Origin of the sequence: uncultured Gilliamella sp. (genome assembly GCA_945271295.1) — a bacterium.
Classification (GTDB): Bacteria; Pseudomonadota; Gammaproteobacteria; order Enterobacterales; family Orbaceae; genus Gilliamella.
Window position 1 is genome coordinate 1 of record CALYPG010000001.1, and the last position, 57,671, is coordinate 57,671.

Annotated in this window: 53 protein-coding genes, 6 tRNA genes, 1 other RNA gene and 1 riboswitch (1 of these 61 running past the window's edge); of the genes, 41 read left to right on the forward strand and 19 right to left on the reverse strand. The window is 34.1% G+C overall.

Translation table 11 applies throughout. The annotated features are described in order from the left end of the window. Positions 1-111: 111 nt before the first annotated feature. Positions 112-286: riboswitch (Lysine riboswitch) on the reverse strand. Between the two features lie 114 nt (positions 287-400). Further along, positions 401-859: a transcriptional regulator ArgR gene (gene argR, locus Q0K76_RS00005; RefSeq protein ID WP_294609339.1), complete on the reverse strand. Its 459-nt coding sequence runs from the start codon at positions 857-859 to the stop codon at positions 401-403. A 239-nt stretch (positions 860-1,098) separates the two neighbouring features. Beyond that, positions 1,099-1,677, reverse strand: a complete 579-nt coding sequence (gene mog, locus Q0K76_RS00010) for a molybdopterin adenylyltransferase (RefSeq protein WP_294609342.1) — start codon at positions 1,675-1,677, stop codon at positions 1,099-1,101. A 184-nt stretch (positions 1,678-1,861) separates the two neighbouring features. On the opposite strand from mog, the gene Q0K76_RS00015 reads away from it, so the two are divergent. Together Q0K76_RS00015 and Q0K76_RS00020 are read left to right on the forward strand one after the other, a co-directional pair. Beyond that, positions 1,862-2,809, forward strand: a complete 948-nt coding sequence (locus Q0K76_RS00015; protein WP_294609345.1) for an ABC transporter ATP-binding protein — start codon at positions 1,862-1,864, stop codon at positions 2,807-2,809. Beyond that, positions 2,802-3,572 carry an ABC transporter permease gene (locus Q0K76_RS00020; RefSeq protein WP_294609348.1) on the forward strand — a complete coding sequence of 257 codons (771 nt, stop codon included), beginning with the start codon at positions 2,802-2,804 and terminating at the stop codon, positions 3,570-3,572. Before Q0K76_RS00015 ends, Q0K76_RS00020 begins: the two co-directional genes overlap by 8 nt. Positions 3,573-3,634: 62 nt before the next feature. Here Q0K76_RS00020 and Q0K76_RS00025 read toward each other — a convergent pair whose 3' ends face one another. The 3 genes from Q0K76_RS00025 to accB all read right to left on the reverse strand — a co-directional run bounded on the left by Q0K76_RS00025 (position 3,635) and on the right by accB (position 6,194). After that, a complete protein-coding gene (locus tag Q0K76_RS00025; protein ID WP_294609351.1) occupies positions 3,635-4,273 on the reverse strand; it encodes a bifunctional 4-hydroxy-2-oxoglutarate aldolase/2-dehydro-3-deoxy-phosphogluconate aldolase in 639 nt (212 codons plus the stop codon). Between the two features lie 70 nt (positions 4,274-4,343). Next, positions 4,344-5,690: an acetyl-CoA carboxylase biotin carboxylase subunit gene (gene accC / locus Q0K76_RS00030; protein WP_294609354.1), complete on the reverse strand. Its 1,347-nt coding sequence runs from the start codon at positions 5,688-5,690 to the stop codon at positions 4,344-4,346. 39 nt (positions 5,691-5,729) lie between these two features. After that, entirely contained in the window at positions 5,730-6,194 is a 465-nt protein-coding gene (gene accB / locus Q0K76_RS00035; RefSeq protein ID WP_294609357.1) for an acetyl-CoA carboxylase biotin carboxyl carrier protein, read from the reverse strand. A 374-nt stretch (positions 6,195-6,568) separates the two neighbouring features. Here accB and Q0K76_RS00040 point away from each other — a divergent pair, with 374 nt between their 5' ends. The 6 genes from Q0K76_RS00040 (at position 6,569) to Q0K76_RS00065 (ending at position 12,872) form a co-directional block, all read left to right on the forward strand. Then, on the forward strand, positions 6,569-7,612 hold the full coding sequence (locus Q0K76_RS00040) for a rod shape-determining protein (RefSeq protein WP_294609360.1): 1,044 nt from the start codon (positions 6,569-6,571) through the stop codon (positions 7,610-7,612). A 141-nt stretch (positions 7,613-7,753) separates the two neighbouring features. Then, positions 7,754-8,596, forward strand: a complete 843-nt coding sequence (gene mreC / locus Q0K76_RS00045; protein WP_294609364.1) for a rod shape-determining protein MreC — start codon at positions 7,754-7,756, stop codon at positions 8,594-8,596. Then, a complete protein-coding gene (mreD, locus tag Q0K76_RS00050; RefSeq protein ID WP_294609367.1) occupies positions 8,583-9,068 on the forward strand; it encodes a rod shape-determining protein MreD in 486 nt (161 codons plus the stop codon). The genes mreC and mreD overlap by 14 nt, the downstream gene beginning before the upstream one ends. 12 nt (positions 9,069-9,080) lie before the next feature. Next, on the forward strand, positions 9,081-10,556 hold the full coding sequence (gene rng, locus Q0K76_RS00055; protein WP_294609370.1) for a ribonuclease G: 1,476 nt from the start codon (positions 9,081-9,083) through the stop codon (positions 10,554-10,556). A gap of 136 nt (positions 10,557-10,692) precedes the next feature. Further along, positions 10,693-12,144 carry a metalloprotease TldD gene (gene tldD, locus Q0K76_RS00060; protein ID WP_294609373.1) on the forward strand — a complete coding sequence of 484 codons (1,452 nt, stop codon included), beginning with the start codon at positions 10,693-10,695 and terminating at the stop codon, positions 12,142-12,144. A gap of 35 nt (positions 12,145-12,179) precedes the next feature. Then, entirely contained in the window at positions 12,180-12,872 is a 693-nt protein-coding gene (locus Q0K76_RS00065; RefSeq protein WP_294609376.1) for a DedA family protein, read from the forward strand. A gap of 45 nt (positions 12,873-12,917) precedes the next feature. Here Q0K76_RS00065 and rnpB read toward each other — a convergent pair. From rnpB to Q0K76_RS00080, 3 genes are all read right to left on the reverse strand, one after another. Beyond that, an RNA gene (rnpB, locus tag Q0K76_RS00070) (RNase P RNA component class A) lies at positions 12,918-13,306 on the reverse strand. Between the two features lie 350 nt (positions 13,307-13,656). After that, the gene (locus Q0K76_RS00075; RefSeq protein ID WP_294609379.1) at positions 13,657-14,013 is read right to left on the reverse strand and encodes a hypothetical protein; all 357 of its coding nucleotides are present in this window, start codon (positions 14,011-14,013) and stop codon (positions 13,657-13,659) included. 245 nt (positions 14,014-14,258) lie between these two features. Continuing rightward, positions 14,259-14,522 carry a helix-turn-helix transcriptional regulator gene (locus Q0K76_RS00080; protein WP_294609382.1) on the reverse strand — a complete coding sequence of 88 codons (264 nt, stop codon included), beginning with the start codon at positions 14,520-14,522 and terminating at the stop codon, positions 14,259-14,261. 174 nt (positions 14,523-14,696) lie between these two features. Between Q0K76_RS00080 and Q0K76_RS00085 the strand changes: the two genes are divergently transcribed. From Q0K76_RS00085 to recB, 15 genes are all read left to right on the forward strand, one after another. Further along, complete coding sequence (locus Q0K76_RS00085) at positions 14,697-15,053, forward strand: DNA-binding protein (protein ID WP_294609385.1); 357 nt, start codon at positions 14,697-14,699, stop codon at positions 15,051-15,053. A gap of 69 nt (positions 15,054-15,122) precedes the next feature. After that, entirely contained in the window at positions 15,123-15,671 is a 549-nt protein-coding gene (proQ, locus tag Q0K76_RS00090; protein ID WP_294609387.1) for an RNA chaperone ProQ, read from the forward strand. An 8-nt stretch (positions 15,672-15,679) separates the two neighbouring features. Continuing rightward, positions 15,680-17,752, forward strand: coding sequence for a carboxy terminal-processing peptidase (gene prc, locus Q0K76_RS00095; protein ID WP_294609390.1), 2,073 nt, complete (start codon positions 15,680-15,682; stop codon positions 17,750-17,752). A gap of 206 nt (positions 17,753-17,958) precedes the next feature. Beyond that, positions 17,959-18,046: transfer RNA gene (locus Q0K76_RS00100), tRNA-Ser, on the forward strand. 149 nt (positions 18,047-18,195) lie between these two features. Then, positions 18,196-19,089 (forward strand): 50S ribosomal protein L3 N(5)-glutamine methyltransferase, encoded by an 894-nt coding sequence (prmB, locus tag Q0K76_RS00105; RefSeq protein WP_294609393.1) that lies wholly within the window; start codon positions 18,196-18,198, stop codon positions 19,087-19,089. A 30-nt stretch (positions 19,090-19,119) separates the two neighbouring features. Next, positions 19,120-20,193, forward strand: coding sequence for a chorismate synthase (gene aroC, locus Q0K76_RS00110; RefSeq protein ID WP_294609396.1), 1,074 nt, complete (start codon positions 19,120-19,122; stop codon positions 20,191-20,193). Beyond that, positions 20,190-20,942 carry a TSUP family transporter gene (locus Q0K76_RS00115; protein WP_294609398.1) on the forward strand — a complete coding sequence of 251 codons (753 nt, stop codon included), beginning with the start codon at positions 20,190-20,192 and terminating at the stop codon, positions 20,940-20,942. Before aroC ends, Q0K76_RS00115 begins: the two co-directional genes overlap by 4 nt. Positions 20,943-21,035: 93 nt before the next feature. Continuing rightward, positions 21,036-21,959, forward strand: coding sequence for a LysR family transcriptional regulator (locus Q0K76_RS00120; protein ID WP_294609400.1), 924 nt, complete (start codon positions 21,036-21,038; stop codon positions 21,957-21,959). Between the two features lie 147 nt (positions 21,960-22,106). Continuing rightward, positions 22,107-22,376, forward strand: coding sequence for a 30S ribosomal protein S15 (rpsO, locus tag Q0K76_RS00125; RefSeq protein WP_294609403.1), 270 nt, complete (start codon positions 22,107-22,109; stop codon positions 22,374-22,376). 315 nt (positions 22,377-22,691) lie between these two features. Then, on the forward strand, positions 22,692-24,806 hold the full coding sequence (pnp, locus tag Q0K76_RS00130) for a polyribonucleotide nucleotidyltransferase (RefSeq protein WP_363322348.1): 2,115 nt from the start codon (positions 22,692-22,694) through the stop codon (positions 24,804-24,806). A 24-nt stretch (positions 24,807-24,830) separates the two neighbouring features. Further along, positions 24,831-25,682, forward strand: a complete 852-nt coding sequence (gene nlpI / locus Q0K76_RS00135; protein ID WP_294609406.1) for a lipoprotein NlpI — start codon at positions 24,831-24,833, stop codon at positions 25,680-25,682. Between the two features lie 390 nt (positions 25,683-26,072). Beyond that, positions 26,073-27,857 carry a DEAD/DEAH family ATP-dependent RNA helicase gene (locus tag Q0K76_RS00140; RefSeq protein WP_294609407.1) on the forward strand — a complete coding sequence of 595 codons (1,785 nt, stop codon included), beginning with the start codon at positions 26,073-26,075 and terminating at the stop codon, positions 27,855-27,857. A 386-nt stretch (positions 27,858-28,243) separates the two neighbouring features. Then, positions 28,244-28,540 (forward strand): YfcZ/YiiS family protein, encoded by a 297-nt coding sequence (locus Q0K76_RS00145; RefSeq protein WP_294609409.1) that lies wholly within the window; start codon positions 28,244-28,246, stop codon positions 28,538-28,540. Between the two features lie 17 nt (positions 28,541-28,557). Next, positions 28,558-29,016, forward strand: coding sequence for a phosphohistidine phosphatase SixA (sixA, locus tag Q0K76_RS00150; RefSeq protein ID WP_294609412.1), 459 nt, complete (start codon positions 28,558-28,560; stop codon positions 29,014-29,016). Then, positions 28,995-32,465, forward strand: a complete 3,471-nt coding sequence (recB, locus tag Q0K76_RS00155) for an exodeoxyribonuclease V subunit beta (protein ID WP_294609415.1) — start codon at positions 28,995-28,997, stop codon at positions 32,463-32,465. The genes sixA and recB overlap by 22 nt, the downstream gene beginning before the upstream one ends. A gap of 186 nt (positions 32,466-32,651) precedes the next feature. Here recB and Q0K76_RS00160 read toward each other — a convergent pair whose 3' ends face one another. The 8 genes from Q0K76_RS00160 to Q0K76_RS00195 all read right to left on the reverse strand — a co-directional run bounded on the left by Q0K76_RS00160 (position 32,652) and on the right by Q0K76_RS00195 (position 38,183). Further along, positions 32,652-32,927, reverse strand: a complete 276-nt coding sequence (locus Q0K76_RS00160) for a hypothetical protein (protein WP_294609418.1) — start codon at positions 32,925-32,927, stop codon at positions 32,652-32,654. 320 nt (positions 32,928-33,247) lie between these two features. After that, positions 33,248-33,679 (reverse strand): hypothetical protein, encoded by a 432-nt coding sequence (locus tag Q0K76_RS00165; RefSeq protein ID WP_294609421.1) that lies wholly within the window; start codon positions 33,677-33,679, stop codon positions 33,248-33,250. Positions 33,680-33,932: 253 nt separating this feature from the next. Then, entirely contained in the window at positions 33,933-34,250 is a 318-nt protein-coding gene (locus Q0K76_RS00170; protein WP_294609424.1) for a hypothetical protein, read from the reverse strand. Between the two features lie 248 nt (positions 34,251-34,498). Continuing rightward, on the reverse strand, positions 34,499-35,062 hold the full coding sequence (locus Q0K76_RS00175; RefSeq protein ID WP_363322349.1) for a hypothetical protein: 564 nt from the start codon (positions 35,060-35,062) through the stop codon (positions 34,499-34,501). A gap of 108 nt (positions 35,063-35,170) precedes the next feature. Further along, the gene (locus Q0K76_RS00180; RefSeq protein ID WP_294609432.1) at positions 35,171-35,638 is read right to left on the reverse strand and encodes a hypothetical protein; all 468 of its coding nucleotides are present in this window, start codon (positions 35,636-35,638) and stop codon (positions 35,171-35,173) included. Next, entirely contained in the window at positions 35,635-35,793 is a 159-nt protein-coding gene (locus Q0K76_RS00185; protein ID WP_294609435.1) for a hypothetical protein, read from the reverse strand. The genes Q0K76_RS00180 and Q0K76_RS00185 overlap by 4 nt, the downstream gene beginning before the upstream one ends. Positions 35,794-35,891: 98 nt before the next feature. Beyond that, a complete protein-coding gene (locus Q0K76_RS00190; RefSeq protein ID WP_294609438.1) occupies positions 35,892-36,560 on the reverse strand; it encodes a hypothetical protein in 669 nt (222 codons plus the stop codon). 618 nt (positions 36,561-37,178) lie between these two features. Next, positions 37,179-38,183, reverse strand: coding sequence for a substrate-binding domain-containing protein (locus Q0K76_RS00195; protein WP_294609440.1), 1,005 nt, complete (start codon positions 38,181-38,183; stop codon positions 37,179-37,181). 801 nt (positions 38,184-38,984) lie between these two features. On the opposite strand from Q0K76_RS00195, the gene Q0K76_RS00200 reads away from it, so the two are divergent. The 8 genes from Q0K76_RS00200 to Q0K76_RS00235 all read left to right on the forward strand — a co-directional run bounded on the left by Q0K76_RS00200 (position 38,985) and on the right by Q0K76_RS00235 (position 42,805). Further along, complete coding sequence (locus tag Q0K76_RS00200; protein ID WP_294609443.1) at positions 38,985-39,620, forward strand: TIGR04211 family SH3 domain-containing protein; 636 nt, start codon at positions 38,985-38,987, stop codon at positions 39,618-39,620. After that, positions 39,621-40,712: a multifunctional CCA tRNA nucleotidyl transferase/2'3'-cyclic phosphodiesterase/2'nucleotidase/phosphatase gene (locus Q0K76_RS00205; RefSeq protein ID WP_294609446.1), complete on the forward strand. Its 1,092-nt coding sequence runs from the start codon at positions 39,621-39,623 to the stop codon at positions 40,710-40,712. A gap of 123 nt (positions 40,713-40,835) precedes the next feature. Beyond that, positions 40,836-40,912 (forward strand) — tRNA-Met (locus Q0K76_RS00210). Between the two features lie 38 nt (positions 40,913-40,950). Continuing rightward, positions 40,951-41,035 (forward strand) — tRNA-Leu (locus Q0K76_RS00215). A 25-nt stretch (positions 41,036-41,060) separates the two neighbouring features. Continuing rightward, positions 41,061-41,135: transfer RNA gene (locus Q0K76_RS00220), tRNA-Gln, on the forward strand. A gap of 77 nt (positions 41,136-41,212) precedes the next feature. Further along, positions 41,213-41,297, forward strand: a tRNA-Leu gene (locus tag Q0K76_RS00225). A 24-nt stretch (positions 41,298-41,321) separates the two neighbouring features. Next, a tRNA-Gln gene (locus Q0K76_RS00230) sits at positions 41,322-41,396 on the forward strand. Positions 41,397-42,247: 851 nt separating this feature from the next. Further along, positions 42,248-42,805 carry a PH domain-containing protein gene (locus Q0K76_RS00235; protein WP_294609449.1) on the forward strand — a complete coding sequence of 186 codons (558 nt, stop codon included), beginning with the start codon at positions 42,248-42,250 and terminating at the stop codon, positions 42,803-42,805. Positions 42,806-42,964: 159 nt separating this feature from the next. Here Q0K76_RS00235 and Q0K76_RS00240 read toward each other — a convergent pair whose 3' ends face one another. Next, positions 42,965-43,765, reverse strand: a complete 801-nt coding sequence (locus Q0K76_RS00240) for a YdgH/BhsA/McbA-like domain containing protein (RefSeq protein ID WP_294609452.1) — start codon at positions 43,763-43,765, stop codon at positions 42,965-42,967. 578 nt (positions 43,766-44,343) lie between these two features. On the opposite strand from Q0K76_RS00240, the gene Q0K76_RS00245 reads away from it, so the two are divergent. From Q0K76_RS00245 to era, 8 genes are all read left to right on the forward strand, one after another. Then, positions 44,344-46,812 carry a class I adenylate cyclase gene (locus Q0K76_RS00245; protein ID WP_294609455.1) on the forward strand — a complete coding sequence of 823 codons (2,469 nt, stop codon included), beginning with the start codon at positions 44,344-44,346 and terminating at the stop codon, positions 46,810-46,812. A gap of 198 nt (positions 46,813-47,010) precedes the next feature. Beyond that, entirely contained in the window at positions 47,011-47,583 is a 573-nt protein-coding gene (rpoE, locus tag Q0K76_RS00250; protein WP_294609458.1) for an RNA polymerase sigma factor RpoE, read from the forward strand. A gap of 47 nt (positions 47,584-47,630) precedes the next feature. After that, complete coding sequence (locus Q0K76_RS00255) at positions 47,631-48,194, forward strand: RseA family anti-sigma factor (RefSeq protein ID WP_294609461.1); 564 nt, start codon at positions 47,631-47,633, stop codon at positions 48,192-48,194. Positions 48,195-48,281: 87 nt separating this feature from the next. Continuing rightward, a complete protein-coding gene (locus Q0K76_RS00260; RefSeq protein WP_294609465.1) occupies positions 48,282-49,187 on the forward strand; it encodes a MucB/RseB C-terminal domain-containing protein in 906 nt (301 codons plus the stop codon). A gap of 152 nt (positions 49,188-49,339) precedes the next feature. Then, a complete protein-coding gene (gene lepA, locus Q0K76_RS00265; protein ID WP_294609468.1) occupies positions 49,340-51,136 on the forward strand; it encodes a translation elongation factor 4 in 1,797 nt (598 codons plus the stop codon). A 20-nt stretch (positions 51,137-51,156) separates the two neighbouring features. Next, positions 51,157-52,158 (forward strand): signal peptidase I, encoded by a 1,002-nt coding sequence (lepB, locus tag Q0K76_RS00270; RefSeq protein ID WP_294609471.1) that lies wholly within the window; start codon positions 51,157-51,159, stop codon positions 52,156-52,158. A gap of 11 nt (positions 52,159-52,169) precedes the next feature. After that, positions 52,170-52,844, forward strand: a complete 675-nt coding sequence (rnc, locus tag Q0K76_RS00275; RefSeq protein ID WP_294609474.1) for a ribonuclease III — start codon at positions 52,170-52,172, stop codon at positions 52,842-52,844. Then, entirely contained in the window at positions 52,841-53,746 is a 906-nt protein-coding gene (gene era / locus Q0K76_RS00280; protein WP_294609477.1) for a GTPase Era, read from the forward strand. Before rnc ends, era begins: the two co-directional genes overlap by 4 nt. Before the next feature lie 167 nt (positions 53,747-53,913). On the opposite strand, the gene Q0K76_RS00285 is transcribed toward era, so the two are convergent. Then, the gene (locus Q0K76_RS00285; protein WP_294609479.1) at positions 53,914-54,582 is read right to left on the reverse strand and encodes a hypothetical protein; all 669 of its coding nucleotides are present in this window, start codon (positions 54,580-54,582) and stop codon (positions 53,914-53,916) included. Between the two features lie 41 nt (positions 54,583-54,623). After that, positions 54,624-54,935, reverse strand: coding sequence for a hypothetical protein (locus tag Q0K76_RS00290; RefSeq protein WP_294609482.1), 312 nt, complete (start codon positions 54,933-54,935; stop codon positions 54,624-54,626). Between the two features lie 221 nt (positions 54,936-55,156). Here Q0K76_RS00290 and purH point away from each other — a divergent pair, with 221 nt between their 5' ends. Then, positions 55,157-56,749: a bifunctional phosphoribosylaminoimidazolecarboxamide formyltransferase/IMP cyclohydrolase gene (purH, locus tag Q0K76_RS00295; protein WP_294609485.1), complete on the forward strand. Its 1,593-nt coding sequence runs from the start codon at positions 55,157-55,159 to the stop codon at positions 56,747-56,749. A gap of 116 nt (positions 56,750-56,865) precedes the next feature. Then, positions 56,866-57,671 carry the 5' portion of a phosphoribosylamine--glycine ligase gene (gene purD / locus Q0K76_RS00300; protein ID WP_294609488.1) on the forward strand. Its footprint extends 484 nt past the window's final position, so 806 of the gene's 1,290 nt are visible here — the first part of the coding sequence; its start codon is at positions 56,866-56,868; its stop codon lies beyond the right edge, outside the window.

Sequence of the window (57,671 nt, forward strand, 5' to 3'; positions counted from 1 at the left end):
CCAAATTTAGCAATTACAAATGATGTTTCCATGGATTCCTCATATTAAAAATTTTTTATTTTTAAAAGAGATAGAGCGAGAGGAATGTGCAATTTGCTGATGAAAAAGTACAAACCATGAAGCGCTCCACCTGTTAGGGTGACAACCCAAGGGATTCAGCCCTTGCAGTCGATTTGATTGGTTGCTGGATAAGCAATCAAACCTCGGCATTACATCCCCTCAATTATTTATTGTTGGTTCCAGTCCCTAAAATAATCTACCTGAGTAATGCGCCTCTTCTTTTTGTAAATTAATTACAAAATCCGTGTTAAATAAGATTAACAATTCTGTTAATGGTGTCAATAGGTTATATATTAAAAATTTATTTATTATCAGGATCAGGGTGTTTTATCAAAAATATTTATAATTCGCGTTCAAAAAGATCAATAATAGTTTGATATAATTTTTTGACTGTATATTCTTTGGTTGGCGTGCTAAATATTGTGTCATCACCAGCAATTGATCCCAAAATGCCTTCAGATTTCCCGATTGAATCAAGTAATCTGGCAATTAATTGTGCTGCACCAGGACTGGTTCGAATCACTACCATTGAACTATTATAATCAATATCTATCACTAAATTTTTTAAAGGACTACTGGTGGTTGGTACGCTCATTTCAGCAGGCAAACAATAAACCATTTCTGCTTTGGCATTACGGGTGCGAACCGCCCCAAATTTGGTTAGCATTCTCGATACTTTTGATTGATTAATATTATCAAAACCTTGTTCTTGTAATGCTTGCACAATTTCTACTTGTGAACTGAACTTTTCTTGTAATAGCATTTCTTTAAAAGTTTTAGTGAGTTCATCTTGTTTCATAATATTCCTTGCAGGTACAATTGGTAAGATTATTACATAACAATATATACTTATTGGTTAATGCAATCTTAAATATATAGCTTATTGGTAATATACAAATTAAGAAAAAGGTATTTACTCTGATTTTTGGTGTTGATTGTGTTAAATTTTGATTAAATAGATTAATCCTGAGTAAGGTTCTATCTTATTTTGTAATATTCAGGCCAAGTTGTATAATTATGCACGAATCTTGCATAGAATTAAAGGTCTGATTTGATCGCGTTTTTAGGGCGAAAGGCTTTAACTATGTGTTCATGCGTCTGGATATAAGGTCCTTCTAGCAATTGAATACAATAAGGAACACTGGCAAAAATTCCGCTTACAATTACATTTCCTTGATCATCTTTAACACCTTCAAGTGTTTCTTGAATCGATTTAGGTTGCCCGGGTAAATTTAAAATAAGGCTTTTTTTGCGAATCACGCCCACTTGCCTTGATAAGATAGCTGTAGGTACAAAGTGTAGGCTAATTTGCCGCATTTGCTCGCCAAATCCAGGCATTATGCGATCTGCTATAGCTACTGTTGCATCTGGGGTAACATCGCGAGGAGCGGGGCCTGTTCCACCAGTGGTTAAAATTAAATCACAGTGTAAGTCATCAACTAATTCACATAATGTTGTTTCAATGACAGTTTGTTCATCAGGAATGACTCGATTTTCAGTTATAAAAGGTGTTTTCAAAGCGGTTTGTAACCATGATATGAGTGATGGAATGCCTTGGTCTTGATAAGTGCCATTTGATGCTCTATCTGATACAGAAATTAATCCAATTTTAAGCATACTACATGTTCCTTAATGATCTTATATCTATTTAAATGCTAAATTATGTTTATCATAATTATCTTTTAGTTATTATAAATAATACTAAAAATACCTTTACAACAACAGATTAGATTGACTATATTGATTATTATTAAAAATAAATGTAAAAATTATTAGCAAATTATTTATCTAGGATCAATTCATGTCAGCTATTCCAGCATTAGAATTAGTCGCGCTAAAAAAAATTTATAAAAATGGTGTACAAGCATTAAAAGGTATTAATTTAACTGTTCAAGCTGGTGATTTTTATGCTTTACTTGGACCAAATGGTGCAGGTAAATCCACGACAATTGGTATTATCAGTTCGTTAGTTACTAAAACATCAGGGCAAGTTAAAATTTTTGGTTATGATTTAGATATAGATGTGGTTAACGCTAAAAGGCAGTTAGGTCTTGTACCCCAAGAATTCAACTTTAATCAATTTGAGGAAGTAATACAAATAGTGGCAAATCAAGGTGGTTATTATGGTTTGCCACGTAAATTAGCTTTAGAACGAGCAGAAAAATATTTACGAATTTTAGAGTTGTGGGACAAACGTCATAATCGTGCTGGTATGTTATCTGGAGGCATGAAAAGACGTTTGATGATAGCCAGGGCATTAGTGCATGAACCTAAATTATTGATTCTAGATGAACCTACAGCCGGCGTCGATATTGAGCTCCGTCGGTCGATGTGGGATTTTTTGCGTAAAATTAATCAACAAGGTATAACTATCATTCTTACAACCCATTATTTAGAAGAAGCTGAAATGCTGTGTCGCCATATTGGTATTATTCAACATGGCGAATTAATTGCTAATTCGTCAATGCGCGATTTGTTAGCTAATAGTCAATCAGAAACAATCATTATTGACTATTTATCTACATCTACTAACCCAATTGTATTAAATGATTATGCTTTTTCCGAAATTGAACCAGGCATGTTAGAAGTAAAAATTGATAAACAGTTGGGATTAAATTATTTATTTGAACAACTTAATCAGCAACAAATTAAAGTCATTAGTATGCGCAATAAAGCTAATCGGTTGGAAGAGTTATTTGTAAGTCTTTTGCATGATGACAGTCAAGGAAAAGGGGAATTTAATGAATAGTTTATATTGGATAGCCTTAAAAAGTATTTGGCGTAAGGAAGTTACGCGATTTTTAAGGATTTGGATCCAAACTTTGATTCCTCCAGTTATCACCATGTCACTTTATTTTATTATCTTTGGTAATTTAATTGGTTCGCGCGTAGGGAATATGGGTGGCTTTAGTTATATGGCATTTATTGTACCCGGGCTTATTATGATGTCGGTGATAACTAACTCTTATACTAATGTTTGTTCCTCTTTTTTTAGTGCAAAATTTCAGCATAATATTGAAGAGTTATTGGTTGCACCAGTTCCTACGCATATTATCATTTGGGGATATGTTGGCGGTGGTGTGATGCGTGGTATTTTAACTGGAGTTTTAGTCACTATAGTGTCATTACTTTTTGTTAGTTATCAGGTTCACTCGTGGCTTTTGGTTATTTGTACTTTATTATTAACCTCGATTTTGTTTTCATTAGCCGGTTTACTTAATGCGGTTTTTGCTAAGAGTTTTGATGATATTAGTATTATACCAACTTTTGTTTTGACACCTTTAACCTATTTAGGGGGAGTATTTTATTCAATAACTATGTTGCCAACTTTTTGGCAGTGGATATCTAAACTCAATCCGATTGTGTATATGATTAATGGTTTTCGTTATGGTTTTTTAGGTATTAGTGATGTGTCATTATGGGTTACATTTTCGATGTTAATTTTATTCGTTTCAGTCCTTTATTTGCTTGTCTGGCGATTAATTGAAAAAGGCAGAGGATTACGTAACTGATGAGAATTAAATAACATCGATAAATAATCAATACCGCCGAAAAACTTCAGCGGTATTAATTGTTATTGAGCGCCAGCAACGGCTTCTTTTGCCATTTCTGTAATTTTAGCAAAATCACCTTTAGCAATAGCATCAGTTGGGATGAACCACGTGCCGCCCACACAAAGTACATTATTTAATGCTAAATAATCGCGGTAATTTTTAGAGTTTACACCACCAGTTGGGCAAAACTTCATATAGCCACAAGGTCCTGCAAAGGCTTTTAATGCTGCAACGCCACCATTTATTTCAGCAGGGAAGAATTTTAATGCAGTTAAACCATATTCTTGAGCTGTTAGTAGTTCAGAAATAGTCGCTATACCCGGGATTACAGGTACTGAACCTTCAACTGCTGCTTTTAAAATAGAATCAGTTATACCTGGAGTGATGATAAACTCAACTCCTGCTTCAGTGACTTGCTTTAATTGCTCAACAGTTGTCACAGTGCCTGCTCCTACAACAGCTTCCGGCACTTCTTTAATGATTTTCTTAATAGCATCGAGTGCACATGCAGTTCTTAAAGTAACTTCTAATACTTTGACGCCGCCAGCAATAAGCGCTTTGGCTAACGGTACAGCATCTTCTAAACGCTCAATTACAATGACAGGAACCACAGGGCCCATAGTTAAAATATCTTCAGCGCTTTTTTTCCAGTTTTTCATTTGTTCTTAATCCATATTTTGTTGATGACTAGATACCATAATAATCCCTAATTAAATAGGGGTTATCTTATTATTCATAAATGCCTAATTTTTTTTCCAAATAGTGAATATTCGTTCCACCTTTTTGGAAATTTTTATCATTCATTATTTCAATATGAAGATCAACATTGGTTTTGATTCCATCAATAACTAATTCAGCTAGTGCATTTTTCATACGAGCAATAGCTACTTTACGTGTTTCACCATAGGCAATCAATTTACCTATCATTGAGTCATAATAAGGCGGTACGGTATAACCAGCATAAATATGGGATTCCCAACGGATTCCAAACCCTCCAGGCGCATGGAAACGGGTAATTTTTCCTGGAGATGGCATGAATGTCTTTGGATCTTCAGCATTGATTCGACATTCAATTGCATGACCTTTAATATGAATATCACTTTGTTTTATTGACAGTGGTTTACCTGCGGCAATTAAAATTTGTTCTCTGATGAGATCAACACCAGTTATCATTTCTGTAACAGGGTGCTCTACTTGAATACGAGTATTCATTTCAATAAAATAAAACTCGCCATTTTCAAATAAAAACTCAAATGTACCTGCCCCGCGATAGCCGATCTCAATACAGGCGTTTACACAGCGCTCACCAATAAATTGACGCATTTTAGCTGTAATACCTACAGCTGGCGCTTCTTCGACAACTTTTTGGTGACGTCTTTGCATTGAGCAATCACGTTCGCCTAAATACACAGCATGACCTTGCCCATCAGAAAGAACCTGTATTTCAATATGACGTGGGTTTTCAAGGAATTTTTCCATATACACCATGTCATTATTAAAAGCCGTTTTGGCTTCTAATTTGGTCATCTTGATGGATTGTTCAAGATCTTTCTCTTCGCGAACAATGCGCATGCCGCGCCCACCGCCGCCGCCAGAAGCTTTAATAATAACCGGGTAACCAATTTGTTTTGCAATTTCTTTATTGGTATCCATATTACTACTTAAAGGGCCATCAGAACCCGGAACACAAGGTACTCCCGCTTTTTTCATGGCATGAATTGCTGACACTTTATCACCCATTAAGCGAATAGTATCCGGTTTTGGACCAATAAATATAAAACCTGAACGCTCAACTTGTTCTGCAAAATCGGCATTTTCAGATAAAAATCCATATCCGGGATGAATTGCTGCTGCACCGGTTACTTCGGCCGCAGAAATTAGTGCAGGAATATTAAGGTAGCTTTTAACAGAAGCTGCTGGACCTATGCAGACTGTTTCATCTGCAAGTAATACATGTTTTAAATCTTTATCTGCCGTAGAATGAACAGCGACAGTTTTAATTCCAAGTTCTTTACATGCTCGTAAGATACGTAGAGCTATTTCTCCACGATTCGCAATAAGAATTTTATCAAGCATATTCAATCTCTTAATCGTTTAGTCAATAATAAATTCATATTATTCAATAATGAATAGTGGCTGATCAAATTCAACTGGTTGACCATTTTCAACCAAAATAGCTTTGATTGTACCAGCCTTTTCAGATTCGATCTGGTTCATCATTTTCATCGCTTCAACAATACAAAGTACATCACCTACATTTACCGTTTGACCCACTTCAACAAAGGCTTTTGATTCAGGACTTGGCGTACGGTAGAAAGTGCCCACCATTGGTGATTTTATGGTTGTACCTGATACTGCAATAGGTTCAACTTCATTTACAACTTCAGTTGGAGTAGTAACAATAGGTGTTGCTACAGGCGTTGCCTGAGGAATTTGAATGTTTTGTATTGGCGCAGAATAGTTGGTGGTTGGAGCTGCGCGACTAATACGTACTGACTCCTCTCCTTCAGAAATTTCAAGTTCTGAAATACCTGATTCTTCAACTAATTCAATTAATTTTTTAATTTTGCGTATATCCATGAATGACACCGTGTTTGTTTGATATAAGTAACAATTTATAGTAATGCATCCTTTATATCTGAAAAGCTTCGTTTTAAATTGCTTTAATCAGATAAATAGGGCTGTAACTTAACATTAACGCCGCAGGATACACTGTAAAACACAATTTGTCATTATATATCTCCATTATGCTCGGTTGCTATACTATTTTCTAGGTATTATTTTATAATTAAGATACAATACCAGTTTTCTATTCTTATAGATGTAGATTATGGAATAAAAGAATAAAATAGAATATTATTTTGCTAAATTATTATTAATATATTTTTTTATTCTATATTTTGCATTAAAGTAGTCAGTTTAAAACAAGATTAATTCTAGGAAGAGTCTTTATTATGTTCAAAAAAATTCGCGGCTTGTTTTCAAATGATTTATCAATCGATTTGGGTACAGCTAATACGCTTATTTATGTAAAAGGACAAGGTATTGTTCTTAATGAACCATCAGTTGTCGCCATCCGTCAAGATCGCTCAGGTACACCTAAAAGCGTCGCAGCTGTTGGACATGCTGCGAAACAAATGTTAGGACGAACGCCTGGCAATATTGCAGCAATAAGGCCAATGAAAGATGGGGTTATTGCTGACTTTTCAGTTACTGAAAGAATGTTACAACATTTTATTCGTCAAGTGCATAGTCACAGTTTTTTAAGACCAAGCCCTCGTGTACTTGTTTGCGTGCCAGTTGGTGCAACTCAGGTTGAACGCCGTGCTATTCGTGAGTCAGCATTAGGTGCAGGTGCTCGCGAGGTTTATTTAATTGAGGAACCAATGGCAGCAGCAATCGGTGCGGATTTGCCGGTATCAGCGCCAACCGGTTCTATGGTTGTTGATATTGGTGGTGGTACGACCGAAGTTGCGGTTATTTCATTAAATGGTGTGGTTTATTCTGCATCCGCGCGTATTGGTGGTGACCGCTTTGATGAAGCGATTATTAATTATGTTCGTCGTAATTATGGCGCTTTGATTGGCGAAGCGACTGCTGAACGGATTAAACATGTAATTGGTAGTGCTTATCCGGGTGATGAAGTTCTTGAAATTGAAGTGCGCGGTCGTAACTTGGCTGAAGGTGTGCCGCGTAGTTTTAATTTAAATTCAAATGAAATTTTAGAAGCGCTACAAGAACCTTTAAGTGGTATTGTAAGTGCGGTTAAAGTTGCATTAGAGCAATGTCCTCCTGAACTTGCCTCTGATATTTCAGAACATGGTATGGTATTAACTGGTGGTGGTGCATTATTGCGTAACATAGATAAATTATTATCAGCCGAAACAGGTATTCATGTAGTTGTGGCTGAAGATCCGCTTACCTGTGTTGCCAGAGGCGGTGGTAAAGCACTGGATATGGTTGATATGCACGGGGGCGATTTATTTAGTGAAGAGTAAAGGTTCCCTCTGTTGTTGCTCTAATTTCAATTAATGGAAATTAGAGTAGCAAATTAATTCATTTTCTTCCGTCGAAATAGTCGGCGGAATCATATCTTCATACATTTTAATTTTAAGTATATAACAGGTAAGCACTGAACAATGAAATTACTTTTTTCTAAACGTTCTCCTCTTAGTGTACAATTATTCTTTGCTTTGTTGTTTGCCTTGATTTTGATCGTATTAGATGTGAATTATCGCCCTTTTAAAGAGATACGTTTTTATCTAGATACAATTGTTTCACCACTTTATCAAATTTCTAATATGCCTCAAACTATGTCGAGTCAATTTCATGAAATGTCTAAAGCTAGAGAAGATTTAATTAACGAAAATGCTGAGTTAAATAAAATATTATTGCAAAAAAAAGCTGATCTTTTGTTATTAGAACATTTGCGACATGAAAATAATAGATTGAGAGAATTACTTGGATCACCATTAAGGCACGATGAACATAAAATGGCCGCACAAGTGTTACTCGCCGACAAAGACCCTTATGTGTATCAAATTGTTTTAAATAAAGGTAAAAGTGATGGTGTTTACAATGGGCAACCGGTTGTTGATGAAAAAGGTATTGTTGGGCAAATTTACGAAACAGCACAAACGACCAGTCGAGCTATTTTAGTGTGTGATTATCAGCATGCGATACCTGTTCAAGTATTAAGAAATGATATTTCTATGGTGGCTGTAGGCAATGGTTGTAGTAATGATTTAACCCTTGATTTTTTACCCAATAATGTCGATATCAAAGTGGGCGATATATTAGTTACTTCTGGACTTGATGGCCGTTTTCCTGAAGGTTATCCAGTTGCTGTGGTTAGTTCGGTAAAACTGAATATTAATGACTCAACCCCTATTATTTCAGCGACACCGACAGCAGATTTAAAACGATTACGTTATCTGTTATTGCTTTGGGGAGATCAAGGAGCTAAACATGAGGAATCGTAATCGAATATTAATTATTTGGTTAACATTAGTATTGGGTTTATGTTGGCAAATTATACCCTGGTCAGCATCTTATTATATGTTTAAGCCACATTTGTTAATGTTAATTTTGGCCTACTGGTTAATTGCTGTGCCTCATCGTGTTAGTATTGGCACTGCTTTTATTTTGGGTATTATTGTGGATTTAAGTTCGGGTAGCATACTTGGTATTCACGCTTTTATTCTTTCTGTTATTGCATATTTACTGATTTTTAAATTCCAACTGATTCGAAATTTGGCATTATGGCAACAGTCATTTATCTTGTTTGGTATTTCCTTATGCTATAATTTCTTAATATTTGTATTTCAAGTAATTGTTTACCACACATTAACGATGTCACCATTTATGTTATTGTCTAGTTGTATCGATGGTGTTTTATGGGCAGGGATATATCTATTGTTGCGACAAATAAGAAGAAGTTGTGCAATCAATTAAAAGGAAATCTTTATGTCTGTTGAACTATTAATGAATGTGACACCATCTGAAACTCGAGTGGCCTATATTGAAGATGGCCTGTTACAAGAAATTCATGTTGATCGTGAATCTAAACGAGGTATTGTTGGTAATATTTACAAAGGCAAAGTCATCCGTATTTTACCGGGTATGCAAGCGGCATTTGTTGACATTGGGCTAGATAAAGCGGCTTTTTTACATGCTTCTGATATTATGCCACACACCGAATGCGTATCAGATACCGAGCAAGAACAATTTCAAGTTAAAGATATTTCAGAACTTGTACGACAAGGACAGGATTTAATGGTACAAGTGGTCAAAGATCCTTTAGGTACCAAAGGTGCCAGATTAACCACGGATATAACTTTACCTTCACGTTATTTAGTTTTAATGCCCGGTCCAAATTCTGCTCATGTTGCAACATCTCAAAGAATTGAAAGTGAAGAAGAAAGGGAAAGACTTAAAAAAATTGTAGAACAATATGTGACTAATGAAGGTGGTTTTATTGTTAGAACTGCCGCAGAAGGTGCTCATGCACATGAATTGGAGCAAGATGCTAATTTTTTAAAACGCTTGTGGGCAAAAATTCAAGCACGTATGGCTCGTCCTATTAGTAAAAATCTAGTTTATGGTGAGTTGGAATTATCTCAGCGCGTGCTGCGTGATTTTGTTGGTGATCCAATTGAACGTATTTTAGTTGATTCAAAATTAACTTATGACCTTTTATTAGAATTTACTCAAGAATTTATGCCCGAAGTTACCCCTAAGTTATCCCATTATCGTGGTAGTATTCCAATTTTTGATCTTTATGGTACCGAAAATGAGATTCAACGGGCACTTGATCGCAAAGTTAAATTGAAATCGGGTGGTTATCTAATTATCGATCAAACCGAAGCTATGACCACTATTGATATTAATACGGGTGCTTTTGTTGGTCATCGAAATTTAGAAGAAACAATATTTAATACCAATATTGAAGCTACAATTGCCATTGCCAGACAATTAAGACTGCGTAATTTAGGTGGTATTATTATTATTGATTTTATTGATATGCAAGAAGATTTGCATCGCAAGCGTGTATTACAATCCTTACAAGATTTTTTATTAAAAGATCGAGCAAGAACAACTGTGAATTCGTTTTCAGTACTTGGTTTAGTCGAGATGACTAGAAAGCGAACCCGTGAAAGCATCGGCCATATTTTATGTGAAGAGTGTCCAGCGTGTAAAGGTCGAGGCATCGTTAAATCCGTTGAGACCATCTGTAACGAAATTTTACGTGAAATTGTAAGAATTTATAAAGCACACCGTTCTGAATATTTTTTGGTTTATGCATCTGCTGCAGTCGCTAATGCTTTAACTAATGATGAATCGCATGCACTCGCTGAAGTTGAAGTGTTTGTTGGTAGGCGTGTGGAAGTAAAAGTTGAACCTCTATATATTCAAGAACAGTATGATGTAGTATTAATGTAATTATATATCTTGTTAAAATGTTTCAGGTTAAGCGTACGTTTTAGTATAAAACTGTTAGTGAATTTAGAATTTAAGTATGCGCTAACAGCACATGATAAGACCGTATCTTAAGCGAATATTAAAATTTGGAAAATCTATGATATTAACCGAAGTAAGTGAACGGCTACTCCAACCAAACAATCTTGATCATCATGATCTTTTTAATTTATTGGATATGTTAAGTTCAAGACAGATTGATTTTGGCGATTTGTATTTTTTGTCAGGTTATTATGAAAGTTGGACACTTGAAGATAGTATTATTAAAAATGCTTCATTTCACCGTGATCAAGGTGTCGGAGTTCGAGCAATTATCGGTGAAAAAACAGGATTTGCTTATACCGATCAGCTTTCTTTAATGCGGTTAGAACAAAGCGTATTAGCTGCTAATTCTATTACCAAACAACAAATACCCCTTGCAATTACGCCGTTCAAATCAGAACAAATTGCAGCAAAGTATCAATCTATTAACCCTATAAATAGTTTTTCTCAGGAGGAAAAAATTGCATTATTACAGCAAGTTGATCGGTTGGCTCGATCAATCGATGCTCGAGTTATTGAAGTTTCGGCAAGCTTAATTGGCAGTTATGAAGATATTTTAATTGCTGCTACTGATGGTACTTTATCAGCAGATATTAGACCATTAGTGCGTTTATCTATTTCGGTACTTGTAGAACAAGATGGTAAACGAGAGCGTGGCAGCAGTGGCGGCGGCGGGCGTTTTGGTTATGAATATTTTTTAACTACTAACCCAAAAACTAATGAAAGTTATATAGATAGTTATACGCGTGAGGCTGTACGATTGGCATTAGTCTCATTATCAGCTAAAGAAGCGCCTGCTGGAAAAATGCCAGTTATATTAGGTTCTGGCTGGCCAGGTGTTTTATTACATGAAGCAGTCGGACATGGGTTAGAAGGTGATTTTAATCGTAAAAATAGTTCAGTTTTTTCAGGTAAAATTGGTGAACAAGTGACATCAGAGCTTTGTACTATTGTTGATGATGGAACAATTGAAGATCGTCGTGGTTCAATTTCAATTGATGATGAAGGAACTAAAAGTCAAAAAACAGTGCTTATCAAAAATGGTATTTTAAAAGGTTATATGTTTGATAAGTTGAATGCAAAATTGATGGGTACGAGTTCAACCGGCAATGGTCGTCGTGAAGGGTATGCTTATCTACCAATACCAAGAATGACTAACACCTATATGTTGGCAGGTGAATCAACATTTGATGAGATCATTAGTAGTGTTGATTATGGGCTTTATGCGCCTAATTTCGCTGGAGGTCAGGTTGATATTACTTCCGGTAAATTTGTTTTTTCAACTTCTGAGGCTTATTTAATTGAAAAAGGCAAAATAACTACACCAGTAAAAGGTGCAACTTTAATTGGTTCCGGTATTGAAACTATGCAACAAATTTCTATGGTGGGTAATGATCTGGAACTCGATTCAGGAGTTGGTGTTTGTGGCAAAGCAGGGCAAAGTGTGCCTGTTGGTGTCGGACAACCGACTTTAAAAGTGAATAATCTAACCGTTGGTGGTACTATTTAGCCACTAATAATATAACCGAAGGAATTTTAAAATAGATGGAAACAATACTTACGATTTATCATGCTTTTCTTGATATGAATTTGAGTGTGTTAAAGGATCCTAGTATATTATGGATCCTCTATGGAATGTTATTTGTTATTCTTTTATTAGAAAATGGTATATTACCAGCTGCATTTTTACCAGGTGATAGCCTATTATTTTTAACTGGCGTATTTATTAGTGAAGGTGTATTTCATTTTGGGTTAATCAATGTGGTATTGATTGCTGGTGCAGCTTTTGGTACTTGGTTAGGTTATCTACAAGGATTATGGTTAGGCAATACTAAAATGGTACAAGGGTGGCTAGCGCATCTACCGGATAAGTATCATGAACGAGCTAAAACTCTTTTTCACAAATATGGTTTGCAAGCATTATTTATCGGTCGTTTTATTGCCTTTGTTCGGACACTACTTCCAATAATGGCAGGATTGTCTGGATTACATAGTAGACGTTTTCATATTTTTAATTGGATTAGTGCAATCCTGTGGATCTTCCTTATTACTGGATTAGGTTATCTTTTTGGTTTATCACCTTTATTTAAAGCTTATAAAGAACAATTTATGTTCATCCTTATGTTAATTCCTGTTATTTTAATAGGAATTGGTATAGTTGCTTCCATTATTTTAGTGATCAAGCGCTCAATTAATAAAAGGAAGAAAACTAATAATATTGATAATAACCAATCATAATTAGACATTATAAATTCGGCGCCTGATGGCACCAAATTTATAATTAAGTGAAATCAACCGATAAGCCGGGTTCTGTCGTGGACAATCATTCCTCTAGGCTAACACTCACGCATTAGCTCAAGCAGTCTACCCGAATTCAACGCGGGCCACGTCAATGAATTCCTATTTGACCTTGCTCCGAGTGGAGTTTACCGTGCCACAACTGTTACCAGTTGCGCGGTGCGCTCTTACCGCACCCTTTCACCCTTACCTGATCTTAAAAAATAAGCCATCGGCGGTATACTTTCTGTTGCACTAGTCGTAAATTGTAGCTTTCGCCAAAATTCCCCAGGCGTTACCTGGCACTCTGCCCTATGGAGCCCGGACTTTCCTCCCCTTTATGTGTCTCTCTTATTAAAAAAGGACAACAAAGCAGCGATTGTCTGGTTAACTTCGCCAATGAGTATAACGTAATGTGCCTTTTTGTCCAGAATTAGATCAGGCAGGGAAACTTTATGTACAACTCTTAAGCTATTGGCTGTTGGCTAGGGTAAATTATAAAAAAGTATATAATTTTCAATTAGTAAATACGCTGCTAAATAGTATGAAATTAATTACTCTGGAAAATTGGTGATTATTAATATAATTATGATAACTTATTGAATTAAATGGTTAATTAAGCTATTGCTGTATGAAATAAGATTCTTCTGATTAGAATTTGACTTATTAGTAATAGTACCAATATATGATGTACTATTACTTAGTAAGATTTGGTATTTAAGGCAAGGTAACTAAATTTGTGTAGCTACCATTTTTTTTGATCAATATTTTCTTCGTAGTTAAACCGTGTCACTATCCCTTTTGAAATGATAACTTCGAGTTTTCTTTTTTCGATAACATACAGTGTTTCATCAATTAATATATGGCTGACTGAACTTTTATTGAGATATTCAAAAGTCCACAAAGTTTCCTTATCATTGAGTACTTTTTTAGTGGTGGGTTCCCCAAACATATTGACCAGTTCGGTTTCATCAGTGAAACCACCAAATATCAGGTTGACTTTTTCTTTACTAAGCGGAGAACCTTGCACTATATAATTTTTTTTAGCACAAGCGGTTAACATCATTATTGAACATAATAATACTAATAGACATTTTTTCATATTTTATTGCGTTATTACTTACTGATTAAATTTTGTCAATAATAACATATGTAAAGAAGTGTTCAAGTTGAAAGAGTATTTTTAATAAAGGTTCTCACTTTATTATTTAACGTCATAGGTAATAAAATAGGGAAAAGTAGGGTGAGAATAGTTTTACAAAGAGCGGAAACAATGGTTTTATTATGTTTCCGTTTTATTTCTTATGTTTTTGATTAGTAATGTTTGCATATAATCTATAAAACAGTTCAACTTTTATTATTTCTTAAGACACGTTTGATTGGTTGCTTAGTTGTTGAATTAATATAACGGCTTGGCCAAATTTCTGATGGCTGTAAATTCAAAGCATTAGCAATAATAACTTCTCCTTTTGTCCATGGTCTGACTAATGCATTACTGAGCGTTGATGAGCTTAAGCCTGATTGGCGAGATAATTCTGCAAGCGTAGTTCCTTTTTTTTTCAGTGCAGCAATAATGTCAGCTTGATGCCAGTCATTAGATTTTATTTCCATTTTTTAATTCCTATTAGTTTATAACCTTGTCTATCTATGTTATGCTTTTCTGTTAGTAAAACGAGTAAGTTGATAAATTAACTTTTTTGTTAAGATTTTGTTTCTTATTTATTGTATCAAAATTTCTTTAATTTCTATAACTTTTTCTAGTTATTTGAGCGCGGGATGATTAAAATGAAAGAATGGTTCTCACCAAAAGAGCTATCAAGTGTTGCAGGGATGCCGTCAACAACACAAGGTATTAATCGAAAAGCAAGGGCTGAAAATTGGACTGCACGTAAGCGGACAGGAGTTAGAGGAAAAGCGCTTGAATATCATATAGGAAGTTTACCTCTTGATGTAAAAAAAGCCTTATTTTTTGAAGAAGATCATGCAACTTATGTGGTTTCACCAATTGAACCTTTGCAATTATGGATGACCGCATTTGAACAATTATCTACTGAGGAGCAATCAGTGGTAGCTGCGTGGCTGATGCGTAATGGTATAAAAGATTTTATTACTTTTATTAATATACATAAAAAAGATAATTAGTGTTATTGTATAAGCTGAGATATACTTTAACGCCAGTGAAATTGAAATTTAGTGGCTATGGAAAAACGAATGGAAAGTTATTTTCAATTAACAAATAATAAAGAGATTATTACTTATTTAGCACAACAGTTCCCAAATTGTTTTACCCTCGAAGGGGAAGCCAAACCATTGAAAATTGGGATCTTTCAAGATATCTTAGTACGTTTAGAAAACAGTGTCGTACTAAGTAAAACCAAACTTCGTTCCGCATTGCGATCTTACACAATGAGTTGGCGCTATTTATATAGCATCAAAGAAGGTGCGTATCGTATTGATTTAGATGGCAATCCTCATGACGCCATTAGTAAAGAACAGATGGAACATGCTCAGCATCAGCTGAAAGAAAGTAAAGAAAAAGTTAAGGAACGGTTTAAAAAGCGAACCAAAGTAAAAAATAAAAATCCTTCTATGGCACCAAATAAGTCAAAAGCGTTACAATTAGGCGATTTTGTCAAAGTAAAACTTGGTAGTAAATTACTGAGTGTACAAATAATTAATATTGAAAAAGAACATATTAAAGTGAAAGTTGGGTCAGGTATGGAATTAATGGTTAAACCTGAACATATTGTGTCTAAATAGAGGGTTGAATGAATAAATTACTGAAAGGTATTGTCCGATTAAGCCTTATATTGTGTTTTGTTAGTCAAATTTCTCAAGCAAAGCAGGTTGTTACTGAACAATTACCAATATTAAAACAAGATGAAGTTCATCAAATTGTGGCTAGGCGTGTAACAAACTTCTTTTCTCAATCACATTATCGTAATTTTGCATTAAATGGTGCATTTTCAGCTAAAATTTTTGACCGTTATTTTAAACTATTAGATGGTAATAAAGCATTATTTATACAAAGTGATGTTGATAGTTTTAGAAATAGGCAAGAATCTTTAGGTCAAGAGCTAATAGATGGTAACATAAAAACAGCTTATGATATCTATAATCTTTCATTGCAAAAACGATATAACCGTTATCAATATGCACTATCAGTATTACAACGGCCAATGGATTTTTCAAAAAATGATGAAATTGATTTTAAACGCGATGATATCGCATGGCCTACAACTGAAAAAGAACTGGATGTTTATTGGGATAAACGGGTTAAATACGATGAACTTAGTTTATCTTTATCCGGTAAAAATGAAACCGAAATCCGAGAAGCGCTAACTAAACGTTATAAACGCGTTTTAAAAACGTTAATACAATCAAATAACGAAGATGCTTTTCAAGTCTTTATGAATGCTTATGCTCGAGAAATAGATCCTCATACTAGCTATTTAGCGCCACGCAAAAAACGTGATTTTGATTCAGAAATGAGTTTATCCTTTGAAGGAATTGGCGCGACACTTAGTTTACAAGATGATTACACGGTGATTATGTCGTTTGTCACAGGCGGACCTGCTGAAAAAAGTAAATTATTATCAGTAGGTGATAAAATCATTGGCGTTGGTCAAAGTAATTCAGCTATTGAAGATGTAATTGGTTGGCGTTTAGATGATATTGTCGATAAAATCCGAGGGCCAAAAGGTACCGTGGTAAAATTAGAAATCTTACCAGCTGGCAATAAGAGTAAATCTAAAATTATTGAGATCACTCGAGATGAAATCCATTTTGAAGATCGTGAAGCAAAATTAAAAATTGTTGATAATGAACGAGGAAAAGTTGGTATTATTGAAATACCAAGTTTTTATATTGGATTAACTGAAAGAGTTAGTTTGTTATTAGCGCAAGCTAATAAAGAAAACTTGCAAGGTATTGTTGTTGACTTACGTGATAATGGTGGCGGTTCATTAGCAGAAGTTATTACTTTAACGGGTTTATTTATTGATACTGGACCGGTCGTTCAAGTGCGCGATAATTTACAAAAGATAACAGTTCACGGCGATAAAAATTTTGGTATTGAATATACTGGACCAATGGTTGTGATGGTCAATCGCTATAGCGCATCAGCATCAGAAATTTTTTCCGCAGCATTGCAAGATTATGGACGTGCAATAATTGTAGGTGAAACAACTTATGGTAAAGGAACCGTCCAAACGTCTCGTAATATTGCATCTCCTATCGATGCGAGCTTACACCCAAAGTGGCCAGAACTTGGTGGCGTACAATATACCGTTCAGAAATTTTATCGTATCAACGGTGGTAGTACCCAACTTAAAGGTGTAGAGCCTGATATTGAAATGAGTAAAATTCAGTATATTGATGAAACAGGCGAACGATTTTTAGATAATGCTATGCCATGGGATAAAATACCGTCTGCAAATTATCTTACCGTTGCAAATATTCATCCACTTTTATCACAATTACGTGAGCAGCATTTAGCTAGGATTTCGAAAAATCCTGAGTTTATTTATTTAGAAGAAGATATTAAGCAATTTAACGATAAAAAGGATCGCCAATATATTGTTTCTTTAAATAAAAATAAGCGAGAAGCGGAACAAAAAAGTAATGATGTGCGTGATTTAAAAAGAATGAATGAACGTTTGAGCCGAGCTGGTTTACCATCTATTGCTAAATTAGATGATTTACCGAAAGATTATAAACAACCAGATGCGTATTTAGATGAAGCAGTTGAAATTCTTCTTGATCTGTTACCTAATTATCCAAAGATCGAGAGTGCTCGATCTAATAAAGGGATTATTTCATTTGATATTTCGATTAAATAGCATGATAAATAATAGTAAAAATTAATCAACCAGAGGCAAATGAGATGAATTCAAATCTTAAATATGCTGTAATTTCTGTAATGGCTATAATAGGTGTTTTAGCAACATTTGGTGTTATTGTTGTTACCAATTAAAAAAGCTTGATTAATTATCTTGTGATAATTATAGTATGCAACCGGCTTATAGATATTGGGCTTTAAAAATTAGGTGAGGTGTCCGAGTGGTTGAAGGAGCACGCCTGGAAAGTGTGTATACGGCAACGTATCAAGGGTTCGAATCCCTTCCTCACCGCCATTTATGTTTAGTTATTGAAGGATGAGAACCGTTAGGTTCGACGAAATTGTCAAATTTAACTCTTGGGTTGTTTGACAATGTTTCGCCTTAGGGTAAGTAACCGGAAGTAACAAGTAACACCTTCCTCCCCTCGATCTTTTGGAACTACTATGGAAAACTTACGCACAATTCAAGACTTCATTCGTTGGACAACTACGCAATTAAGTTTGTCTGATATTTATTTAGGACATGGTACGGATAATCCTATCGATGAAGCTAAGCAGCTTATTCTTCCTGTACTTGGCTTACCACTACTAATTCCGGCTGAATTTTATCCTGCTCATTTAACCAATGCTGAAAGACAGCAACTATTTGATCTTATACAAAAACGGATAGAGGATCGCGTGCCGACTCCTTATTTAACCAATCAGGCTTGGTTTTGTGGGCATAGCTTTTATGTTGATGAGCGTGTATTGATTCCTCGTTCACCAATTGGTGAATTAATCAGCAATAAATTTCAACCTTTATTATCATCCCAACCTGCAAATATTTTGGATTTATGTACGGGAAGTGGTTGTATCGGTATTGCATGTGCCTATGCTTTTCCTCAAACACAAGTTGATATTACTGATATTTCTTTAGAAGCGCTTGATGTTGCTCAAACTAATATCGACTTACATGAAATGGGGAATCAGGTAACACCAATTTTATCCGATCTATTTAATGCTGTTCCGGCAAAACAATATGATCTAATTGTCTCAAATCCACCTTATGTTGATGATGAAGATATGAGTGATTTGCCTGAGGAATTTTTATATGAGCCTAAGTTAGCACTTGAAGCAGGATTTGATGGGCTAGATTTAGTAAAACGAATTTTACTTGATGCTGTCGACTATTTGCTACCAAATGGTATATTAGTTTGTGAAGTCGGTAATAGTTGGGTGAGCTTGCAAGATCAATATCCCGATGTACCTTTTAATTGGATTGAATTTGAACACGGTGGACTAGGTGTGTTTTCAATAACACGTGAAGAATTGATTAAATATCGATATTGTTTTGAATAACTAGTTTGCAATAATCGGAATAAAACTGTTATGTCTGGAAACTCAATAGGTAAATTATTCAAAGTAACTACATTTGGTGAATCACATGGTATTGCCTTAGGCTGTATTATCGAAGGTGTTCCTCCGGGGCTTGCTTTGACCGAATCTGATATGCAACGCGATTTAGATCGCCGACGTCCTGGTTCTTCTCGCTATACTACTCAACGCCGTGAAGCAGACCAAGTAAAAATACTATCGGGTGTATTTAATGGTTTGACTACAGGTACCAGTATTGGTTTAGTGATTGAAAATACCGATCAACGCTCACAAGATTATAGTCAAATTAAAGATATTTTTCGACCAAGCCATGCTGATTATACATATCAAAAAAAATATGGTATACGCGATTATCGTGGAGGCGGTCGATCTTCTGCACGTGAAACGGCAATGCGGGTAGCCGCTGGTGCAATTGCAAAAAAATACTTACTTGAAAAACTAGGTATTACCGTGCGTGGTTATTTAGCACAAATGGGCAATATTGAATGTCAACTTAAAGATTGGCAGCAAGTTGAGCAAAATCCATTTTTTTGTGCGGATGAAAATAAAATAGAGGCTCTTGAACAATTAATGAGAGCATTAAAAAAAGATGGAGATTCCATAGGAGCCAAAGTTTGTGTGGTTGCTGAACATGTACCTGTTGGACTTGGTGAACCCGTTTTTGACAAATTAGATGCTGATCTTGCTCATGCCTTAATGAGTATTAATGCGGTAAAAGGTGTAGAGATTGGTGATGGTTTTATGGTGATTAATAAACGTGGTAGTGAAAACCGTGATGAGATAACTAAACAAGGATTTTTATCAAACCATGCAGGTGGAATTTTGGGTGGAATAAGTTCGGGGCAAACTATTTTAGCTAGTATTGCTCTTAAGCCAACACCAAGTATTGAGATAGCGGGCAAGTCAATCAATATTGATGGTGAAACAGTTGATATTTCCACCCATGGTCGCCATGATCCTTGTGTTGGTATTAGAGCGGTACCGATAGCGGAAGCTATGACAGCAATGGTTCTTATGGATCATTACCTACGTTATCGAGCTCAATGTGGTGATGTAAATCAGTTATGAATTATGAACTATTAGTTTTACTTTTTGTTATTGCCACTCTGGCTGGTTTTATTGATTCAATTGCTGGCGGTGGCGGATTATTGACCGTGCCAGCATTATTAGCTGTTGGATTGCCGCCAGCTAGTGCATTAGCTACCAATAAATTACAAAGTTGTGGGGGTTCTTTTTCTGCTAGTCTCTATTTTATTCGTCAACATTTGGTTGATTTAAAGCAGCAAAAATGGGCAATATTTTTTGCTTTTATTGGTTCTGGAATAGGTACTTTATGTGTTATGCATATTAAAGCCGATTTCCTGCGGTTATTATTACCAGTATTAACAATTAGTGTGGGTCTCTATTTTTTATTATCACCAACAATTGGCGGTAATGATCGTAAAAGCCGTTTTTCTATTTTACAATTTGCATTAATACCTGCCTTGGCAATAGGTTTTTATGATGGTTTTTTTGGACCTGGTGCTGGGTCATTTTATGCTTTAGCTTATATAACACTTGCTGGTTTTAATTTAACTAAAGCAACGGCGCACACTAAAGTATTAAACTTCACTTCAAATGTTGCTGGTCTACTTTTCTTTATTGTTGGTGGGGAAGTTGTTTGGTCAATTGGATTAGTTATGCTAATAGGTCAATTTATAGGCGCAAGGCTTGGTGCTAAAATGGTCATTGCTAAAGGCCGCAAATTGATTAGACCAATGCTAATCTCAGTTTCAACAATTATGAGTATTAAATTGATTTACGAGAATTTCTTTTAATGACATAAATATAATTATTCATTAAGTTGGATGAAATTATAATTTACCAGTAATATTAAATATAATAACTACCACTTAACTTGAGTAATTATTATGAAACTTCAACAATTACGTTATATTTTAGAAATAGCTCGCTCAGGTTCAATTAATGAGGCGGCGAAAAAGCTATATATTACCCAACCAAGTCTTTCAACAGCGGTAAAAGAACTTGAAGCAGAATTTGGCATAGAGATTTTTGTGCGTACTTCGAAAGGTGTTTCCTTATCAACAGATGGGGTTGAGTTTTTGGGTTATGCCAAACAAGTTTTAGATCAGGCTGAATTGTTAGAGCAACACTACTCCAAAAAAGAACCCTCTAAACAATTGTGTAGCATTTCCACGCAACATTATGCATTTGCAGTTAATGCATTTGTTAATCTTATCAAAAAAAATCATACTGATGAATATGAGTTTACTCTCAGAGAAACAAGAACTTACGATATTATCACAGATGTCGCTAATTTACGTAGTGAAGTAGGCATATTATATCTTACAGAATTTAACCAAAAAGTGATCTTAAGATTACTTAAAGAACATAAGCTTACTTTTAATCCTTTATTCGAAGCTCACCCTCATGTGTTTATTAGTACTCATCATCCATTAGCTAGCATGAAATTGTTGACACTAAATGCTCTGGCAGATTATCCATACTTATCTTTTGAGCAAGGTGAGTATAATTCTTTTTATTTTTCCGAGGAGATTTTAAGTACCGTTTATCACAAGAAAAGTATACATGTAAGTGATAGAGCAACATTATTTAATCTCTTACATGGTCTAAATGGCTATACCATTAGCACCGGTGTTTTAAGTGTAGATTTAAATGGTTCTGATATTTTATCTATTCCGCTTGATGTTGAAGAAACAATATTAATTGGTTGGATTACATCACAAAAAGTACAACTCAGTCTTTCTGCGCAAAATTATATTGAAGCACTGAAAAAACTCATTCAAGAAGAGTATGGATTTGAACTCAAATAAGCCTTTTATAATAAGCATAAATCAAAATTGCTATTTCAATAAATTTCGGTATAATTGCGCCCAATCCATATATTATATGGATGTTGAGGAATGTCTGAATTAGAGATTGGTCATTCCATATTTTAAATTAATTTTAAGAGGTTTATTATGTCTCTAACTGTAGAAACTAAAGCGAAAATCGTTGCTGAATATGGTCGTGGTACTAATGATACTGGTTCAACTGAAGTTCAAGTTGCACTTTTAACTGCACGTATTAATGACTTACAAGGTCATTTTTCTGAGCATAAAAAAGATCATCATAGTCGTCGTGGTTTATTGCGTATGGTATCTAGTCGTCGTAAATTGTTAGATTATTTACGTCGTAAAGATATTGAACGTTATAACCAACTAATCCAAAGACTAGGTTTACGTCGCTAATCATTAATCTACTTGAAAAGAGGCTTAAGCCTCTTTTTCGTTGAGAAAAATTAAGTCTCTGATATAATATTAATCCCTAAGAAAGAAGTAAAATTAATAATTTTAGTAAGTCAATAAGCTGAAAGATTATATCTCATGTTTCGCGCGACTAATGAGAGCTCTATATATTATAGATTTGTCATTAGTCGTGACAGTGAAATAATCTTTTGTTGAATATCCCCACATAGTTGAAGTGAATATCAATAAGTTCAGCCTATCGCTGTTCCCTGTCGAAATATCAAACTTCAACATTTTTAATAACAAGAGGACATTATTTTGTTTAATCCGATATATCAAGAATTTCAATATGGACGACATACTGTAACGTTAAAAACTGGAGTTATGGCTCGTCAAGCTACAGCTGCTGTTATGGTAAACATGGATGATACATCTGTATTTGTAACGGTTGTTGCTGATAAAAAAGTAAAAGAAGGGCAAGACTTTTTCCCTCTAACTGTCAATTATCAAGAACGTAGTTATGCAGCAGGTCGTATTCCGGGTGGTTTTTTCAAACGTGAGGGACGTCCTAGTGAAGGGGAAACCTTAATTGCGCGTTTAATTGATCGTCCATTACGTCCATTATTTCCAGAAGGATTCGTTAATGAAATCCAAATTATCGCAACTGTTGTTTCTGTGAACCCATCTGTTAGCCCTGATATTGTTGCAATGATTGGGGCTTCTGCTGCACTTTGTTTATCAGGCGTTCCATTCCATGGTCCAATCGGCGCAGCGCGAATTGGTTTTGTTAATGGTGAATTTGTATTAAACCCATCAGTTAAAGAACTTGAAAATAGTCGGCTAGATTTAGTGGTTGCCGGTACTCAAAGTGCTGTTTTGATGGTTGAATCTGAAGCAGATCTATTAACTGAAGATCAAATGTTAGCAGCAGTCGTTTTAGGACATGAACAACAACAGGTTGTAATTGATAATATTAATCAATTTGTAGCTAAAGCAAATTACCCAAAATGGGATTGGGTTGCACCGGCAAAAAATGAAACGTTATATAATACAGTTGCTGAACTTGCCAAAGATCGCCTAGGAGAAGCTTATCGTATAACTGAGAAACAAGCTCGATATGATCAGATTGATGTAATTAAAGACGATGTATTAACTACTTTAAAGGCACAAAATGCAGAGCTTGATGAAAATGAAGTTATCAATATTATTGTTGATTTAGAAAGTCAAATTGTTCGAAAACGTGTTATTGCTGGTGAACCTCGTATCGATGGTCGTGAAAAGGATATGATTCGAGCACTTGATATCCGAACGGGCGTGTTACCTAGAACTCATGGAAGCGCATTATTTACCCGTGGTGAAACTCAAGCATTAGTTACCGCGACGCTAGGTACTGAACGAGATGCGCAAATTATTGATGAGTTAACTGGTGAATATACTGAACGTTTCTTATTGCATTATAATTTCCCTCCATATTCAGTAGGTGAAACCGGCATGGTTGGCTCGCCAAAACGTCGGGAAATAGGTCATGGTCGTTTAGCGAAACGCGGTGTAGCAGCCGTGATGCCGAGTCGTGATGAATTCCCTTATACTGTGCGAGTTGTATCAGAAATCACCGAATCTAATGGATCATCATCAATGGCATCTGTTTGTGGCGCTTCTCTTGCTCTTATGGATGCTGGTGTACCAATTAAATCATCTGTTGCTGGTATAGCAATGGGGCTGGTTAAAGAAGGCGACAATTTTGTTGTATTATCTGATATTTTAGGTGACGAAGACCATCTTGGTGATATGGATTTCAAAGTAGCTGGCACACGTGAAGGCGTAAGTGCATTACAAATGGATATTAAAATTGAAGGTATTACCAAAGAAATTATGCAAGTGGCGTTAAATCAGGCAAAAAGTGCACGTTTACATATTTTAGGTGTTATGGAACAAGCTATTAATAAACCTCGTCAAGAGATTTCTGAATTTGCTCCTCGCATCTACACTATGAATGTTAACCCTGATAAAATTCGCGATATTATTGGTAAAGGTGGAGCAACTATTCGTGCATTAACAGAAGAAACAGGTACGACAATAGAAATTACCGATGATGGAATTGTTAAAATCGCTGCTTCTGATGGTAACAAAGCAAAAGATGCTATGGCGCGTATTAATAACTTAGTTGCCGATGTTGAAATCGGTAAAATTTATACGGGTAAAGTAACAAGAATTGTTGATTTTGGGGCTTTTGTTTCGATTATTGGTGGAAAAGAAGGGCTGGTTCATGTTTCTCAAATTGCCGATCACCGGGTTGAAAAGGTCGCAGATTATCTGAAAGTTGGGCAAGAGGTAAGTGTTAAAGTACTAGAAATAGATCGTCAAGGTCGGATTCGTCTAAGTATGAAAGACGCATTAGAATCAGAAACTAAAACCGTTCCTACTGCAGAATAAAATGTTATTCACTGGGAGTTGTAAATGAGACTATTCGACCTGAGGGTTATATGCTGTTTATTGGCTGTTATTCTTTTATCAGGTTGTTCTAGCTCTGTGCCTGTGTTGGCTGTTCCTGAACAAGTATCATACGATGATGAATTGAAAATTGCACAGATCAGCCAGCAACTATCGCGAAAAGATATTGATATTGCAACTCGAATGCAATTGATTTTTGAACGGGGCATTATTTACGATTCTTTAGGTTTTAAAGCCTTTGCGCAAAGTGATTTTTCTCATTTACTAAGTATTAATCCTAAAGTTCCTGATTTATATAATTTTTTGGGTACTTATGCATTAAGGGAAGGCGATTTTGATACTGCTCTAATGTCGTTTAATACAATATTAGAACTGGATCGTAATTATGCATACGCCTATTTAAATCGAGCAATTGCATTATATCGTACAGGACATTATTATGCAGCTCAGCAAGATGCACAAAAGTTTTACCAGTATGACGTTAATGAACCAATTAGAATTTTATGGCTTTATTTGATTGAAAAAGAAAATGATGATAAAGCTGCATTGAAATTGCTACAACAACGTTATGATCTAATGAGTGATAAAACGATTTATGGGGCTGATATTATCGCATTTTATTTAGGACATATTAGTGAATCTAAATTGATGCAGAATCTTCAAAAAGGTGTCGAAAATAATCGGCAATTAGCTGAACGCCTTTGTGAAGCATACTTTTATTTAGGTAAATATTACCAAAGTAAAGGTGACAATGAGCGTGCCAAAATGTTATTTAAATATGCTTTAGCCAATAATATTTATAACTTTGTTGAACATCAACAGGCACTCTACGAAATGAAGTTACTTGAAACCAAGTAACAAGGGTTATGCCAGTTTTAAAAACGAAAATATAGTTATAGCGTAGTTCTGATTGGCCAAGGATATATTTTCAAGTTAATTGATAATATTGTTAGTTGATCTTATCTTTAATATGAAGGGTATATAATAAATTTCATTTGTTATATTTTTATATTATTTGGATTAAATTAATATCGGCAGTTAGTTATTGGGGTGAGTTGTAAATTTTCAATTTAGTGATCTGGCATCATATTCATATACACTTTCTTTTATTTGAAAAGCAATGCAATAATTAAGAAAAGTCACTAAGTCTAGCTTAGTAACAATTCATGTTTGCAGATAATGATCGTCAATAGTATGACAATTTAAAAAGTAAGTTTATATTCAGTTAGAATTTATAAGCGAGTTTACATGACAACAGAAGTTTCTTTCATTGACCTTGGATTATCCCAGGAAATTCTTAATGCGTTAAATGATCTTGGTTTTAGCAAACCATCACCAATCCAATCAGCCTGTATTCCTTTATTATTAGCTGGCAATGATGTATTAGGAATGGCACAAACAGGTAGTGGAAAAACTGCCGCATTTTCAATTCCTTTTTTAATGAATATTGATATTAATCTAAAAGCGCCACAACTTTTAGTTTTAGCACCTACGCGAGAACTTGCTATCCAAGTTGCTGATGCCTGCGGCGAATATTCAAAATATATGAAAGGGTTAAGAGTATTGCCATTATATGGTGGTCAACGTTATGATGTGCAACTTCGAGCCTTAAAACAAGGTCCACAAATTGTGGTTGGCACACCAGGCCGTTTACTTGATCATTTAAATCGTAAAACCTTGGATCTTTCTAATTTAAAAGGTTTGGTACTTGATGAAGCAGATGAAATGTTAAGAATGGGCTTTATTGATGATGTGGAAAGTATTATGGCTGCGATTCCAGATGATCATCAAACGGCATTATTTTCAGCAACAATGCCAGCACCAATTCGTCGCATTACTAAACGATTTATGCACAATCCTAAAGAAGTTCAGATTAAATCGACCAATCAAACAGCACCTGATATTGATCAGAGCTATTGGCTGGTACGAGGCATGCGTAAAAATGAAGCGGTTATCCGTTTCCTTGAAGCAGAGGATTTTGATGCGGCAATTATTTTTGTGCGCACTAAAACTGCAACTTTGGATGTAGCTGAGGTTCTCGAAAAGCATGGCTATAGTTGTGCAGCACTTAATGGTGATATGACTCAACAATTACGAGAGCAAACATTAGATCGCTTACGTAATGGACGATTAGATATATTAATTGCCACTGATGTGGCTGCCCGGGGTTTAGATGTTGAACGTATCAGTTTGGTTATTAATTATGATATTACATTAGATTCCGAATCGTATGTGCATCGTATCGGTCGAACTGGTCGAGCGGGTCGTGCTGGTCGAGCAATTTTATTTGTTGATAGCCGTGAGCGACGCTTACTTAAAAATATCGAGCAAACGATTAAAAAACCAATTCCTGAAGTGGGATTACCTTCCAAAGAATTATTAGAAAAACGTCGTTTAGTTAAATTTACTGAGCAAGTACAAAAACAGCTTGAAAGTAGTGATTTAGATCAATATCAAACACTACTAGAACAAATACAAGCAAATTGTGGCGCAGATCTTGAAACTATTGCAACAGCTTTATTAAAATTAGCTCAAGGAGAACGTTCATTAATTCTACCTCCGGATCCAGTCTTTAAACCATCAAAGGAAACAAGGGAGCGAGATGGTCGTAGTAGTGAACGTCGGTTACGCGGTGATAACCGTGAAACACCAAAACGACGTGAACGACGGGATGTTGGTGATATGGATATGTATCGTATTGAAATTGGCAAAGAAAATGGTGTTGAAGTTCGTCATATTGTTGGCGCTATTGCTAATGAAGCAGATATAAGTAGCCGTTATATTGGTAATATTAAACTGTATGAAACCTATTCAACAGTAGAATTACCAAAAGGAATGCCAAAAGATATATTAAAACACTTTGAAAAAGTAAGAGTGCTTAATCAGCCTATGAAAATGAGTTTAGTAACCGGTTCATCCGAAACTAAACGTGGACGTAGAAGTAATAAGTCTGATTCAGCTGGAACTGCTACGCCTAAGAAGCGTAACAGTCGTCAATCTGGAAGTGGTCGTCCGTCCGCCCCACAATTTTAATATAAATTCCTCTACCATAATGGTAGAGGCGTTTTTTAATTTTTTGTATGTGTGTATCGTTTAACATCATTACCAATACCTTTTGCTAAGGTAATAAAATTAATTAGTGCTACAACCTTTGGACCAGCAATAATTAGTCAAGCTAATCTAAAATTTTTAACCATCAATTCACTTTTATTATGTGCATAATAACGCGCTGATATAAAAAGAAAAATGCTCTTAATATCTAAATCTGTTATTGATGATGAAAATAAAAGGTCATTATTATTTTTCTTTACCAGAAAGACTAACATGTTATCTTCAATAACCAAAAGATTAAGAGCTTTGCCCAAAAATAAGATTAAGGGTATACTGTCACCAAATTAATAAGTAAATAGAGGTATGGCATGGCAGATTCTTTAAACAAATGTAAAGCAAATGAAACTCCCGCGTGTTGTTGTGTGGATGTGGGTACAATTATTGATAATGAGGATTGTACTGCTGAGTATGAACATGTTTTTGCAACGGAATCGGAAGCTCAAGCTAAATTAGCATCATTGACTCAAGCAGCAAAAGATGTGGAAACTGAACCTTGTGAAATCAATAGTAACATTAAAAAAGTAAATGATGGCTATAAATTAGCTGCAAAATTTACTTTTTGTTGTGGTGCAGAATGTATGATTTTTCAATTAAAATTACGTTAATTGATAATTAAATACTCATGAAAGTTTGTGTTATGAGACATGGTGAAGCAGGATTTTCTGCTTTATCAGATTCTAGTAGGTCACTTACTGCTTTTGGTATTAGTCAATCTAAGCAGGCAGGTCAATGGCTTAAACAACTAGGCTTCCATTTCGATTTGGGATTAGTGAGTCCTTATTTACGTGCGCAGCAAACATTAACTGAATTGTTGACCCAAGTGTCTGTATCTCAAATTGAAACTAATAATTTACTTGTTCCTGGTGGGAACCCTTCAAAGATTGCGAATTTATTAGCAATGTTACCATCAAGTGGTATTGAAAATGTAATTGTCGTATCTCACCTTCCTTTTGTGGGGTATTTAGTTAATGAACTTTGCCCTGAGGTTTCTGCTCCAATGTTTGCTACTGCTGCAATAGCTTGCATTGATTTATCACATGATGTTGCAGGAAGGCTTGAATGGTTTCATCAAGCGGAGTAAAAAAGCTTAATCTTTTAGAGTTACCTTTAACTGGTCGAACATTGATTGAAGCATCGGCAGGAACAGGTAAGACTTATTCACTCGCCTTTATTTATCTTAGATTGTTACTTGGGATTGGCAAAAATAGTTATCCAAAACCGCTGAATGTTAATGAGATTTTGGTGGTAACGTTTACTAAAGCGGCCACTCAAGAACTCCGTTCACGTATCCGGCAAAATATTCAAGAGTTAAGATTAGCTTTGTTAGAGGGCAAACATACGGATCCTATTTATCAACAATTAATTGAATTAATTGTTGATCCACAAACTGCGATCCAAATGTTAACTCAAGCACAACAATCAATGGATGATGCTGCTATTTATACTATTCATAGCTTTTGTCAGCGTATACTTACTAGCCACGCATTTACGTCAGGGGTTCTTTTTGAGCAAACATTGATTGCTGATGAGCAACAACTGTATTTACAAGTTGTTCAAGATTTTTGGCGCTATTATTTTATTCCACTTGATAAATCACTTGCTTATTTAGTGCTAGCTTCATGGCAAGACCCTGCTGCATTATTGGCTGATATAACGCCTTATTTAAATTTGGATTTTAACAATTCAACAGAGCTTAATTCAGATGTTTTAGCGAAAATTAATGAATTTTACAAGAATAATTTCCTAAAAATTGATACTGTCAAAAAAACGTGGCGATCTTCAATTGATGAAATTACTAAGATTATTACGCAATCAGATGTAAGTAAACAGTCCTATAATAGCCGAAACTTACCGAATTGGCTTGCTAAAATATCAGTATGGGCGAACCAAGAAACCAATACTTTTGAATTACCTGATGAACTTAACAAGTTTTGCCAAACAGTATTAATCGCTAAAACAAAAGAAGGTAAAATCGCACCTAAACATGTTGTTTTTGAATTAATCGAAGCTTTATATATAGAACCATTTGATTTACGAAGCCAAATCTTAATGGATATTGTTGCGATAGTTCGTCAGGGTATTTATGCTGAAAAAATTAGACGTGGTGAAATAAGTTTTGATGATTTACTTTTGCAACTTAATCGAGCATTGCGTATTAATACAGGAAAGCTGTTAGCTAAAAGGATCGCTAGCAACTATTGTGTCGCTTTGATAGATGAATTCCAAGATACCGATCCGGTTCAGTATCAAGTTTTTGATCGTATCTATAATACCCAGAGCAAAGAAACAGGTTTATTATTCATTGGCGATCCTAAACAAGCTATATATAGTTTCCGTGGTGCTGATATTTTTACTTATTTAAAAGCTAAGCAATCTGTAGGTGAAAATCATTTTACTATGGATGTTAATTGGCGCTCATCATCATCGATGGTCAATGCCGTTAATCAACTATTTGCACAAATTGAAAATCCGTTTATTTTTGAAAATATCCCTTTTTTGCCAATGAGCTATGCAGAAAAGAACCAGCAAAAAAACTTGATAATTAATCATCAAGAAATTGATGCATTAACTGCTTATCTGTTACCTGATGAGGTATCAACTATTGCCGATTATCAAGAGCACATTGCCAATTGTTGTGCCAAACAAATTGTCACGTGGCTTTCTGGGGCTTCAATATTGATTAACAATCAAAACGAACAACGTTTTGTTACTTCAGCTGATATTGCTATTTTAGTTCGTACAGGACGAGAAGCAGAAATTATCCAACAAAAATTGACAGCACATGGTATTAAAAGTGTCTATTTATCTAATCACAGCAGTGTTTTCTCCTCAACAGAAGCTAAAGATGTTCTTTGCATATTACAAGCGGCATTAATGCCTGAAAGTGAATCAACATTACGTTTAGCAATAATGACATCACTATTAGGTCAAAGCATGACTCAGCTTGAGCAGATAACAGAGGATCAAGATAAGTGGGATAGTTTAGTTGAAGAGTTTAAACAATATCAAGTTTTATGGCAGTATTATGGTGTATTAGTCATGTTACGCAGAATGATGAAAAAACGTCATTTAGCTGAAAATATTTTATGCCGTCAAGACGGTGAACGGGTATTGACGAATTTGATGCATTTAGGTGAATTATTGCAAGAAGCAGCTGATGAACTAGATAGTCCACATGCTTTAATTCGATGGTTGACTAAACAGATCATTAATCCAGATCTGAGTGCTGAAAATCATGAGCAACGTTTAGAAAGTGATGAGAATCTGGTTAAAATTATCACAATTCATAAGTCAAAAGGTCTTGAGTTTCCATTAGTTTGGCTACCTTTTATAGCTCAGTATCGTTCAACCGATACTCAATTTTATCATGATAAAGATAATGATTATCAACCAACTTATGCCTGGTTATTAACCGAAGAAATTAAACAACAAATTGATGATGAACGTTTGGCAGAGGATTTACGTTTATTATATGTTGCTATGACTCGCGCCATATATCATTGCAGTATTGGTCTTGCATATTTGAAGAAAAATCGCTCGGCAATTAATCACTTACTTAAAAATGAATTAACGGCTATCGGTAATTTTGCTAACTTGGTAAATGTGGAGTTGCCAATTGCTAGCGAGCGGTATGTTTCCCCAACATTGTCTAGTTTATCTTTATCTGCAAATGTTTTTCAGCGTGAGCTTTCTAATAGTTGGCGGGTGACCAGTTATACTGAACTGCAAAAACATAACACTACAATGGCATTTAACCCGGATATTATTAATGATTGGGATGAATATCAACCGGAGTCAGCAATGGTTGAAGCTGCCAATATACAGTATGATATTCATCATTTTCCTAAAGGTGCTCATGTTGGAACACTATTACATAAGATGATGGAAAACATATCACAGGATAATATCAACCAGTTAAGTCATGAACTGGTCAATAAACTTAATTTAGCGTCACCATGGTTAGATGTACTAAATAATTGGCTAAAACAACTCTTAACAACCTCACTTAATCAACATGATTTAATTTTGTCAAAAATTTTACAAGGTAAGTGTATCCATGAATTACCTTTTTATCTCCCTATTCGTAAAGCAGTGACCAGTGAGCAATTAGATAAGCTTTGTAAAGAGTATGATAGCTTATCAGAACAATGCCCTGCGTTAGAATTTGATACAGTTCAAGGTATGTTAAAAGGATTTATTGATTTAGTGTTTGAGTTTGCAGGTAAGTATTATATTGTTGATTATAAATCAAATTGGTTAGGTAATTCTGTCGAAAATTACAACTTGGAATCCTTACAACAAGTGATGTGTGAACACCGTTATGATCTACAATATCAACTTTATGCATTAGCTTTACATCGTTTTTTAAAAAGCCGTTTACCCCATTATCATTATCAAGATCATTTTGGTGGCGTATATTATCTCTTTTTACGTGGTATGCCAGAAAATGGCGTTTTTTACCATCTTCCAGAACCACAATTTATCGAAAAACTCGATAAGCTATTTGAAGGTGAACAAACCGAACGTTAACATTTCGTTCTCATTAGCGGCACTTACACGTAGTTATCTGTTTATTTATTGTGAAAGGGAAGTATTAATTGCTTTTTACGCCATAGGTAAAATGTAAGTTTAACTTGCTTTTTCTATTCTTTTTTCCTATTAAAATTAGCTCGTTAAAAGAGGTATTAATACTCACATCGCTCTGGTTTTATAAGTCTATTCCATTTTGGGTTTATTATATTTTAATAGTTCTGAAAAGAATTTTAATATATTATCTTTATTCACTTTTTTTAAGATAACAACATTATTTTCTTGAAAAAAACCACGCTCAGAAATTTCGTCTTGTGCATCTTGTATAAAACGATGTATGTCATAAAAACTATGTGTATATTCTACATTGTTGACTTGTAATTTTAACTCAAGTATACAGCCTTTTGACTCGCACTCAAACTCAAATAAATCATCATACCAGTCAGGAAAAATTATATTCATAGTATATAGCACCTTTATTTGCAATCATAATATAGCAAATTCATTAACAAATAGGTATTTTAGGTATCATCGCATTATAGCTAAGCATGGAACCTTTTTGTATAATTGGTAGCGCCTAAAAAGATTGCGCAAATTTATTTATAGATGCTATCCTAATTATTGTTAATATTCCTTTGTTCCATCGGTTCAACAGTCTAGCTTGTTAGTATTATTTTTGAAAAAAGCTACTTATTTTAAATAACCCACAATTATCAAATGAAATTAACATTGAAATTAGTTCAACTATGATTGAGAAAAGTTATATTTATTTTAATATTGATTTAAAATAATTCTTCATATGAATTATATAGTTCAATCTTATTAATAATTTCATCTAACTCAGGGGCAATAACATTTAATTCTTCATCCAAGATGTAAAGTCCATTTGTTGATAATAATTCAATTATTTTTTTTAACATCGAAATATAATTATTTCGCAGATCTATTCTTATGTAAATTTCCCTTATTAAAGCGTTTTCAATGGTAATTGCTACAGAATCACTTTCATAGGTACCCCAAAACAATGTTTTATCATTCCAATAAGTATTAGAAGGTAAAAAATTAATTTTTTTTATTAAATTATCTTTATTGAATTTATCGAACCAAATTAAATCGTTAAAATCATCTTCTGTTATTTCTTTAGGGATGTTTTCATATTTTTGCTCTAAACTATCCTTAGGAATAGTCCAAAATGAATATTGCCATACAGCCATAAGTTCACCTATAATCATTTATCGCTATGTTACTATTACTTAATTATTAGGAATCAATTCTTTAAACTGATTAATCACACTAGGACAAAACTCACAAATTGGTAATTCGGTATGTGAATATATAAAGCCTGTTGGATTTGGTTGCCCTTTAATTTTTTAGCCTTTACACTAGATTATTTTCTATTATTAATAAAATGGTTAAAAGTTATATCAATTTTTTTCAGTTTCGAATGACTTTTTATTTTGTGGTATATCAATGGAACTTTTGCCAAAATATATCCGCATATGTTCCAATAACATAACATAGCCCCTCATTTAAATCATATGCATCTGTTCTAATAAGGATATCTTTTTCTAATAAATGATCGCCCATTATAAATATAGTATAAGTACCATTATCATTAACTCCATCCCGTTTCCCATCAAATTCAATAATAAAAACAGATTTTTCTTTTTTTATTTTTTCAATAATCGGAAGAATAGCATCTATTCCTGACCAATCTTCATGAAGATCGCATATTTCTAAACTAGTTGCTAAATTACTAATATATTGTTTTGTATATTTTTTCATATCATAATCATTCTGTTAGTGTCGTGGCTATATCTGGAATGTCAGTACATTTTCAACCATCTAATTTGTTACTATCCCTTAAAATAGTACAACAAACAAGTAGAAAATTCTCAGCGATGAAAGTAAACGTTTGTTTGAGAAACTAGCCGCCATTTGATGGTTGCAATGTTTTTGGGAAGATGAGGTATTACGAATGCATAAGAATAATAAGCCAGAAAGATAAAGAAGATCATTCCGGCTTGATTATTTTAAGACGTTGGGATTTCAATTGAGAAGTCAAAAGCCAATAAACCCGCTTCTTCAACCCGTTGTTTAAATTTTTCTGTCACAAAAACTCGACTAATATCTTCTTCAATAGAGAATAAATAATCATCAGTAATGTTTTCAGCAATAAGAACAGGTTTATTGATAACAAATCCTTTTGAGTATACTTGATAAACTGATTTTTCTTTATCAAAACAACCGGATAAAGGATTAGTAGGGTAATAACCAAAAAACTGTTTGCGTTTACTCTTAGTGATCACCGGCAACACCTGACCACGGGGCTCTAAAATATCAGCCAGTGCAGTCAGAGCAAATTCACTTATCACAAAAAATGGCTCCAAAGCACCACTAAAATCAAACTGATAATTCTTTTTACCAAAATCATTTGATCTTAGTTCAAGCGTAATAGCTTGATATTTATTATCAAATGGTTTCCATGGATCTTCAACAGATCTAATCATAATATGTTCTTCGAGAACTTGATAATCCTGAATAAAGGAACAATAGTTTGTTACATCCGATTTTAAATAGTATATTTTCTTATTCATAATCTATTATACCAACTTGCGTCATTATTTGCCCAGACAAAATATCGCTAATTTTTCCCAATTTATAAAGGCACTTTACTTTTGACAAAAAATGGAAAAACGTTATAACTAACATGGTAGTTTTAATCCAGGAGAAAATAATATATCTAAAACTGTTGAAAGGTTTGAATTTTCATCAAATTTAATACTAACAGGTAGTTTTGATAACAGTTCATCTCTACAAAGTAAAAGGATATTATTTTGCTTTAGAAAAAGTACTAATTTTGTTAATTGATTACTTCTAGCATAATAATTGTCAAATACAGTATCATCTATTATTAATAAAGAATATTTCCCTACCAAAGAAAGATAGAGATTTTTAAAATTCTGTCTGTCAATTATTTTTAATGATTTTGAAACATCATAATTTAAATCGGTTAAATCAGTGATGTTATGATATATATTTTTTATTTTAAAAATCAGATTATTATACCAATTTTGTCTTTCTAAAAGAAAATCGAAGTTTGGCTGGACTAGAGATTTATAAGAATGAAAAATATTATTAATTATCTTTTCTTTCAAACTATCATTTATCATATTTTTTGTCCAGATGGATGCTTATGAAAATTACCTTCTGAATCATTATATTCAAATAAGTTGTTTTTCCTGAGCTGAAAGCCTTTAGAAGCAAATGCAGGTTCGATGACATCACAAATTTCTTTAATAATATCCTCTTTGGTTTTTTTAATCATTGCAGTAATCTCCATATAGCAATGTGCGTTTTACTTATAACTTCGGTAACAGTGGCTTTGTTATATCTAACTTGTACAGCTAGTTGTATTTTTCTTGGTTAGCTTTTTCCCAGATATTTCATAAAAAGCTCGAGTTCTTTTTTTGCAAATGAGAAATGTAACAGATCAGCATATCGTTCTTTTAATTCATCCAATCTGTTCTCTTTTTTTAGTAAATATAAAGAAGGATATTCAGTATTTGCTATTACCCAGTCTTTATTATAAACCTCAAAAAACCAATATGTTGCCATATTAACACTTTCAATTAATTGATTTTTCCAGTTTAATTTTTCATCTAGCTCATCAAAGACACAAAACCATATTGAAAACCTATCACGAAAATCAGACAATGATTCTTCTTCGTTTTTAAAACAGCGCCAATCTGTTACTCCGCATAGATATTTATTTTTTATTCTAAATTTTATAGTGGACTCAATACAAGCATCATCCCAATTATCAGGATAATCATATTCATCATCTCTTAAGACGGACTCCAATATTTTATTGATGGGCTCCATTATGTTTTTATTAAATACATTAAGCATTAAATGCAATGAAAAATAGCCTTTTTGCTTACTGAGATTAATTTCATATTGAAACAGGTTACCTTCTGAATCATTATATTCAAACAAGTTGTTTTTCCTGAGTTGAAAGCCTTTGGAAGCAAATGCAGGTGCTATCACATCAGTAATTTCTTTAAAAATATCATCTTTGGTTTTTTTTATCATCGCGGTAATCTCCATATAATTTCAAATAGATCATCCCTAATAAATTAGATACATTTTGATAAAAGCTAAATCTTTTTGTTAACCTTAGTTAGTCTTGGATGGTAAATCTATCGTCAAGAATAATATAGTACTTGAAGTAACTATAAATCAACCTACGCTTTTTAGTTGGTTTGCCAAACAATATCACGTTGTTCATTTTAAATTAGAATGTAAGTTGTAGACGTGATTTTCATTATAATAGTTATCTCTTTGCGCTAGTGATGCTTAATGTATTCTAGGTAGATGAAGATTTGGTTTACTTTGTTGAAAATGAGATGGTAAATTTCACCCAAGCTTTAACAACAATTAATCAGATAACTTTTTGGTTATGGCACGATTAAATCATCGTCCACGAAAACGACTTGGATTTAAAACACCCTATCAAGTCTTTTACCAACTCGATTTGCACTTAGCTTTTGAATGTAGCCTTTATTTTATACTTAAACGTTAACTTAACCTGAAACTTCTTGTCAAAGTTCATGATTTTTTATACAGGGGGATAGGATAGCTGTGTTCAATAAAGCAAAAATAAAACTTAATCACATATTTTTGGGGATTAACCATAATTAATGCAAATAATTACACAATACAATTTACAGAATAACGTTTAGTGAGCGTTGGCACAAAAATATTAATCATATTTGGTGGTGCCTTTTCACCTTTAGCAAGTCGCAATGCCAATTCGGCTGCCTGTTCAGTCATTGTTTGTAATGGATAGCGCACCGTTGTAAGTTTTGGATGTAAATAGCGAGCTAGAAGTAAATCGTCAAAACCAATGATTGAAATTTCGGCGGGGATTTTTATATCATTATCATAGAGAACTGACATGGCACCGGCAGCCATAGAATCATTGTAACAAGCAATAGCAGTGAATTTACGATTACGTTCTAATAATGACATCATAGCTTGCTCACCACCCATTTCGGTTGGTACTGAAACAGCAATAAAATTTTCATCATAGTTTATGTGATGTTCTTTTAAAGCATCTTTATAACCTTGTAAACGATCAGATGAATCTATAATTTCATGACTAGAACATAAATAAGCTATCTTGGTATGACCATTTTGAATTAAATGTTTAACTGCTAAATAGGAGCCATAACGATCGTCAAGAGCGATACAACGTTCTTGAAAATCTGTTATTATGCGATTAATCAAAACCATTCCTGGAACCTGTTGCATTAATTTTTTTAGGGTACTATCAGTCAATATTTTGGCATGCACCACAAGTGATGAGCAACGGTGTTCAATAAGCTTTGTTATGGCATTGTATTCTAATCCTTCCTGGTGATATCCATTACCAATTAACAAAAAATTTCCTGTTCGGGATGCAACTTTTTCAACCGTACTAACCATAGTGCCAAAAAATGGATCGGATACATCTGGAACGACAATACCAATAGTGTTAGAATTTTGTTGTGATAACGCACGTGCATTAGCATTCGGATAGTAGTTTAATTTTTCCATGGTATTTTTTACGGTATTGCGAGTTTTGTCACTCACATTGTTTGCATTATTAATAACGCGAGATACTGTTGCAACTGACACTTTAGCTAAGCGTGCAACATCTTTGATTGTAGCCATAAAAAGACCTTTTATTAATTACTATAAACAAAATTATCTGCCTTCAAATAATTTTTATACTTGAATTTATTTTATATGTAGTGCTAGCTGGAGATTAAGAGGGTTCATGAAACACAGAGCCACACATAAAACATTTTGTTATCCTCATCTTCAGGTGGACTCTGCAGGTAGGGCACTGAATATTTGGATTGATCAATCATGATAAGCGAAAAATAACTTTTTGCCAATAATTCTATCGATATCTGAATCGTTTCAGTATGAATTTGTTCAAATAAGAATAAGAAAGTTGTACTATTGTCTATTTTTTGGCATACGATAAGTAATTTAATTAGTGGCAATATTGATTTCGATTATTTAGCAATATCGCTTATTTATATCATTGCTACAGGAACGAAAACAGCTAAAAGAATACTTAACCCCTGTCTATTGACCAATTAGTTAAATCGCTATTTTTGCCTCCATTTTTGATTAAATAAAATATTATGTAATCGTTTATCTAAATGAGGTTATTCATGGTGAAAATGTATAGGTAAAATATTATCTAAATAATTACTAAACTAGAAATTCATGTATTTTCGAAAGTTAATTTTGTTCAACTATAAGCTAATAATAGTTGAACAAAATAAATATAATTAAATTTTTCTTTTGTTATACTGATTCCGTAAAATGAAAACGATTCCATTTTATAGACTTTAAAATTCAAACTACAGAATTTATATGTAGATAATAAAAAATGGTTGTGCGAAAAGTACATTTTTTGTGTTATTATGATAGCATTTATGGATGATTGATTGAAATTTCATGAAAAAACAAAATATTATTACTTCACTCTTTTTTATTACTCTGGCTTGTAATGTTCACGCTATTGAAAAATATGTGACAGACAATGTTGATGTTTATCTGCGGCGTGGCCCTGGTGCTCAGTATGCTTTATCTAATTCTGCCAAAGCTGGGGAAAAAGTTACTGAACTTGAAAAAAGTTCTGATGGCAAATATACGCGAATTCAAGTTAGCAATGGCACAACAGCTTGGATTGAATCTAATAAACTAAATGAAAATCCTAGTTATAAGGAGCTTTATTTTTTATTGGAGGCTCAGTTAGCTGATTATAAAAATAAAGCCAATAATGTCGATCAACATCATCAAAATACTGTAGATGATTATGTTCAAAAATTACAAACAGCTGAGAAGTCAATAGAGAATCTTCAAAATAAAAATAATGAGTTAGAAAAACAGATTGACGAGCAAAGAAAACAAATTGATGCGATGCAAAATAACCAAAGCATTAAGTTAAGTCAAGAGGATAGTAAGCCAGAAAACACCAATAGTAACTGGTTATTCAATGGGGGACTTATTGCTGGTGGGGGATTGATTTTAGGTCTCGTATTGCCAAGTATCATACCTAAGCGGCGTAAAAGAGACAATTGGTTGCGTTAGATGAGCGAGACTTATCTTGTTGGTGGCAGCGTTCGGGATCAGTTATTACAATTCCCCGTTATTGATCGAGATTGGGTAGTTGTCGGTGCTACTCCCGATGAGTTGATTTCTTTAGGCTATCAACAAGTAGGTAAAGATTTTCCAGTATTTTTACATCCAATCACTAAAGAGGAATATGCTTTAGCGCGTACAGAGCGCAAGTCTGGCAAAGGTTATACTGGATTTATTTGTGATTTTGGTAAAGATGTCACTCTAGAACAAGATCTTGTTCGTCGAGATCTTACTATCAATGCTATTGCTATGGATGATAAGGGTAATATTATTGATCCTTACCATGGGGTTGATGATCTTAATCATAAAATATTGCGTCATGTTTCTATAGCTTTTCGAGAAGATCCGTTGCGTATTTTACGTGTGGCCCGTTTTGCTGCGCGCTATCATCAATTAGGTTTTGTAATTGCCAAAGACACAATGTTTTTAATGAAGGAGATGGTATCAGCAGGCGAAGTCAGTTACCTTACTCCTGAACGGATTTGGAAAGAGACAGAAAAAGCATTAACTACTCAAAATCCTCAAATCTACTTTCAAGTGCTTAAACAATGTGGAGCACTTAATTATTTGTTTCCTTCATTAATATTAACGCCAACTATTATGGATGCGTTAAAAAAGTCAACTTTATTGACCAATGAATTAATCATTCGTTTTGCTGTGTTATGTGGTAATTTACCGACTAAAACATCGATAGAGATGTTATGTAATAGAATTAAAGCTCCTCAAAGTTTCGTTAAGACAGCTATTATGGTACAGCAATACCACAAAAGTGTTGATCAGATTGAAGATCTTACAGCAAAGCAAATTATTGATTTATTAAATGGTATAGATGTATGGCGAAATCCTAAACATCTTAGCCAATTGATTATTGCAAGTCAGGCGTTTGCCAAAACCAAATCTTATCATCAAGCTCAATATCTTGAAAAAGCTTATAAAATAGCTCTTGGCGTTAATGTACAGGAAATTATTGCTCAAGGTTTTACTGGAAAATCGATTCAGATTGAATTGCAAAAAAGGCGAATTGAATCGTTATTAGACTAGATTTGATTGCATCTTAATCAGTTGAGATTTTTTTTCAAAATATCTAAAAAAAATAGTTGACGATTTGACGTAACACAAGCATAATGCGCCTCGCAGTGTTGGTTATGACGTTGCGAATGAAATGGCTACGTAGCTCAGCTGGTTAGAGCACATCACTCATAATGATGGGGTCACAGGTTCGAATCCCGTCGTAGCCACCATTAAGATTAAAGTTATACTTTTACCGGAAGTATACATTGCGGGTGTGGCGAAATTGGTAGACGCACCAGATTTAGGTTCTGGCGCCGCAAGGTGTGTGAGTTCAAGTCTCTCCACCCGCACCATTTAATCTTAGTTTCCATACTCAATTGGGGTATAGCCAAGCGGTAAGGCAGCGGGTTTTGATCCCGCCACGCCCAGGTTCGAATCCTGGTACCCCAGCCATTTTAATCTGCATGATTTATGATATCTTTGTTAATTCTGTATTATATTTTAGCATATAACATTTTCGTTTATTCTTTGCGGGTATGGCGGAATTGGTAGACGCGCTAGATTCAGGTTCTAGTTCCGAAAGGTGTGCGAGTTCAAATCTCACTACCCGTACCAGATATCTCTTTTCATCCCTTATATTGGGGTATAGCCAAGCGGTAAGGCAGCGGATTCTGATTCCGCCATCCCAAGGTTCGAATCCTTGTACCCCAGCCATAAAAACATCGCATGAATCAGTTTTAATTATGATTATTAATTGAATTAAATCAACTTAATGCTAATAGATTTTTTTTTGATTATATATAATCCGTTTTTTCATTTAAACATTAAAATATTATTAACCTAAATATATTGCATGGTTAGATTTTTGTCGCATTAGTAAAATTTTGCAGCGAGTTTTGCAATAGATTGCCCACTATATTAGCTTTACACACATTTGTTTTTTTAAGAATTATAGCAACTTCATTAATCTGATAGTTTATGGATAGAGGTTTTGACTTTATTGATTGTAAAAGAGTTAGAACTTAACTAACTGATAAACTAAAAAGCTTGAAAGCTGTCAATTTTAAATGGTAAATAAGGCCAAGCGTTATCATTAGCATAATTTAACGCCATACTGTTGCTAGCTGATATAATTTTAGGATGTATCATCGAATTGGGTGAAAATCTTCAATAGCTATGCAACAGTGGAGATGAATCTGACGTTAACAATGATAAAATAATAAGATAATCAATAATAGTTTCATCTAATTGTTTGGGAAAATATATCAGTGAAAAAGGGAATAAAACTATAATTGATAAAATTTATTGAATAATAATATAATTTAATCAATATGAAAATAAAGCAATAAAAAAGATGAAGGTAGTTATTTTAATGCTGATTTTGAATTCGTATTAGTGGCAAGAAATGAGTCATGCACAAAAGCCAAACGATGGAGCGTAACGGTGAAATAGTCATAAAATATCAAGTAAATAACTTAATTAAAGTTGCACATTGTAAATCTTAAAGATTACAAAAATCTTTAGCATTATTTGCAACTATAAAAATAAATATAAAGGAAATATAAATGATTGATTATAAAACAGCCACTAGGGATCAACTATCAGCTGAGTTTGAACGATTAAAAAAATTGTCTAATAACGATAGTTTTTTTACCAAAAATGAATTTTCACTTTTTCCACAAATTGTCATGCAAGGCGAAGCACCGGTGGCGGTATCATCAGGTAAAATTGACGGGAAGGCATGGTTAATTATTCTCACTAATCAACGTATTATCTTTTTAGATAAAGGCATGTCATTTTGTGTAAAGCAGGTAGCTATTGATTTAATTACCATATCGTCAATCTGCGCGGAAACTAAAATATTATCTGGTGAACTTGTTATTGCCACCGGTGAGCAAACTTATACAATTGAAAATGTTCCAAAAAAAGGAGTAATACCATTTGCCAATATGATAAAAGACGCTGTAGAAAGTCTTAAACAAAATAAGGAGGCAAATACTATCCAACAGCCAACCGCTAATGATGATCTAATTGAACAATTAGAACGCCTAGCATTATTAAAAGAAAGAGGAATTCTTACAGAAGAAGAACTTCAATCTCAAAAAGATAAAATTTTAGGTTGAAGATCCGCAAACATACCAACGGTGGCAGGCTATACTCTAAAAAAATTATATTTATTTAATTATTTTAGTAGCGTAGTTAATAGTTACTTTATTTCATTAATATGATTTTCCACGTGCTATTATGGATGTTGGCCGTGGAAAATCACAAAGAGAATGATGTTATTTATATAGATTCACAAAAACAGTTTGTACAGTACTAGCTGGATTTGCTGATACTTCTTTAACATAGTAAAAATGTGCATTATTGGCAATAGCGTGTTTTTGAGCCGCAGCACTTATATCTGTTGTATTATTAAATACTCCATGGAAAACGATGGTTTCGTATGGTTTCATTACCTTGAATGCATCACTACTAATTTCGTATGCATCTTGATCAGTTAAATCGGTTTTTACAATATAATCTCTAATAGGTGCTTCTTTTTTATATAAAGCTACTTCAATGTCTTGTGTTTGGTTTTTGGCATTATCAGGAGCAATTGAATAAATATAAAATGCATAAGCATCTCTTTCCTTAGCTAATTTACTTGCTGAATTAGTGATTTCAGCAGTATTGTTGTAATTACCTTTAAATTTAACTATTTCGAATGGTAAATAATAAAGAGCTTTACAACGTTCGTAGCCCACAACGCCATTGTATGTAACTTCATCTTTTTTTACTGCAATGGGTGCATTTGATTGATAAATGTCAGCATAAACAATTGCACGGTCTGCTGAGTCGCCTGCAGTTGCATTTTCAATTGCTTTGATATGATAATATTTAGCTCCTGCTTCATCTGCTACTCTTGAAATATCGTTGGCTGCATTTTCGGCTTGTAAATAATTACCTGTTACGAAAATTTCTTTCATTGGTACTAGATGATTACTCTCAATAGCTGATAGAGACTCTGCTGCATAAAGATTGGCAATAGGTAAAGATAGTAATACAGCAAGTGTAAGGGAAGATTTATTAAAACGTTTCATGATAATATCCTTTATTTTCTAAGTTAGTAAAATTAAATATTAATAGTTAACGCTTACTTATTTGTCAGAACAATCTAAATAGTTTAAAGAATACTAATATCTTGAGCTAGCTCCAGATATTTTATATATTTCTATTTAAAAAAACGTATAGATATACAGAAATGCTAATGAGAGAAAAATAAATACAATCTTTATAGTATATAAAATTTTTATAAATAAATTTCAAGATTTTTTGCTGAAAAAGAAGATATTTCGCATTAATTGATAAAAAATGCGAGAAAATATCTTTTTATTCGAGTTTATTCACAATTCTATTTATAATTCAATTTTTTTTGTACAACTATTTTACTAATGATAATAAATTTTTGTTACATGACTTTTATTGTCTTAGATCAACTTATAATCTCAATGAAGCGATAGTAGCATAGTCTCTTTTTTAGATTTATTTTTTAATGATAATTAAAATAAATATTTTTATTGATATTTAAAAATTTTACATTCTATTTACGTTATGCTAATAAAATGATAGATTGAAGTCGGAAGTTAATTTAATACGCGTGTTTCACCTTAATGATGCTATGCAATATTATATCAACAATATAAAGAAAGAACTTAACGATCTTGCCAATTTAAAACGTGAGCGAGCAGTCATTGGCATGCCTGCTACGTTTCAAAGGGTTTTTTCATTGCTTCCTACTCTTTTTCATTATCACAGTCCTGAGTTACCCGGATATTTAGAAGATGACATACCTTTTGGTATTGCTTGTTATCAACCTTCAGATGAAATTGATGAACAACTTAAAAAAGAGTTTAATTTTGTTTCAACATCTTCGAATGCTATTGCGGATATATCCGCGCTATACTCAATGGGGAGTACTTGTTCGATCGGGCAATCTACTAACTCAGATTTAGATATTTGGGTTTGTATTGAAAATAATTTATCGGATACTAAAAAACAAGCTTTACAACGAAAATGCCGCTTAATTGAACAGTGGGCAGAACAGCAACAGGTAAAATTAACATTATTTGTTGTAGATGTTGATCGGTTTATTAATCAGCATCATGAATGTCTAATTGGTGAAAATTGTGGTTCAGCGCAACATATCTTGTTACTTGAAGAATTTTATCGTTCAGCTAATCTTTTAGCGGGAAAATTATTGTTATGGTTTGCAGTTCCACACGATTTGACCATCAATGGTATAATTTATCCCACATATGAAGAGTGTGTAAAGGCTTTAGTTGAGTTGCAAATGATCCAAAGGCAAGAATGGATAGATTTTGGCTCATTGACTAGTTTATCTGCGCAAGAATATTTTGGTGCAAGTTTATGGCAACTTTATAAAAGTATTGATTCCCCATTTAAAGCTGTACTTAAAACATTATTACTGGAAGCTTATTCTTGGATTTATCCAGAAAATATCACTATTGCTCACGAAATGAAAATCTGTATACAAACAGGCAATCTAAAAAACAGCGATTTAGACTCATACTATATGCTTTTGGAAAGGATCAGCAAATACTTAATTGAAATTAAAGATTATCAAAGACTTGAATTGGTAAGAAGCTGTTTTTATTTAAAAGTCGATGAAAAGTTATCAATACCTGTTACTTCAGCTTCATGGCGTAGAAAAATATTAAGTCAATTAGTTAAACAATGGGGATGGAGCCAACAGTTAATTGCAAAATTAGATGCCAGCCATGCATGGAAAATAGCCCAAGTACGAGAAGTGAACGAAGTATTGTTACACACTATGATGACAGGATATCGCAATTTACTTAATTTTGGGCGACGCAATAATTTAGAGTCACAGATAAGTCCTCAAGATCTTGCAATATTAACTCGAAAACTTTACGCTTCATTTGAAGTCTTACCTGGTAAAATAACCACATTAAAACTTAATATTTCAAATAATCTGCAAGAAGATGTATTGACCTTTATTCATGTTAAAGAAGATAGAATAAATCGAGCTGGTTGGTATGTGTATAATCAAAAACCTATACTTAATGCAATAATAGGTCATCAATATCTAGAATACAGTAAATATTTGGTTAAACTAATTGGCTGGTGTTATTTTAATGGTTTAATTTCTGATTCGACCAGTATTTTTTATCATGATGGTGATGAACGAGATAACACCAAAATTAGTAAATTAATTAATGATCTAAAACAATATTTCCCAATTGATGTTGGAGCGGCAACCGAAGAACAGCTTTATGGTCCTTGTGAAATCCGTCATTTGGCTATTATTTTAAATGTAGAAATGGATCCAACAGTTGGCATTGAATTTGAAGATGATGTAAATATGAATGTACTAAATTATGCTAAAAAAGAGCTTAGCTTAGTTGGTTCTATCGATCTTCTTTATCGTAATTCATGGAATGAGATTCGAGTTTTACATTTTAGTGGCACATTATGCGTTTTAGAGGCGATTAAAGCCTTACTTAATCGTATGCACAAAGATGCAGATTTACCCGAATCAATGGAAATTTTTTGTTATAGCAAATATTTTGCGACTGAAATTAAATATCAAATGAAAAAATTAATGGATGATTGTGTAGATTTACGATTAACTACAACAAAAAATAATTCAACACAAGTTAAACCATTAAGAATTGGTGGATCATCCTGGTATCTTTTTTTTGAACGACTAGGTGTATCATTTCATCAATTTGAGAGTGCCATTGATTTTTATGGTGCAGTATCAAATAATAAAGTACAAGGTCGACCTTTGAATATTTTAGATGAGACTAATGAACTACCAAAAGAAATTGATAGTGTTGCCTATGAAGGTATTATTCAATTCTTTTTTGAAGATACTGATGTTGGCTTTGACCTGTATATTTTAAATGAACACAATCAAGTTGAAATTTATCGTAATTGTAATGGAACTAAAGAAAATATGGTTAAAGCGATTAATGATTTTTATGTTTTGTCTGATGATCGTTTTACTTTTACAACAAGTAGTTCTGTTAACTTCAATTTACCACAATTTTATCAAATTAGTTACAATGACGCAGGAGAAAGAGAAATTTATTTACTAAATTGAATCATCAGTGATAAATAATGCTGTAAAGATGTTTCAGGTAAATACCATGTTTTAATATAAAAATAGATTTTGGTAGATAAAATAATAAAAATTCTATTAAAATAATGGGAACTTTTTTTTAATTTACGAATCTAATTGTTTATAAGCGCAAATTTGGGCCAAAAAACAGTTATCAACATAAATGAGGAATGGCCTGTAATGGGGGAGCAAGTAACAGACCAAGTATTAGTTGATCGTGTATTAAACGGAGATAAAAATGCGTTCAATTTGCTTGTGGTTCGTTATCAAAATAAATTAGCTTATGTAGTTTCTCGTTATGTATCGGCTTCAGAAATTCCTGATGTGGTGCAAGAGACCTTTATTAAAGCTTATCGCTCACTGAGTTTATTTAAAGGTGAAAGTATTTTTTATACCTGGCTGTATCGGATAGCCGTTAATACAGCTAAAAATTATTTAACCTCTCAAGGTCGGCGTCCTCCATCGTCAGATATTGATGCGGGTGAAGCAGAAGGGTACGAAGGTGCAGAATCGTTGAGGGATATTAATAACCCTGAAAGTTTGATTCTGTCGGATGAAGTTAAAAAAGTAGTATTTGAAACAATCGAAGCTTTACCAGATGATTTAAGAACAGCCATCACGTTGCGTGAAATTGATGGTTTAAGTTATGAAGAAATAGCACAAATTATGAATATACCCGTTGGGACAGTTAGATCGCGGATTTTTAGAGCTCGTGATGCTATTGATGAAAAAATTAAACCATTAATCAATTAATAGATAAAAAATTCTTAAAAAGAAGTCGTAAATTTAAGGTATCTACTATGCAAATAGAACGGAAAGAACAACTTTCATTACTTATGGATGGTGAAATTACGGATGACAATTTTATTGACGAGGTATTGCGCGATAAAAATTTGCAATCGTGTTGGCACCGATATCATATTGTTAGAGATGCTATGCGTGGAAAATTGCATAATAGTTTATTAACATTAGATATTGCTAATCAGGTTGCTAAAGCACTGGCTAATGAAGATACATATCATCAATTAGCGGAGCAACCAAATCCGAATGAAGTTCTTGTTCCTCAAAAACATAATCTTTTTTGGATTCGGGTAAAAGAAGTTATGGCCAAAGTGAGCCAAGTAGGGCTTGCTGCCTGTGTTACTCTAGGAATTATAGCGGGCGTACAATATTATCAAGGTCAAACTGAGGATTCAAATGGAGTACCACCAACATTGAATACTACTCCTATAGGGGTTAACCTTGCACCTGTTGGTGGTATATCACAGCAAGATGATCAACAAATACTTGAAAAAAGACAATACGATAAAATCAAATTACTTTTACAAGATTATGAATTACAAAAGAGATTAAATGCTCATTAATCAGAAATGAAAATCTTTATAAATTATTTGATGATGTTTTTTAATAAACGAAGTACAAAATGTTTTTGTACTTTGTTTTTGGTGTTCTTGCCGTCTTTAGTGTTTGCCGAAGATGCTAATGATGTATTACTATTACTAAATAAAATGAATAAGGCGGTGCAAACGCGAAGTTATCGTATTAATTTTATTTCGCAAGATAAAAATCAATATGTGACAACTTTTGAATATAGTCATTTAGGTGCAGCGAAAAAAGAAAATATTAATGCTCATTTACTTTACCTTGAAGGTCCAGCCAAAGAAATTATTTTGCATAAAAGTGTTACCAGTTATTTCCAACCCGATAGTCCGTCATTTTCAATAGCCAGTTCTCGTATTATTGAAGCTTTTCCTGATGTCATTTATAATGATTTTGCTCAACTTACTAGCATATATGATTTTGCCTTATTGGGGAACACAAGAACGGCTAATCGTAGTGTACAACTTGTTAAAATCGTTGCTAAAGACAAAGATCGCTACAGTTATGTTATCTGGATAGATGTTGAAACTTATTTACCAATGCGCATCGATCTCTTAGATCAAAATAATGAGATTATAAGCCAATTAAAAGTTATTCAGTTAGATATGAACTTTAACAAGAAAAAAATGACTGATTATATTAATCATCGAACTTATCCAATTTTGTTATCAATTGAAAAACAAAATAGTGCATTAGTAGATTGGCGATTGGCATGGTTACCAAATGGATTTAAAGAAATTGCAGCTTATAATGTTAATTTCTATGAATCAGATATTGCAACTAAGTTATTTTCAGATGGTGTGTTTTCATTTACCGTGAATGTTTCTCCAGAGGAAACAAAACAATCAAATCAATTTATTCAACAAGGTGGAAGAACAATTTTTTCAACCAATTTCGCTAATAAAAATATCATTATTATTGGTAATTTACCTTTAGTTACCATTGAACGTATAGCACAAAATATTATTGAGAAATAGCCGCAAACATCTCGATAACACTATGCTTAGCGACCATTAATGTGTAAAATGCTTCTTTATTATTTTCTTTCGTGATTATTTAAAATTTGTAACCAGTGACATTTTAGATAATTAACAGTACATAACCAAAATACAAATTATAATTTATTGATATGAATAAAAATATCCGCAATTTTTCAATTATTGCTCATATTGACCATGGTAAATCAACGCTTTCAGATCGTATTATTCAAATTTGTGGTGGACTTTCGGACCGCGAGATGGAAGCACAAGTGCTGGATTCAATGGATCTAGAACGTGAACGTGGCATTACAATTAAAGCGCAAAGTGTTACTTTAGATTATCATGCTAAAAATGGACAGACTTATCAACTTAACTTTATTGATACACCTGGGCATGTCGATTTTTCGTATGAAGTTTCACGTTCACTTGCGGCATGTGAAGGGGCATTACTGGTTGTTGATGCCGGACAAGGTGTTGAAGCGCAAACATTAGCTAACTGTTATACCGCGTTAGATATGAACCTTGAAGTTGTACCTGTTCTTAACAAAATTGACTTACCGGCCGCCGATCCAGAACGAGTGGCTGAAGAAATTGAAGATATCGTTGGTATTGATGCTACTAATGCTGTTCGTTGTTCAGCTAAAACGGGCGTGGGTGTAGTAGATGTACTTGAACAATTAGTAAATGATATTCCACCACCAGAAGGTGACACAAATGCACCATTACAAGCACTGATTATTGATTCATGGTTTGATAATTATTTAGGTGTTGTGTCTTTAATTCGTATCAAAAATGGCGAACTTAACAAAGGCGATAAAATTAAAGTAATGAGTACTGGTATGACTTATAATGTCGATCGTCTTGGTATTTTCACACCAAAGCAAGTGGATAAAGATTGTTTACATTGTGGCGAAGTTGGCTGGGTAGTTTGTGCAATTAAAGATATTTTAGGGGCGCCAGTAGGCGATACCTTAACATCTGCACGGACACCTGCTGACAAACCATTGCCAGGTTTTAAAAAGGTAAAACCTCAAGTTTATGCTGGTTTATTCCCGACCAGCTCTGATGATTATGAGGCTTTTCGTGATGCCTTAGGCAAATTGAGTTTAAATGATGCATCATTATTTTATGAGCCAGAAAATTCCGGGGCATTAGGCTTTGGCTTCCGTTGTGGCTTCTTGGGTTTACTCCATATGGAAATTATCCAAGAACGTTTGGAACGTGAGTATAATCTGGATCTGATTACCACAGCACCGACAGTTGTTTACGAAGTACTTACTACTTCCAGCGAAACAATTTATGTAGATAGCCCAGCTAAATTACCAGCTGTAAATAATATTCAAGAATTACGAGAACCCATTGCGGAATGTAATATTTTAGTGCCACAAACCTATTTGGGCAATGTCATCACCTTATGTGTTGAAAAACGGGGCGTGCAAACCCATATGGTTTATCATGGTAATCAAGTTGCATTAACTTATGAAATACCCATGACTGAAGTTGTGCTAGATTTTTTTGATAAATTAAAATCAACTTCAAGAGGATACGCTTCATTAGATTATAGTTTTAAACGTTTCCAAGTAGCTGATATGGTACGATTGGATGTACTAATTAATGGTGAACGCGTTGATGCCTTGGCATTAATTACCCATAAAGATAATGCATCTTATCGTGGGCGAGAGTTGGTTGAAAAAATGAAAGATCTTATTCCTCGTCAGCAATTTGATATCGCAATCCAAGCAGCTATTGGTAATCATGTTATTGCACGTTCCACCGTTAAACAGCTACGCAAAAACGTATTAGCCAAATGTTATGGTGGCGACGTTAGCCGTAAAAAGAAACTTTTACAGAAGCAAAAAGAGGGTAAAAAACGCATGAAGCAAGTAGGTAATGTTGAACTACCACAAGAAGCGTTTTTAGCAATTTTGCATGTCGGAAAAGATTAATCAGTTAAAGAGGAAAAAAAATGGCTGGGACATTTGCCATCATATTAACACTAGCTACATTTATTACCGCGATTTTTTGGTTTTTAGAAAAATTTAAATGGAAGCCGGCAAGACAACGGAAAGTTGAAGCTGTTCGTCAACAAACCGATGGTAAAATTGATGGAAAGGTACTTGCAGAAGTAGGGAAACCGAAAGGTTGGGTCGAAAGTCTATCTTCTTTTTTCCCTGTTTTATTTGTGGTTTTTGTCATTCGTTCATTTTTATATGAACCATTTCAAATTCCATCAGGTTCAATGATGCAAACTTTATTAATTGGTGATTTTATTGTTGTTCAAAAATATTCATATGGACTACGCGATCCAATTACTAATACTGTGCTTATTTCTACTGGTCACCCACAACGTGGTGATGTGGCTGTTTTTAAACATCCTAGTACTCCACAAATGGATTTAATTAAACGAGTAGTGGGCATGCCAGGTGATAAGATAGTTTACTTAATTAAAGAAAAGAAAATTCTTATTTATCCGGCTTGTCAAACAACTGATGTCAATTGTACGGGGCAACAATCAGAACCGCTGGATTTGCATTATACTGAGCCTAAAGCAAGCAATTGGAAAGAAGTACATCAAAAATATAAAGACAATCCTAGCTTTTATACATTAGCGCAATACGCTGATAAAGGTATTGTGGATTCTGATTCATTGGTGACTTTAAATATGCAAATACAACAAGAAACACTTGGTGATAAAAAACACGATATTTTGATAACACCAGGTTTGCAAGAAGATTCTCGTTACTTCTATCAGCAAAGTGGCCAACCAGTTGCAACTTGGGTGGTGCCAGAAGGCCATTATTTTATGATGGGCGATAATCGTGATAATAGTGGCGATAGTCGTTATTTTGGCTTTGTTCCTGAAAGGAATTTTGTTGGCCGAGCGACGGCAATTTGGATGAGTTTTGAAAAACAACCAGATGAATGGCCAACAGGTGTTCGGTTTAATCGTATTGGTGGCATACATTAATTGCAACTATTATGAAAAAATTTAGTCAAATACAACAAGCATTAGGTTATCAATTTAAAGACCTTTCGTTACTTGAATTAGCACTTACCCATCGTAGTGCTAATAAATTACATAATGAACGCTTAGAGTTTTTAGGTGATTCTATTTTAAGTTTTGTGATAGCTGATGAACTTTATCACCGTTTTGTAAAACAAGATGAAGGTGATTTGAGCCAAATGCGTGCAACCTTAGTTTGTGGGCAAACCTTAGCTGTGATAGGGAAAAGTTTTAAATTAGGCGATTATTTAATTCTTGGTCAAGGTGAATTAAAAAGTGGTGGATTTCGCCGCGAATCAATTATTTCTGATGCGGTAGAAGCGATTATTGGTGCCATCTATTTAGATAGTGATATTGAAACTATCCGCCAATTAATTTTATCTTGGTACCAGTCACGATTGGATCAGATAAAACCAGGGATCAAACAGAAAGACGCCAAAACTCGTTTGCAAGAACATTTACAAGGTATTCGCCGTCAACGTCCATGTTACTTGATTCTTGAAGTAACAGGTGATAACCATGAACAAGAGTTTTTGATCCAATGCAAGATTGATAACGATAATCATGAATATTTGGGTCGGGGTTTAAGTCGTCGTAAAGCAGAGCAAGCGGCTGCTCAAGAAGCACTAAATCAATTAGGTATAAAATGACAGAAACAATACAACATTGTGGATTTGTTGCCATTGTAGGCAGACCAAATGTCGGTAAATCAACATTATTAAATCAATTATTAGGTCAAAAGATCTCTATTACGTCGCGAAAAGCGCAAACAACTCGCCATCGAATTATTGGTATTGATACTCAAGATAATGACCAAGTGATCTATATTGATACACCAGGATTACATATTGAAGAAAAGCGAGCAATTAACCGGTTAATGAATCGAGCAGCAAGCAGCTCGATAGGTGATGTTGAATTGGTTATTTTTGTAGTGGAAGGTACCCATTGGAATGATGATGATGAAATGGTGGCTAATAAATTAAAAGGGTGCAAATGTCCTGTTTTATTGGTAATCAATAAAATTGATAATGTTATTGATAAAAGCCAATTATTGCCACATATTCAAGCAATTAGTCAAAAAGTTAATTTTCTGGATGTAGTCCCTATTAGTGCCGAAAAAGATGAAGGTATAGAAATCATCAAAGATATCGTAAAAACACATTTGCCAGAAGGGGCGCATCACTTTCCTGAAGATTATATTACCGACCGATCTCAACGTTTTATGGCATCTGAAATCATACGTGAAAAATTAATGCGTTTTTTAGGTGACGAATTACCCTATTCGGTCACGGTTGAAATCGAACAATTTAAAGTTGATGAACGTAACGGCATGTACCGTATTAATGGCCTTATTTTGGTTGAACGTGATGGGCAAAAGAAAATGGTCATTGGCAATAAAGGCGAAAAAATCAAAAAAATTGGTATTGAAGCACGTAAAGACATGCAGTCCTTCTTCGATAACAAAGTGCATTTAGAACTTTGGGTAAAAGTGAAAGCCGGTTGGGCTGATGATGAGCGGGCATTACGTAGCCTAGGTTACAGTGATGATTAATCATCTTATCTAATCTTAAAAATAAAAAATCAGGTATCTGTATATACCTGATGTTCTTTGTGAAGAATTTAGTAGATTAATAAAACTCACTAGCAATAGTTAAACCACCACCAAATTTTTACAACATAAAATTCACACAACTGAAAAACATAATGCGAAATTGACTATCAATTATCTTTTTCATCCATTTTATCAACGTTTTCTATATGATATTCAGATTCACGAATCTTATCAACAATAGTGCTCTTATTAATCATCCTCCGTACACTCGGTCCTTCTATCCATAAATCATCATCCAAAGGATTAAAATCAAACAAAGGTAGTTTAATTTTAGCTTCATTTAATGATGAAAAACCTGTTGTTGTAACGGCAAAACCATACATATCATGTTTTATACTATATGAAGTCAACTTCATGCCAACATAAACTTTCTTATTTTTATTTTCCGCTTTCTCATAAAATTCTTGAGGTGCTCTCCCATCTATTGACCCTATTTTTTGATAAATATTGTCTTTACTATATTCCTCACTGTATTCACGATTATTAGCTTCATATTTAGCTAAATCAATTATATAAATATCATTTATCATCGGTTTAAACGCATATTTATAAGGGTTTGGGATTGGTTTACTTTGAGTTTTACGAATAACATTGGTAATAATATTATCTTCACGAAAACTGCACATTTGCTCACCGAGAAAAAAGAAATCATTTTGCTTGCTATAAACCAATGAAGAAGAGAGATTTAATTTAGCCTGCTTTAATGAAGTAAAAGCCATATTAGAAACCAGAACATCATAAATCATCCATGGGCCTGTATATTTTACTAATTTCATACCCACATAAAGGTTATTATATTTCTTAATCTTTTCTACATTTAATTCGTAATATCTGAATCATCTATCTTATTTAACTTCTTTAAATAAATTTCATAAAGAATATTGTCGGAACCATAACTATCGTTTTTAGCAAGAGTAGCCAGATTCAACAAATAGATATCATTGGGCTCAGGATTATAAAACTTATGATCGGTCATATTACGGTAGGCTTTTTCCTCTGCAAAGCTATGGGTTAGTGGAATAAAGATAAGTAGAAAAATAAATAGTTGTCTTAATATTTTGACAGGATTTATAAAGTTACCCGCTAATACTTTAAGATGACTAAATCGGTATATCCATGTTATCGACATAAGTATCAATCCCTAATATTGTATTGTTAAACATTAATATTATAATTTATAACAACCAAAAGAGAATTAAACATTTAATGGAAATTGGTTCGGCAAGACAATATTATAATTTAAGCGTTTTGAATCTTTTTAATAAGTTAATTCTAAACAATGATGACGGTTTTATATATAATATTGGCTTTCTAGAATTGGATGTTAACTATTAACTTCGGAGCCTTTTCATGCAGCAGTTTCGACCTATCCGTCGAGCCTTACTTAGTGTGTCGGATAAAACTGGAATAATAGAATTTGCCCAAGCGTTATTTCAACGAAATGTTGAACTTTTCTCAACAGGTGGTACAGCTAAACTATTAATGGAACACCAAATTCCGGTGATCGAAGTGGCTGATTATACTGGATTTCCGGAAATGATGGATGGACGTGTAAAAACTTTACATCCAAAAATTCATGGGGCTATTTTGGGGCGACGGGGCATTGATGATGATGTCATGGAGCAACACCAAATTAAACCCATTGATATGGTAGTTGTGAACCTCTATCCATTTGCTCAAACCGTGGCGAAAAGCGATTGCAAATTAGAAGATGCGGTTGAAAATATAGATATAGGCGGACCAACAATGATTCGTTCAGCCGCTAAAAATCATAAAGATGTGGCTATTGTCGTTAATTGTCATGATTATGCCAATATTATTGCTATGATGGATAATCATCAAAATTCCCTTTCTCTTGAATACCGTTTTAATTTAGCCATTAAAGCCTTTGAGCACACAGCAAAATATGATGGCATGATAGCCAACTATTTTGGTCAATTAGTTCCACCTTATTTTGGTGAAACAGACAAGCCAGCTGGTGAATTTCCGCGCACTTTAAATCTGCAATTTATTAAAAAACAGAATATGCGTTATGGTGAAAATGCTCACCAAGCGGCAGCTTTTTATATTGAAAAGGGTATAAAAGACGCTTGTATTGCCACCGCTAAACAGCTACAAGGTAAAGAGCTTTCTTATAATAATATTGCTGATACTGATGCCGCACTTGAATGCGTAAAAACCTTTACCGAACCAGCCTGTGTAATTGTTAAACATGCCAACCCATGTGGTGTGGCAACCAGTGATACAATCTTAAATGCCTATTTGCATGCATTTAAAACCGATCCTACTTCTGCATTTGGAGGTATTATTGCTTTCAATCGCATGTTAGATGCCAAAACAGCGCAGGCAATTGTCGAAAAGCAATTTGTTGAAGTAATTATTGCACCATCGGTGAGCCAAGAAGCATTGGCTATTACCGCCGCCAAAAAAAATGTCCGGGTGCTGGAATGTGGCGAATGGTCAAATTCAGCCACCAAAAGTTTAGATTTCAAACGTGTTAATGGTGGACTGTTAGTTCAAGATCGTGATTTAGCTATGGTGTCTGAAGCAGATTTGAAAGTGGTTAGCAAGCGCCAACCGACCAATAAAGAACTTGCTGATGCATTATTTGGTTGGAAGGTTGCTAAATTTGTCAAATCTAATGCGATTGTTTATGCCAAAGATAACATGACAATTGGTATTGGTGCAGGGCAAATGAGTCGGGTTTATTCGGCTAAAATTGCCGGTATAAAAGCCAATGATGAAAATTTAGTCGTGGCAGGTTCTGTGGTTGCCTCCGATGCCTTTTTCCCATTTAGAGATGGTATTGACGCGGCAGCTGCGGTAGGGGTGACTTGTGTCATTCAGCCAGGGGGCTCTATCCGAGATGATGAAGTTATTCAAGCCGCTAATGAACACAATATTGCCATGATTTTTACTCATATGCGTCATTTTAGACATTAGTATTTTGATGACTTGTTTAATTGGTATTAAGAAACAACATAAATTTCAGTACCTAGTTTTATAAAACGCTATCTATTTACCTTCTCTTGTAAGGGGAAGAATTTAAAGGATCTTGTATGAAAGTATTAGTTATTGGTAATGGTGGGCGTGAACATGCACTTGCTTGGAAATTGGCACAATCACCTCTAGTCACAAAAGTCTATGTTGCGCCAGGTAATGCTGGCACTGCACTTGAACCTACTCTTGAAAATATCAATATTAATGCCACTGATGTTACAAGATTGCTTAATTTTGCTCAACAACAGCAAATTGATTTTACGGTAGTGGGTCCAGAAGCACCATTGGTAATCGGAGTGGTTGATAGTTTTCAAAAAGCAGGATTAAAAATATTTGGTCCTTCAAAAGCTGCCGCCCAACTAGAAGGTTCTAAAGCCTTTACTAAAGAATTTTTAGCCAGACATAACATTCCTACTGCGGCATATCAAACTTTTACCGAAATTGCGCCTGCGATTGCTTATATTCGTGAAAAAGGTGCGCCAATTGTTATCAAAGCTGATGGATTAGCCGCCGGTAAAGGTGTAATAGTGGCGACAACGCTTAAAGAAGCCGAAGATGCGGTGCAAGATATGTTAGCTGGTAACGCATTTGGTGATGCAGGTCATAGAGTTGTTGTTGAAGAATTTCTAGATGGTGAAGAAGCCAGTTTTATCGTCATGGTTGATGGTAAACATGTTGAACCTATGGCAACCAGTCAAGATCATAAACGAGTTGGTGATGGTGATACCGGATTAAATACCGGTGGCATGGGGGCATATTCACCAGCACCGGTGGTTACAGATAAAGTTTTTGCTCGGGTAATGGACGAAATTATCTATCCAACCGTCAATGGTATGGCACAAGAAGGCAATGTGTATGTCGGTTT

Bases quoted from the DNA above. Each gene is read 5' to 3' on its own strand.
- prmB (WP_294609393.1), top strand. From the start codon at position 18,196: ATGGAAAACTTACGCACAATTCAAGACTTCATTCGTTGGACAACTACG.
- Q0K76_RS00165 (WP_294609421.1), bottom strand. From the start codon at position 33,679: ATGGCTGTATGGCAATATTCATTTTGGACTATTCCTAAGGATAGTTTA.
- Q0K76_RS00195 (WP_294609440.1), bottom strand. From the start codon at position 38,183: ATGGCTACAATCAAAGATGTTGCACGCTTAGCTAAAGTGTCAGTTGCA.
- Q0K76_RS00190 (WP_294609438.1), bottom strand. From the start codon at position 36,560: ATGATAAAAAAAACCAAAGATGATATTTTTAAAGAAATTACTGATGTG.
- rpoE (WP_294609458.1), top strand. From the start codon at position 47,011: ATGGGGGAGCAAGTAACAGACCAAGTATTAGTTGATCGTGTATTAAAC.
- Q0K76_RS00075 (WP_294609379.1), bottom strand. From the start codon at position 14,013: ATGAAAAAATGTCTATTAGTATTATTATGTTCAATAATGATGTTAACC.
- Q0K76_RS00065 (WP_294609376.1), top strand. From the start codon at position 12,180: ATGGAAACAATACTTACGATTTATCATGCTTTTCTTGATATGAATTTG.
- Q0K76_RS00185 (WP_294609435.1), bottom strand. From the start codon at position 35,793: ATGATTAAAAAAACCAAAGAGGATATTATTAAAGAAATTTGTGATGTC.
- proQ (WP_294609387.1), top strand. From the start codon at position 15,123: ATGGAAAGTTATTTTCAATTAACAAATAATAAAGAGATTATTACTTAT.
- tldD (WP_294609373.1), top strand. From the start codon at position 10,693: ATGATATTAACCGAAGTAAGTGAACGGCTACTCCAACCAAACAATCTT.
- Q0K76_RS00180 (WP_294609432.1), bottom strand. From the start codon at position 35,638: ATGATAAATGATAGTTTGAAAGAAAAGATAATTAATAATATTTTTCAT.
- mreC (WP_294609364.1), top strand. From the start codon at position 7,754: ATGAAATTACTTTTTTCTAAACGTTCTCCTCTTAGTGTACAATTATTC.
- rnc (WP_294609474.1), top strand. From the start codon at position 52,170: ATGAAAAAATTTAGTCAAATACAACAAGCATTAGGTTATCAATTTAAA.
- Q0K76_RS00015 (WP_294609345.1), top strand. From the start codon at position 1,862: ATGTCAGCTATTCCAGCATTAGAATTAGTCGCGCTAAAAAAAATTTAT.
- Q0K76_RS00175 (WP_363322349.1), bottom strand. From the start codon at position 35,062: ATGAATAAGAAAATATACTATTTAAAATCGGATGTAACAAACTATTGT.
- Q0K76_RS00120 (WP_294609400.1), top strand. From the start codon at position 21,036: ATGAAACTTCAACAATTACGTTATATTTTAGAAATAGCTCGCTCAGGT.
- lepB (WP_294609471.1), top strand. From the start codon at position 51,157: ATGGCTGGGACATTTGCCATCATATTAACACTAGCTACATTTATTACC.
- accC (WP_294609354.1), bottom strand. From the start codon at position 5,690: ATGCTTGATAAAATTCTTATTGCGAATCGTGGAGAAATAGCTCTACGT.
- lepA (WP_294609468.1), top strand. From the start codon at position 49,340: ATGAATAAAAATATCCGCAATTTTTCAATTATTGCTCATATTGACCAT.
- Q0K76_RS00085 (WP_294609385.1), top strand. From the start codon at position 14,697: ATGAAAGAATGGTTCTCACCAAAAGAGCTATCAAGTGTTGCAGGGATG.
- accB (WP_294609357.1), bottom strand. From the start codon at position 6,194: ATGGATATACGCAAAATTAAAAAATTAATTGAATTAGTTGAAGAATCA.
- mreD (WP_294609367.1), top strand. From the start codon at position 8,583: ATGAGGAATCGTAATCGAATATTAATTATTTGGTTAACATTAGTATTG.
- prc (WP_294609390.1), top strand. From the start codon at position 15,680: ATGAATAAATTACTGAAAGGTATTGTCCGATTAAGCCTTATATTGTGT.
- Q0K76_RS00040 (WP_294609360.1), top strand. From the start codon at position 6,569: ATGTTCAAAAAAATTCGCGGCTTGTTTTCAAATGATTTATCAATCGAT.
- Q0K76_RS00240 (WP_294609452.1), bottom strand. From the start codon at position 43,765: ATGAAACGTTTTAATAAATCTTCCCTTACACTTGCTGTATTACTATCT.
- Q0K76_RS00160 (WP_294609418.1), bottom strand. From the start codon at position 32,927: ATGAATATAATTTTTCCTGACTGGTATGATGATTTATTTGAGTTTGAG.
- sixA (WP_294609412.1), top strand. From the start codon at position 28,558: ATGAAAGTTTGTGTTATGAGACATGGTGAAGCAGGATTTTCTGCTTTA.
- mog (WP_294609342.1), bottom strand. From the start codon at position 1,677: ATGCTTAAAATTGGATTAATTTCTGTATCAGATAGAGCATCAAATGGC.
- argR (WP_294609339.1), bottom strand. From the start codon at position 859: ATGAAACAAGATGAACTCACTAAAACTTTTAAAGAAATGCTATTACAA.
- Q0K76_RS00025 (WP_294609351.1), bottom strand. From the start codon at position 4,273: ATGAAAAACTGGAAAAAAAGCGCTGAAGATATTTTAACTATGGGCCCT.
- era (WP_294609477.1), top strand. From the start codon at position 52,841: ATGACAGAAACAATACAACATTGTGGATTTGTTGCCATTGTAGGCAGA.
- rpsO (WP_294609403.1), top strand. From the start codon at position 22,107: ATGTCTCTAACTGTAGAAACTAAAGCGAAAATCGTTGCTGAATATGGT.
- Q0K76_RS00255 (WP_294609461.1), top strand. From the start codon at position 47,631: ATGCAAATAGAACGGAAAGAACAACTTTCATTACTTATGGATGGTGAA.
- rng (WP_294609370.1), top strand. From the start codon at position 9,081: ATGTCTGTTGAACTATTAATGAATGTGACACCATCTGAAACTCGAGTG.
- recB (WP_294609415.1), top strand. From the start codon at position 28,995: ATGGTTTCATCAAGCGGAGTAAAAAAGCTTAATCTTTTAGAGTTACCT.
- Q0K76_RS00140 (WP_294609407.1), top strand. From the start codon at position 26,073: ATGACAACAGAAGTTTCTTTCATTGACCTTGGATTATCCCAGGAAATT.
- Q0K76_RS00200 (WP_294609443.1), top strand. From the start codon at position 38,985: ATGAAAAAACAAAATATTATTACTTCACTCTTTTTTATTACTCTGGCT.
- aroC (WP_294609396.1), top strand. From the start codon at position 19,120: ATGTCTGGAAACTCAATAGGTAAATTATTCAAAGTAACTACATTTGGT.
- Q0K76_RS00145 (WP_294609409.1), top strand. From the start codon at position 28,244: ATGGCAGATTCTTTAAACAAATGTAAAGCAAATGAAACTCCCGCGTGT.
- Q0K76_RS00290 (WP_294609482.1), bottom strand. From the start codon at position 54,935: ATGTCGATAACATGGATATACCGATTTAGTCATCTTAAAGTATTAGCG.
- nlpI (WP_294609406.1), top strand. From the start codon at position 24,831: ATGAGACTATTCGACCTGAGGGTTATATGCTGTTTATTGGCTGTTATT.
- Q0K76_RS00245 (WP_294609455.1), top strand. From the start codon at position 44,344: ATGCAATATTATATCAACAATATAAAGAAAGAACTTAACGATCTTGCC.
- Q0K76_RS00080 (WP_294609382.1), bottom strand. From the start codon at position 14,522: ATGGAAATAAAATCTAATGACTGGCATCAAGCTGACATTATTGCTGCA.
- Q0K76_RS00020 (WP_294609348.1), top strand. From the start codon at position 2,802: ATGAATAGTTTATATTGGATAGCCTTAAAAAGTATTTGGCGTAAGGAA.
- Q0K76_RS00235 (WP_294609449.1), top strand. From the start codon at position 42,248: ATGATTGATTATAAAACAGCCACTAGGGATCAACTATCAGCTGAGTTT.
- Q0K76_RS00115 (WP_294609398.1), top strand. From the start codon at position 20,190: ATGAATTATGAACTATTAGTTTTACTTTTTGTTATTGCCACTCTGGCT.
- Q0K76_RS00170 (WP_294609424.1), bottom strand. From the start codon at position 34,250: ATGAAAAAATATACAAAACAATATATTAGTAATTTAGCAACTAGTTTA.
- Q0K76_RS00285 (WP_294609479.1), bottom strand. From the start codon at position 54,582: ATGAAATTAGTAAAATATACAGGCCCATGGATGATTTATGATGTTCTG.
- Q0K76_RS00205 (WP_294609446.1), top strand. From the start codon at position 39,621: ATGAGCGAGACTTATCTTGTTGGTGGCAGCGTTCGGGATCAGTTATTA.
- purH (WP_294609485.1), top strand. From the start codon at position 55,157: ATGCAGCAGTTTCGACCTATCCGTCGAGCCTTACTTAGTGTGTCGGAT.